The organism is Mycobacterium gordonae (assembly GCF_001417955.2).
Taxonomy (GTDB): domain Bacteria; phylum Actinomycetota; class Actinomycetes; order Mycobacteriales; family Mycobacteriaceae; genus Mycobacterium; species Mycobacterium gordonae_B.
In genome coordinates this window covers 1-41308 of the sequence record NZ_LKTM01000342.1, presented here as the reverse complement: position 1 = coordinate 41308, position 41308 = coordinate 1, and the positions used below count along the sequence as shown (strand labels likewise).

Below are 41308 nucleotides of genomic sequence, written 5' to 3'. Positions count from 1 at the left end.
CGGGGGAGGGTACCAGTCCCAGGAACGAGGAGGCGATCATCCGCACGTCCGGTACTCGCTGCGGATCGGAGAACACGGCGAGTTGTTCGAGGTGGGACAGCTCCTTCAGATCGACCTTCTCGGCGAGTTGGCGGCGGACCGAGGTGGTCATGTCTTCATCGGTGCGCAGCCGTCCGCCCGGCAGCGACCACGCGCCGCGCTGCGGATCCTGTGCACGCTGCCATAACAACACGTTCAGCTGCGGTTTTCCGCTGCGCGGGCCGTCTGTAACCATCCGAACCTGGAACACGACGGCGAGCACTTCGTGGGCGGTGCTACCATGAGGCATGTTTTCGATTGTAAGTCGAAAACCTCCTGAGTGCGAAAGGAGCCGACCATGACGGTCTTGAATCGCATGGATGAGCTGTCGGCCCGCATCATCAGCACGCCCACCGGCTTCACCGGAGTCGACGGCGACGCGCAGTGGGCAGCCGAGATACGTCGGCTGGCGCGCCTGCGCGGTGCCACCGTGCTGGCCCACAATTATCAGCTGCCGGCCATCCAGGACGTCGCCGACCACGTGGGGGACTCGCTGGCGCTGTCGCGGATCGCAGCCGAGGCGCCCGAGGACACCATCGTGTTCTGCGGTGTGCACTTCATGGCCGAGACCGCCAAGATCCTGAGTCCGGACAAGACGGTGCTGATCCCGGATCAGCGGGCCGGCTGCTCGCTGGCCGACTCGATCACGCCCGACGACCTGCGCGCGTGGAAGGCCGAGCACCCCGACGCAGTCGTCGTCTCCTACGTCAACACCACGGCGGAGGTCAAGGCGCTCACCGACATCTGCTGCACGTCGTCGAACGCCGTCGACGTCGTCGCCTCCATCGACCCCGACCGCGAGGTGCTGTTCTGCCCGGACCAGTTCCTCGGCGCACACGTGCGCCGGGTGACCGGGCGCAAGAACCTGCACATCTGGGCCGGCGAGTGCCATGTGCACGCGGGCATCAACGGCGACGAACTCGCCGAGCGGGCCCGCGCCAACCCCGACGCCGAGCTGTACGTGCACCCCGAATGCGGTTGCGCCACTTCGGCTCTGTACCTGGCCGGCGAGGGCGCCTTCCCGGCCGAGCGGGTCAAGATCCTGTCCACTGGCGGCATGCTCGACGCCGCGCACGAGACCCGTGCCCGCAAGGTACTGGTCGCCACCGAGGTCGGCATGCTGCACCAGTTACGCAGGGCAGCACCGCAAGTCGACTTCCAGGCGGTCAACGACCGCGCGTCGTGCAAGTACATGAAGATGATCACCCCGGCGGCCCTGCTGCGCTGCCTGGTGGAAGGCGCCGACGAAGTCCACGTCGATCCCGAGGTGGCGGCGGCGGGGCGGCGCAGCGTGCAGCGCATGATCGCGATCGGCCAGCCCGGCGGTGGCGAATGACCACCCGTCCGGTGTGGCGCGACAGCGTCGATGTCGTCGTGATCGGCATGGGCGTGGCCGGCCTGGCCGCCGCGCTGGCTGCCCACCGCGCCGGCGCCGGGGTTGTGGTCCTGAACAAGGCGGCCCGGACGCGCGGGGTCACGGCAACCCACTACGCCCAGGGTGGCATCGCGGTGGTGCTGCCCGACAGCGACGATTCCGTCGACGCCCACGTCAGCGACACGCTGACGGCCGGTGCGGGATTGTGCGACCCGGACGCGGTGTACTCGATCGTCGCCGACGGCTACCGCGCCGTCACCCAATTGGTCGGCGACGGAGCACGTTTCGATGAAGCCGTGCCCGGTGCCTGGGACGTCACCCGCGAAGGGGGCCACTCCCGGCGGCGGGTGGTGCACGCGGGCGGCGACGCGACCGGAGCCGAGGTGCAACGCACCCTCGATGGCGCCGCACGCACCCTGGACATCCGCAGCAGCCACGTCGCGCTGCAGGTCCTGCACGACGAGGACGGTGTCAACGGGGTGCTGGTGGCCCGCCCGGACGGCGTCGGCATCATCAGCGCGCCGTCGGTCATCCTGGCAACGGGCGGTCTCGGACACCTCTACAGCGCGACCACAAATCCGAACGGTTCCACCGGCGATGGGGTTGCGTTGGCGTTGTGGGCCGGCCTGGCGGTCAGCGATCTGGAGTTCATCCAGTTCCACCCGACGATGCTCTTCGTCCCGGGCGCACAGGGCCGGCGCCCGTTGATCACCGAGGCCATTCGCGGTGAGGGCGCGATACTGCTTGACAGTCAAGGCAATTCGATCACTGCCGGGGTGCACCCGATGGGCGATCTGGCCCCGCGGGACGTGGTCGCGGCCGCCATCGACGCCCGGCTGAAGGCGACCGGCGACCCGTGTGCCTACCTCGACGCGCGGGGGATCGCGGGATTCGCCGCGCGCTTCCCGACCGTCACCGCCGCATGCCGGGCGGCCGGCATCGACCCCGTCCGCCAGCCCATTCCGATCGTTCCAGGCGCGCACTACAGCTGCGGCGGCGTGGTCACCGACGTGTACGGCCAGACGGAGCTGCCCGGTTTGTATGCGGCGGGCGAGGTGGCCCGCACCGGAATGCACGGAGCCAACCGGCTGGCCTCCAACAGCCTGCTGGAGGGCTTGGTGGTCGGGGGTCGCGCCGGACAGGGAGCGGCCGCGCATGCGACGGCCGCGGGCTGCCGGCGCGCGAAGATGCCTGAGCCGATCACCCGCACCGCGCCCCGTCGCGGCGACCTGCAACACGCGATGAGCCGGGATGCGTCAGTGGTGCGTGACGCCGACGGGCTGCGCCGGTTGGCCGACATGCTCAGCGCGGCTCCCGGTCGCACCGTGGCATGCCGCCAGGATGCCGAGGATGTGGCGCTGACCCTGGCCGCCCGTACGGTGACGGCCGCCGCCCTGGCCCGTACCGAGAGCCGGGGCTGCCACCACCGCGCCGAGTATCCGTCGGCCGATGCCGGCCAGGGGCGTAGCGCGCTGGTGCGACTGGCGCCCGACGGCAGCTCGGTGCGGGTCGAGACTCTGGCGGCGGTGGGTTGATGAAGCTGGATGCCGCCGAGCGGGCTGATGCGATGGCGACCATTCGGCGCGGCCTGGACGAGGACCTGCGCTACGGGCCGGATGCCACCACACTGGCGACGGTGTCGGCGGACGCGATGGCCACGGCGTCGATGGTGCCGCGCGAGTTGGGCGTGATTGCCGGGGTGGACGTGGCGCTGCTGGCCCTCGACGAGGTGATCGGCAGCGACGGCTACCAGGTGCTGCACCGCGTCGAAGACGGCACGCGGGTGGGGCCGGGTGAGCCGCTGTTGACGGTGCGGGCCCAGACGCGCGGCCTGTTGACGGCCGAGCGGACCATGCTGAATCTGGTGTGCCACTTGTCCGGTATCGCGACGGCGACCGCTGCGTGGGTGGAGGCTGTCGAGGGCACCAGGACCAAGGTCCGCGACACGCGCAAGACCTTGCCGGGTCTGCGCTTGCTGCAGAAGTACGCGGTCCGCGTCGGCGGTGGCGTCAACCACCGGCTGGGGCTGGGCGACGCGGCGCTGATCAAGGACAACCACGTCGCGGCCGCGGGGTCGGTGGTCGGGGCACTGCGTGCGGTGCGCGCAGCCGCGCCGGAGCTGTCCTGCGAAGTCGAGGTGGATTCCCTCGAGCAGTTGGACGAGGTGCTGCCGGAGAAGCCGGAATTGATCCTGCTGGACAACTTCCCGGTATGGCAGACCCAGATCGCCGTGCAGCGCCGCGACGCGAGCGCGCCGCAGGTGCTGCTGGAGTCCTCCGGCGGGCTCAGTCTGGAAACCGCCAGGACCTATGCGGGTACCGGCGTCGACTACCTGGCCGTGGGCGCGCTGACCCACTCGGTGCGGGTGCTCGACGTCGGCCTGGACATGTGATCAGAGCTCGGGAGGCGGGGCGGGCCGCCGGTTGACCCGCACCGCGATGCGCGGCAGCAGCCGGCCTGGGGCCCGTTGGATGTCGTAATCCCAATCCAGCCCCGTCCAGAGCTGCCAGCCGCGCCAGCGGGCCAGCAGGACGAAGCCGGCCCCGACCAACGTGGCCAGCACCATGCCCGCCGACGCCCGCCCCACATAGTCGAAGGCCACCGCCACGACACTGGCGGCCACCGCGCAGGTGGCGTACAGGGTGTTGCCCCCGAAGATCTGCGGCGTCCGTCGCACGGCGAGGTCGCGCAGCGCGCCGCCGCCTACCGCGGTGATCGTGCCCAGCAGGATCGCCGGCAGCCAGCCCAGGCCGACGTGCAGGGTCTTCTGGGCGCCGGCCGCGGCCCAACAACCCAGTGCCAGCGCATCGACCACCGGGAAGATCAGCGCCCACGCGCGGTCGTGCACCGGTGTCAGGAAGGCGACCACCGCTCCCGCGATCACGGCCAGCGCATACAGATAGTCGGTCAGCGCTACCGGCGGGCCGTGCTGGAGCAGGGTGTCGCGGATCAGGCCGCCGCCCAGGCCCGACAACGTCGCCAGCGCGGCGAATCCGATCGGATCCAGATGCAGTTCGCGCGCCACGAGCCCACCGAGGATGGCGTTGCCGAAGACTCCGGTCAGGTCGATGACCCGCAGGAATTCGCCGACGGTGTCTGTCACGCCAATACGTTAAACCGTCAATAGCAGGCGTGCGGCGGCCTTGGCCGCGTTGAGTGCGGCCGTGTCTCCGCTGGTCCGCGACAGGATCAGCGCGCCCTCGATCAACGAGATCACGGCAAGCCCCGCCGCCTCGGCGCGTGCCGCGGGCCGGCCGTCGCGGCACAGCCGGTCGGTGATCGCCGCGCACCACCCCGCGAAGGCGCGCGCGGCTGCCTCGCGCACCGCGGGACTGCCGTGGACGGCCTCGGTGGCCAGCGGTTCGACCGGGCAGCCGTCGCGCGGGTCACCGGCCAGGCCCGCGGCCAGCACGTCGATCCAGCGATCCACGACGTCGCTCACCGGTTTGTCGGTCGCCAGGAGCTGACGCAGCAGTTGTTCGATGGCCGACCCGGTGGTGTCGACCGCCGCCGCGGCCAGCTGCTGTTTGCCCTGCGGGAAATGGTGATAGAGCGAACCGGGCTTGACGCCCGCCTCCTCGAGGATCTGGTTCAGGCCGGTCGCCGCATATCCCTGGCGGCGGAACAACGTGGCGGCGGTGTCGATGAGCGCGGCGCGGCTGCGGTCGGGTCTCGGCATGCCCTTGACTTTACTTGAGTGATCGCTCAAGAATGTTGCGATGAGGCAACTAATGCATGCGGACGCCGGCCGATACGAGTGGCGGGACGCCGCGGACCTGGAAATTTCGGCGCCCGGACAGGCTTTGGTCCGGCCGCTGGCGGTCGCGTGCTGCGACCTGGATGTCGCCGTCTGCGCCGGCCGGCTGCCGTTACCGCCGGGATACGCCGTCGGACACGAAGGGCTGGCGAAGGTGGTCGCGGTCGGCGACGACGTCACCGGTGTCGCGGCGGGGGACCGGGTGGTGGTGCCGTTCCAGATCAACTGCGGAACCTGCCGCGAATGTCGCCGCGGTGTCACCGGGTCCTGTGGTTCGCTGCCGTTGCTGGCGATGTACGGGATGGGCCCGATCGCCGGTCTCGACGGCGGCGGATTCATGTCGGACCTGGTGCTGGTGCCCTACGCCGACGCCATGCTGATCCCCGTTCCGGACGGAGTCGATCCCGTCGCGATCGCGTCGCTGTCGGACAACATTCCCGACGGCTGGCGCACGGTGGCGCCGTTCGCGGACGAGTTGGGGGCCGTTGATGCGGTGGATCGCCGGGTGCTGGTGGTCGGTCGGGCATCGATCGGGCTGTATGCGGCCGCGTTCGGGGCCGCCCTGGGAGCCCACGTCGACTACGTCGACACCGATCCGCACCGGTTGGCTGCGGCCGAGAAGTTGGGTGCGTCTGTGCACGACCGGCTAAAGCCCGCCAGGGAGTGGGAGCCCTACCCCGTCACGGTGAACACGTCGGCCGACCCCGCACTGCTGGCGGCCACACTGCGCGCGACCTGGCCCGACGGCGTGTGCACCGATACCGGGATCTACTACCAGCCGACCGTGGAGTTGGCGCTGCTGCCGCTCTACACCCGCGGCGTGCGGTTCGTCACCGGCCGGGTCAACGCCCGTGCCGCCATTCCGCAGGTCCTGGCGATGCTGGCCGACGGCTGCGACCTGTCACCGGCGGTCGACCGCGTGGTGCCGTGGGAGGAGGCGCCTACGGGGTGGCCCGAAATGACGGGCAAGACGGTGTTTGTCCGGAGCTGATCGCGTGTGCGGCTACCGCGGCGAACCGGCTGGGTTTGCCTCGGTGGCCGCACCCCGAAAGCGGTGAGCGCACACCCGGCGGTCAGGCGATATCGCCGACGAAGACCGCCATCCGCCGCAACTGGGCCTTTGCCATCTTGGGCAGGCCTTCGGCCTCCGGTCCGTCGGTACCCGCCGGCAGGATCCGCGCGTTCGTGATGTGCACGGTCTGGCGGGCGTAGTGCACGTCGGCGTCGCCTGCGGCCAGCACGTTCTTCACCCAGTCGGTCTTGCCGTGGCCCAGGGCGATCGCGAGCACGTTGCCCTTGCGGTAGGTCGTCACGATCGTCTTGTAGGCCTTACCGGACTTGCGGCCGCGGTGCTCGATGGTGGCGGTGCCGGGCAGGAACCGGGCGATCGGTTTGAGGAGCGGGTTGAGGTACTTGACCTGGATGTTCTCGAACCACACCGGGAAGATCATCGGGACGCCGGGGGCGTTGTTGGGGTGTTGATCCCTTGCAGACATGGCTGGCTCCTTTTTACCCGCGCACTGTACCGGTCGAATATCGACTTGAGCTGCTCTGGGACAATGGTCCACGTGACCACATCGCCTTCGCCACTGTCCCGGATCGACTTGCGGGGCGTGGAGTTGACGGCTGCACGCCTGCGGGCGGAACTACCGCGCGGCGGCGTCGATGTGGAGGCCGTGCTGCCCAAGGTGCGACCGATCGTCGCGGCCGTCGCCGAGCGTGGGGCGGTCGCCGCGCTGAACTACGGCGAGGAGTTCGACGGTGTCCGGCCCGCGGCCGTGCGGGTACCCGACAGCGCACTCGAGGCTGCCGTCGTCGGACTCGACAACGACGTACGCGACGCGCTGCAGGTGATGATCGACCGGACCCGCGCCGTGCACGCCGATCAGCACCGTGCCGACACCACCACCACGCTGGGCCCGGGAGCCACCGTCACCGAACGCTGGGTCCCCGTCGAACGGGTCGGTCTGTACGTGCCCGGCGGCAACGCGGTCTACCCGTCCAGCGTGGTGATGAACGTGGTGCCGGCCCAGGCAGCCGGCGTCGACTCGCTGGTGGTCGCGAGTCCGCCCCAGGCCGCCTTCGGGGGACTGCCGCATCCGACCATCCTGGCCGCGGCCAAGCTGCTCGGCGTCGAGGAAGTCTGGGCGGTAGGCGGTGCTCAGGCCGTCGCGTTGCTCGCCTACGGCGGCACCGACACCGGCGGAGGAGAGCTCGTCCCCGTCGACATGATCACCGGACCCGGCAACATCTACGTCACCGCGGCCAAACGGCTGTGCCGCTCCCAGGTGGGCATCGACGCCGAAGCCGGCCCTACCGAGATCGCCATCCTCGCCGACCACACCGCCGACCCGGCACACGTGGCGGCCGACCTGATCAGCCAGGCCGAACACGACGAGATGGCGGCCAGCGTCCTGGTTACCCCCAGCCCCGAGCTGGCCGACGCCACCGACACCGAACTCGCCGCCCAGCTGCAGACCACCGTCCACCGCGAGCGGGTGACCACCGCACTGTCGGGGCCCCAGTCCAAGATCATCCTGACCGACGACCTCGATGCCGCCATCAAGGTGGTCAACGCCTACGCCGCCGAACACCTGGAGATCCAGACCGCCGATGCCGCGGAGGTGGCTACCCGGATCCGTTCGGCCGGAGCCATTTTCGTCGGACCGTACGCACCGGTGAGTCTGGGCGACTACTGCGCCGGCTCCAACCACGTGCTGCCCACCGCCGGCAGCGCGCGCCACTCCAGCGGCCTGTCGGTACAGACCTTCCTGCGCGGCATCCACGTCGTCGACTACACCGAGGCCGCGCTCAAAGACGTGTCGGGCCACGTCGTCACGCTGGCCAAGGCCGAGGACCTGCCGTCGCACGGTGAGGCGGTCCGCCGGAGGTTCGAGCGGTGACCCGACCGACACTTGACGACCTGCCGCTGCGCGACGACCTGCGTGGCAAGTCTCCCTACGGCGCTCCGCAATTGGACGTGCCGGTGCGGCTGAACACCAACGAGAACCCGCACCCGCCCACCCAGGCGCTGATCGACGACGTGGTGCGCTCGGTGCGCGAAGCGGCCGCCGATCTGCACCGGTACCCCGACCGCGACGCGGTGGCCCTGCGCGCCGATCTGGCCGCCTATCTCAGCGTCCAGACCGGCACGCCGATAGGCGTCGAAAGTGTCTGGGCTGCAAATGGTTCCAACGAGATCTTGCAGCAGTTGCTGCAAGCTTTCGGCGGCCCGGGCCGCAGCGCCATCGGCTTCGTCCCGTCGTATTCGATGCACCCCATCATCTCCGACGGCACCCGCACCGAATGGCTCGAAGCGGCCCGTGCGGAGGACTTCAGCCTGGACATCGACGAAGCCGTCGCCGCCGTGGTGGACCGCCGGCCCGACGTGGTGTTCATCGCCAGCCCGAATAACCCTTCGGGGCAGAGCATTTCGCTGGACGACCTGCGCAGGCTGCTTGACGTGACCCCGGGCATCCTGATCGTCGACGAGGCTTATGGCGAGTTCTCGTCGCAGCCCAGTGCCATCACGCTGCTCGACGAATACCCGGCGAAACTCGTCGTCACCCGCACCATGAGCAAGGCATTCGCCTTCGCCGGCGGGCGATTGGGTTACCTGGTCGCGACTCCCGCCCTGGTTGACGCCATGCTGCTGGTTCGGCTGCCCTACCACCTGTCTTCGGTCACTCAGGCCGCGGCCCGGGCAGCCCTGCGGCACGCCGACGACACTCTGGGCAGCGTCGCCACCCTGATCGCCGAACGGGAACGGGTGTCAACCGCATTGACCAACATGGGTTTTCGGGTCATTCCCAGTGACGCCAACTTCGTCCTGTTCGGAGAATTCGCCGACGCGGCGGCCGCCTGGCAGCATTACCTGGAAGCGGGCGTCCTGATCCGCGACGTCGGTATTCCCGGCCATCTGCGCGCCACCATCGGAATGGCCGACGAGAACGACGCGTTCTTGAAAGTGAGCGCCGAGATCGCCACCACCGATCTAGCCAGCCCCAGCCCGGTAGGCGCGGGTCGTGACCGTTACTTAGGAGCACAGTGACAACCGAAGCCCGGCGTGCGCGCATCGAACGCCGCACCCGAGAATCCGACATCGTGATCGAACTCGACCTCGACGGCACCGGCGAGGTGGACGTCGATACCGGCGTGCCCTTCTACGACCACATGCTCACCGCACTGGGTTCGCACGCGAGCTTCGACCTGATGGTGCGCACCAAAGGCGACGTGGAGATCGAGGCGCATCACACGATCGAGGACACCGCGATCGCCCTGGGCACCGCGCTGGGGCAGGCCCTTGGCGACAAGAAGGGCATCCGGCGGTTCGGCGACGCGTTCATCCCGATGGACGAGACGCTGGCACATGCCGCCGTCGACGTGTCCGGGCGCCCCTACTGCGTGCACACCGGCGAACCGGATCACTTGCAGCACACCACGATCGCCGGCAATTCGGTGCCGTATCACACCGTCATCAATCGCCATGTCTTCGAGTCGCTGGCCGCAAACGCCCGCATCGCGCTGCATGTGCGGGTGCTGTACGGACGCGACCCGCACCACATCACCGAGGCGCAGTACAAAGCCGTGGCCCGCGCACTGCGCCAGGCCGTCGAGCCCGACCCGCGCGTGTCCGGGGTGCCGTCCACCAAAGGTGTTCTGTGACTTCGCTTATCCGGCCAAAGTCCGTGGTGGTATTGGACTACGGCTCCGGCAACCTGCGCTCCGCGCAACGTGCGCTGGAGCGGGTGGGTGCTGACGTCGACGTCACCGCGGACGCCGAAAAGGCACTGGCCGCAGACGGACTGGTGGTGCCCGGCGTCGGCGCCTTCGAGGCGTGCATGACCGGCCTGCGCAAGATCGGCGGCGAGCGGATCATCGCGGAACGGGTCGCCGCCGGGCACCCGGTGCTCGGCGTCTGCGTGGGCATGCAGATCCTGTTCGCCCGTGGCGTCGAATTCGGGGTGGAGACAACGGGGTGCGGCCAATGGCCCGGCGCGGTGACCCGGCTGGATGCGCCGGTGATCCCGCACATGGGGTGGAACGTGGTCAACGCCGCGCCGGACAGTGTGCTCTTCCGGGGCATGAGCGCCGACACCCGGTTCTATTTCGTACACTCCTACGCCGCGCAGCGGTGGGAAGGTTCACCCGAAGCGATGTTGACGTGGGCGACACATCAGGTGCCGTTTCTGGCGGCGGTGGAGGACGGTCCGCTGTCCGCCACCCAGTTCCACCCGGAGAAGAGCGGCGACGCCGGGGCCGCGATCCTGCACAACTGGGTCGAGGGGCTCTAGCCATGTCGCTGATTCTGTTGCCGGCCGTCGACGTCGTCGAGGGCCGCGCCGTGCGCCTGGTCCAGGGCAAGGCCGGCAGTGAAACCGAGTACGGCTCAGCGCTGGACGCCGCGCTGGGTTGGCAGCGCGACGGCACCGACTGGATCCACCTGGTCGACCTCGACGCCGCCTTCGGCCGCGGTTCCAACCGCGAACTGCTGGCCGAAGTGGTGGGCAAACTCGATGTGCAGGTGGAACTGTCCGGCGGCATCCGCGACGACGACTCCCTGGCCGCCGCGCTGGCCACCGGGTGCGCCCGGGTCAACGTGGGCACCGCCGCGCTGGAGAACCCGCAGTGGTGTGCCCGGGCGATCGCCGAGCACGGCGACAAGGTGGCCGTGGGTTTGGACGTCCAAATCGTCGATGGCGCACACCGATTGCGCGGCCGCGGGTGGGAGACCGACGGCGGCGACCTGTGGGAGGTGCTGGACCGGTTGAACGCCGAGGGGTGTTCGCGCTACGTCGTCACCGACGTCACCAAGGACGGCACCCTGGCCGGGCCCAACCTCGATCTGCTGGCCAGGGTCGCCGAACGCACCGACGCGCCGGTGATCGCCTCCGGCGGCGTGTCCAGCCTGGACGATCTTCGCGCCATCGCGACGCTGACCGACCGCGGGATCGAGGGAGCGATCGTGGGCAAGGCGCTCTATGCCGGCCGGTTCACGTTGCCACAGGCGCTGGATGCGGTGCGGGAGTAGGCGCCATGGATTTGGATGCATTGGTTCAACAGGCATCGGGGATCCTCGACGATGCAATCGAACCGTTCCTGGCCGGCCACCGCGCCGACTCGGCGGTCCGCAAGAAGGGCAATGACTTCGCCACCGAAGTCGACCTGGCCATCGAACGGCAGGTCGTCGATGCACTGGTCGCCGAAACCGGAATCGAGGTCCACGGCGAAGAATTCGGCGGCGCCGACGTCGGCTCGCCGTGGGTGTGGGTGCTGGACCCGGTCGACGGCACGTTCAACTACGCCGCCGGGTCGCCGATGGCGGGCATCCTGCTGGGACTGCTGCGCGACGGCGAACCGGTCGCCGGGCTGACCTGGCTGCCCTTCACCGGTCAGCGTTACACCGCGGTGGCGGGTGGTCCGTTGATGAAAAACGGTGAGCCGCAGCCGAAGTTGGCAACCGCCGAGCTGGCCGACGCGCTGGTCGGCGCCGGCTCGTTCAGCGCCGACTCCCGGGGCCGTTTCCCGGGCCGCTACCGGGTCGCGGTGCTGGAAAACCTCAGCCGGTTGTCGTCGCGATTGCGCATGCACGGTTCCACCGGCCTCGACCTTGCCTATGTTGCCGACGGAATCCTGGGCGGTGCAATCAGTTTCGGTAGCCATGTGTGGGACCACGCCGCCGGAGTGGTGTTGGTGCGTGCCGCCGGTGGCATCGTCACCGACCTGGCCGGCGAGCAATGGACCCCGGCCTCCCGGTCCGCGCTCGCCGCCGCGCCCGGCGTCCACGGCGAGATTCTCGAGATCCTCCGCAGCACCGGGCAACCGGAGGATTACTGAAATGCAGCAGCATCACTCCGGTGACGGACTGGCGGTACGGGTGATTCCGTGCCTGGACGTCGACGACGGCCGCGTCGTCAAGGGTGTCAACTTCGAAAACCTCAGGGATGCCGGTGATCCCGTCGAACTGGCGGCGGCATACGACGCCGAGGGCGCTGACGAGCTCACGTTTCTCGACGTGACGGCGTCCTCCTCCGGGCGGACCACCATGCTCGATGTGGTGCGTCGCACCGCCGAACAGGTGTTCATCCCGCTCACCGTGGGCGGCGGGGTGCGCACCGTGGCCGACGTCGACACGTTGTTGCGCGCCGGGGCGGACAAGGTGTCGGTCAACACCGCAGCCATCGCCCGCCCCGACCTCCTGGCAGAAATGGCAAGGCAATTCGGGTCGCAGTGCATCGTGTTGTCGGTCGACGCGCGGACCGTGCCCGAGGGCTCGGCGCCGACCCCGTCGGGCTGGGAAGTCACCACCCATGGCGGCCGGCAGGGCACCGGCATCGACGCCGTCGAGTGGGCCGCCCGCGGTGCGGAGTTGGGCGTGGGTGAGATTTTGTTGAACTCGATGGATGCCGACGGCACCAAGGCGGGGTTCGACCTGGCCATGCTGCGCGCCGTGCGTGCGGCGGTGACGGTGCCGGTGATCGCCAGTGGCGGTGCCGGAGCGGTGGAGCACTTCGCACCCGCGGTGGACGCCGGAGCCGATGCGGTGCTGGCGGCCAGCGTGTTTCACTTCCGGGAGCTGACGATCGGGCAGGTCAAGGCCGCCATGGCCGCCCGGGACATCACTGTGCGGATCGGCACGGCATGACCCTCGACCCCGCCATCGCCGCCCGGTTGAAGCGCAACGCCGACGGGTTGTTCACCGCGGTGGTGCAGGAGCGCGGCAGTGGTGATGTGCTGATGGTCGCGTGGATGGACGACGACGCGCTGGCCCGCACCCTGGAAACCCGTGAGGCCACCTACTTTTCCCGATCCCGGAACGAGCAATGGGTCAAAGGAGCGACCTCGGGGCACACGCAGTACGTGCACTCGGTGCGGCTGGACTGTGACGGCGACACCGTGCTGCTGACCGTCGATCAGGTAGGGGGAGCCTGCCACACGGGCGACCACAGCTGCTTCGATGCCGCGGAGCTGCTGGAGCCCGAGGACTAGCGGATCGGGACGTCGAGCCCGATCGCCGCCGCCAGAGCGGCCTTGGTCCATTCGCGACGCTCCACGTCCGGTTTGATGCGATCCCGCCGGATCAGCTCGATGTCGATGGGCCTACCCACGGTGACCGCCGCCGGTACGTGGAAGACGAAGGACGGTCGGTCGGTGGTGATCCCCAGCAGGACGTCGGCGTCGGTGAAACCATTGCTGCGGATCACGTTTTCGGTCCATTTGGCAGGTTTGACGCCGCCGAAATCGTTGACGTAGACCACCCACAGCCGAGTCCCTTGCCCGGCGTAGAGCTTGTTGACGGCCCGCTCGATCAGGACGCGTTCGCCGGGTCCCAGCACGTGGGCCTGATCGGTGATCTGAGTGGTCAGTTTGAGCGCTGGAAGGCCCGCGCTGCCGTTCGTCGGCGCAATGCCGGCCGGCGAGGACGAGGGACCCGCAGACTGTTGCCCACCCGAGTGGCCGCGCATCACCACCACCGCGAGGACCGCGGCCACCGCTATCAGCACAACGGCCGCCACCGTGGCGATCAGCGCCCCACGACGACGGCCGCTGGGGGCGGGTGTGGCTGCGGCGATCACCTCGGTCGCCCGTTCCACGGCGATCGTCGGGCCCGAAGCGTCGGCCGTGCCCACCGGAGCGGCCAGTGCGGCGGCAAAATCCGAGCAGGACGCGAATCGCGCCGACCGGTCCTTCGCCAGTGCCCGGGCGATGACGCCATCGAGGTAGGCGAGTTCCGGGCGCCGCTCGCTCAGCAGCGGCGGCGGTGCCGACAGATGTTGGCTGATCACCACCGCGGGGTTGGAATTCTGGAACGGGGCACCGCCGGTCAGCAGCTGGTACGCGGTGCAACCCAAGGCGTACTGATCGGCTCGACCGTCGAGATCGGACGCCTGCAGCTGCTCCGGTGGGCAGTAGGCGGTGGTGCCCATCGTCATGTTGGTCGCAGTCAGGCCGCTGACGTCGCCGAGTTCACGGGCGATGCCGAAATCGGCGAGCAGGATCCGCCGCCGCGGCGCAGCCTCGCCCAGCAGGATGTTGGCCGGTTTGACGTCGCGATGCAGCAAGCCGCGGGAGTGCGCGTAGTCCAGCGCTTCCGCCACGGCCGTGACGATGTCCACGACCTCAGGCAATGGCATCCCGGACGGATACCGGTCGCGCAGCAGCTGGGCGGCGTCGGTGCCTTCGACGTAGTCCATCGACAACCACAATTGGCCCTCGTACTCGCCACGGTCGTGGATGCCGACGATGTGTTCGTTGTACAGGCTGCCGGCCAATTCGGCCTCGCGGTTGAACCGCGCACGAAACTCCTGGTTCGTGGTGAACTCCGCGGGCAGGATCTTCAACGCGTCCCGGCGGGGCAGCCGTGGATGCTGCGCCAGGTACACCTCGCCCATCCCACCGGCACCGAGCCGTCGCACGATCGTGTAGCCGGCGAAGAGCTCGCCCTCCTGTAAGCCCCTCGTGGGGTCGCGGTCTGCGCTGGTCGGCATGGGAGCATGCTACTGAGGCGCAGTTAGCCGGAATTAACGCACTGGTACAATTAAGGCGCTGTCAGTTTCGCTGACCGGTGCCAACCGGTTCGGTTGCGATCCGCTGCAGCGGTGGCCGCAGTTGATTTCCCGGCATGGCTGATCAGTTGTGCGTGAACGTGTTTCGGCGAAACAGGGTCGGGTATGTCTGGATCGACGTTGCGGCCCAACCTGATTCAGAGCGTTCATCCCGTCAGCTGAGCGCAGCGACGTGGGGCGCAATCTGTATGTGCCGCAATCGTTTTGGCGGCGGCGATAAGGAAAGGAGCGATCGATGGTCAAACGTGTGTCGTGGAACGTGCTGGCGCCGCTGATCGCTCTGGTTGCTCTGGTGTTCAGCTGGGGGCAGGAGATCGGCCCGGTGGTGGGGGTGGTGGAGGCTGTGCTGCTCGGCGGTGCCGTGCTGGCCGCGGTCCATCACGCCGAGGTGGTGGCGCACCGGGTCGGCGAGCCGTTCGGGTCGCTGGTGCTGGCCGTCGCGGTGACCGTCATCGAGGTGGCGCTGATCGTCACGTTGATGACGTCCGGCGGCGACAAAGCGGCCACCCTTGCGCGCGACACGGTGTTCGCGGCGGTGATGATCACCACCAACGGCATCGTCGGCTTGTCGCTGCTGCTGGGCTCCCGACGCTACGGGGTGACGCAATTCAACGCGCACGGCAGCGGCTCGGCGCTGGCAACGGTCGCCACGCTGGCGACGTTGGGCCTGGTATTGCCGACGTTCACCACCAGCCATCCCGGTCCCCAGTTTTCCCCTGGCCAACTTGCGTTCGCCGCGGTCGTCTCGCTGGGTCTGTACCTGATGTTCGTCTTCACCCAGACCGTCCGGCACCGCGACTTCTTCCTGCCGGTGGTGCAGAAGGGTGCGGCCGACGACGACAACCACGCCGACCCGCCGAGCACCAAGTCGGCGCTGCTGAGCGTGGGAGTTCTGCTCGTCGCCCTGGTGGCGGTGGTGGGACTGGCCAAGGTGGAATCGCCGTTCATCGAGCGCATGGTGGCGGCCGCTGGTTTCCCGCACTCCTTCGTCGGCGTGGTGATCGCGCTGGTGGTGTTGCTGCCGGAGACGCTCGCGGCAGGACGCGCGGCTCGCCAGGGACGCATGCAGATCAGCCTCAACCTGGCGTACGGCTCCGCGATGGCCAGCATCGGGCTCACCATCCCAGCCATTGCGCTGGCGTCGATATGGCTCCGTGGACCGCTGCTGCTGGGGCTCGGACCCGTCCAGTTGGTGTTGTTGGCGCTGACCATGGTGGTCAGCGTGCTCACCGTGGTGCCGGGCCGGGCGACCCGGCTGGAGGGCGAGGTGCATCTCGCCGTGCTGGCCGCGTGGTTGTTCCTGGCGATCAGCCCGTAGCGCGTCTCGCTTCGACCCGCGAGCGTGAAGCCAGCTTCACGTTCGACGCCGAGCGTGCAACCAGGTTCACGCTCGGCACCAGGACGCGGACTTCACCGCCCGCGCAGCGTCTCCAGCGCCTTGTCCGCATGGGTGTCCATGCTGATCTCGCTGGAAATCACGTTGAGCACGGTGCGGTCGGTGTCGATGACGAATGTGGTGCGCTTGACCGGCATCAACTTGCCGAGCAAACCCCGCTTGACGCCGAACTGGGTTGCCACCTTGCCGTCGCTGTCCGACAGCAGCGGGTAGTCGAAGTTCTGGGTGTCGGCGAACTTCGCCTGCTTCTGAACGGGGTCGGTGCTGATGCCGACCCGGTTGGCGCCGAGCACGGCGAATTCGGAGGCCAGGTCCCGGAAGTGGCAGGCTTCCTTGGTGCAGCCCGGCGTCATGGCCGCCGGATAGAAAAACAGCACGACGGGCCCGTCGCTCAGCAGTTCACTCAGTTTGCGCGGGGTGCCCGTCTGATCGGGAAGCTCGAAGTCGGCCACGGTGTCACCAATTTTCATGGCCGCCACGCTACGCGGGCCGTCGACCGGCAATCTGATTGGATGGTCCGGTGAACGCCATCCTCGCAGCCACGACAACGCGGGAGGATTTCCGCGTGCTGGCCGCCGAGCACCGGGTCGTCCCGGTGACCCGCAAAGTACTGGCCGACAGCGAAACTCCGCTTTCGGCGTATCGCAAGCTCGCCGCCGGCCGCCCCGGGACTTTCCTGCTCGAGTCGGCCGAAAATGGCCGGTCCTGGTCGCGCTGGTCGTTCATCGGGGCCGGGGCGCCGACCGCGTTGAGCGTGCGGGACGGCCACGCGGTGTGGCTGGGCTCGGTGCCCAAGGACGCACCCGCCGGGGGCGACCCGCTCGACGCGTTGCGCGCCACGCTCGAGGTTCTCGCGACGGCCGGCCTGGCTGGTTTGCCGCCGCTGTCCGGTGGCATGGTCGGCTACTTCGCCTACGACATGGTGCGGCGACTGGAGCGCCTGCCCGAGCTCGCCGTCGACGACCTCCAGCTGCCGGACATGCTGTTGCTGCTGGCCACCGATGTGGCCGCGGTGGACCACCACGAGGGCACCATCACTTTGATCGCGAACGCGGTCAACTGGAACGGCACCGACGAGCGGGTGGACTGGGCCTACGACGACGCGGTCGCGCGGCTCGACGTGATGACCGCCGCGCTGGGGCAGCCGCTGCCCTCGACCGTCTCCACCTTCAGCAAACCCGAACCGGTGCACCGCTCCCAACGCACGGTCGAAGAGTACGGCGCCATCGTCGACTACCTGGTCGAGCAGATCGCCGCCGGGGAGGCATTCCAGGTCGTCCCCTCCCAGCGTTTCGAGATGGACACCGACGTCGACCCGATCGACGTCTACCGGATGCTGCGGGTAAGTAACCCAAGCCCGTACATGTACCTGCTGCAGATCCCCGATAGTGAAGGCGCAGTGGACTTTTCGATCGTCGGGTCCAGCCCAGAGGCGCTGGTGACCGTGCACGACGGACGGGCCACGACGCATCCGATCGCCGGAACGCGGTGGCGGGGGGAGACCGAGGAAGAAGACGTCCTGCTGGAGAAGGAATTGCTGTCCGACCAGAAGGAGCTCGCCGAGCACCTGATGCTGGTGGACCTGGGCCGCAACGATCTGGGCCGGGTGTGCACGCCGGGGACCGTCCGCGTCGAGGACTACAGCCACATCGAGCGCTACAGCCACGTGATGCACCTGGTTTCCACGGTGACGGGCCTGCTGGCGGAGGGCAAGACCGCCCTGGACGCGGTGACGGCGTGTTTCCCGGCCGGCACCCTGTCCGGTGCTCCGAAGGTCCGGGCGATGGAACTGATCGAGGAGGTCGAGAAAACCCGCCGGGGCCTCTACGGAGGTGTAGTCGGCTACCTCGACTTCGCCGGCAACGCCGACTTTGCGATCGCCATTCGCACCGCGCTGATGCGCGACGGAACGGCCTATGTTCAGGCGGGCGGTGGCGTGGTGGCCGACTCCAATGGGCCGTACGAGTACAACGAGTCGCGGAACAAGGCGCGGGCGGTGCTCAACGCGATCGCCGCGGCCGAGACGCTGACGGTGCCGGGCACGAACGGTGGCTGACAGCCCACGCCGCGGGCGGCTCCTCATCGGAGGCGCCCAGTTGTTGCTGGTCGTCGCGGCCGGTGCCCTGTGGGGTGCCTCGCGGTTCACCTGGGTTGTCATCCGATCGTTCGACGGGTTGGGGCAGCCCAAGGAGATCGCGCTGTCGGGTGCCACCTGGTCGAGCGCGCTGCTGCCGCTGGCGATCGTGAACCTGGCCGCTGCGGTCGCCGCGCTGGCGGTGCGCGGTTGGCAGTTGCGGGCGCTGGCGGCGCTGCTGGCGGCTGCGAGTTTCGCGATCGGCTACCTCGGCGTCAGCCTGTGGGCCGTGCCTGATGTGGCGGCGCGCGGAGCCGATCTCGCGCACGTTCCGGTCGCGACGCTGGTGGGCAGCGCCCGCCAGCACAGCGGGGCGGTGCTGACGGTGGCGGCGGCGCTGTGCACCCTGGTGGCCGCGACCTTGTTGATGCGCTCGGCTTCGGTCGCCGGGTCTGCCAGGCCGGACAGCACGAAGTACCTGGCTCCGGGGGCGCGCCGCTCGGCGGCGCGGGAAATCGACGGGGCACCAACCGAGGATCGGTCGCAGGCCGGGGACGGGCAGTCGCAGCTTTCGGAACGCATGATCTGGGATGCTCTGGACGAGGGCCGTGACCCTACCGATCGACCCGCTGACCCGGACATCGAGGGGCGGTGACGGGCCTCCTCGTGAGGGTCGCTACCCTTCTTGCACGCCGTCGAAATCGGTTGGCGAGCGTGGGGTGATCCAGAGTCACAGTGGGTTACAGGAGGAAGGAACCGCAGGTATGAGTCCGGCCAACGTGCTTGACTCCATTCTTGAGGGAGTCCGGGCCGATGTTGCCGCGCGCGAAGCCCGCGTGAGTCTTTCCGAAATCAAGGCCGCCGCCGCAGCCGCCCCGCCGCCCCGCGACGTGATGGCCGCGCTGCGCGAGCCCGGCATCGGGGTGATCGCCGAGGTCAAGCGTGCCAGTCCGTCGAAGGGTCCGCTGGCGACCATCGCCGACCCGGCAAAGCTGGCTCGCGCCTACGAGGACGGCGGCGCCCGGATCATCAGCGTGCTGACCGAGGAACGACGTTTCAACGGTTCGCTCGACGACCTCGACGCGGTCCGCGCGGCGGTATCGATCCCGGTGTTGCGCAAAGACTTTGTGGTGCAGCCCTACCAGATCCACGAGGCCCGCGCGCACGGTGCCGACATGTTGTTGCTCATCGTCGCCGCACTCGACCAGTCCGCACTGGTGTCGATGCTCGACCGCACCGAGTCGCTGGGCATGACAGCGCTGGTCGAGGTGCACACCGAAGAAGAGGCCGACCGCGCGTTGAAGGCCGGAGCCAACGTGATCGGAGTCAACGCCCGCGATCTGACTACGCTGGAGGTCGACCGGGACTGCTTCGCGCGGATCGCCCCCGGATTGCCCAGCAAGGTGATCAGAATCGCCGAGTCCGGCGTGCGCCACACCGGTGACCTGCTGGCGTATGCCGGCGCGGGCGCCGACGCCGTGCTCGTCGGTGAGGGCCTGGTGAAAAGCGGTGACCCCCGTGCGGCGGTCGCCGACCTGGTCACCGCCGGAACCCACCCATCCTGTCCGAAACCGGCTCGCTAGCCGTTGATGTCCTGCGCACGCCCTGAGTCTTTGTAATGGCTGACCTCTCGAACCCGGATATTCCGCGTACCAGCGCCGCCATCGTCGAACGCACCCACTACGACCCGGACGCGGGCGGTCATTTCGGCGTTTACGGCGGACGCTACGTGCCCGAAGCGCTGATGGCCGTTATCGAGGAAGTCACCGTCGCCTACGAGAAGGAACGCGTGGACCAGGATTTCCTGGACACCCTGGACAAGTTGCAGACGCACTACGCCGGCCGGCCGTCTCCGTTGTACGAGACGACCCGGTTGGGCGAGCACGCCGGCTCGGCTCGGATCTTCCTCAAGCGAGAAGACCTGAACCACACCGGGTCTCACAAGATCAACAACGTGCTCGGCCAGGCGCTGCTGGCCCGACGGATGGGCAAAACGCGGGTCATCGCCGAGACAGGGGCCGGCCAGCACGGGGTGGCCACCGCCACCGCCTGCGCGCTGATGGGCCTGGAGTGCATCATCTACATGGGCGCGGTCGACACTGCCCGTCAAGCGCTCAACGTGGCCCGGATGCGGTTGCTGGGCGCGCAGGTCGTTTCGGTGGAGACCGGGTCCCGGACCCTCAAAGACGCCATCAACGAGGCGTTTCGGGACTGGGTCACCAACGCCGACAACACCTACTACTGCTTCGGCACCGCCGCCGGACCGCATCCGTTCCCGACCATGGTGCGCGACTTTCAGCGGATCATCGGCATGGAGGCGCGCGTGCAGATCCAGCAGCAGGCGGGCAGGTTGCCCGACGCGGTGGTCGCGTGCGTCGGTGGCGGGTCCAACGCAATCGGGATCTTCCACGCTTTCCTCGACGATCCCGGTGTGAGGCTGGTGGGCTATGAAGCCGCCGGCGACGGCGTCGAAACCGGCCGGCACGCGGCGACTTTCACCGGCGGTTCGCCCGGTGCGTTCCAGGGCTCGTTCTCGTACCTGCTGCAGGACGCGGACGGACAGACCATCGAATCGCATTCCATCTCAGCAGGTTTGGATTACCCCGGAGTAGGCCCCGAGCACGCCTGGCTCAAAGACGCGGGACGCGTTCAGTACGAACCGATCACCGACACCGAGGCCATGGACGCGTTCGGCCTGCTGTCCCGGACGGAGGGCATCATCCCGGCCATCGAATCCGCGCACGCGGTGGCCGGAGCACTGAAGCTGGGTGCCGAATTGGGAAGGGGCGCGGTCATTGTGGTGAACCTGTCGGGCCGCGGAGATAAGGACGTGGAGACCGCCGCGAAGTGGTTCGGCCTGATGGACAAGTCGTGACGGTGCAACAGAGTGCGGCCGGCAGACTGGGCCCGTTGTTCGATTCGTGCCGGGCTGACGGCCGGGCGGCATTGATCGGTTATCTGCCCACCGGTTACCCGGACGTGCCGGGATCGCTGCAGGCCATGACCGCACTGGTCGAATCCGGTTGCGACATCATCGAAGTCGGTGTGCCGTACTCCGACCCGGGGATGGACGGCCCGACGATTCAGCGGGCCACCGAGCAGGCGCTCAGCGGGGGAGTCCGGGTGCGCGACACGCTGACCGCGGTCGAGGCGATCAGTGCCGCGGGTGGCCGGGCGGTAGTGATGACTTACTGGAATCCGGTGTTGCACTACGGAGTTGACGCGTTTGCCCGCGACCTGGCTGCGGCCGGCGGTCAGGGGTTGATCACTCCCGACCTCATTCCCGATGAGGCGGCGCAGTGGATTGCGGCGTCGGAGGAGCACGGTCTGGATCGCATCTTTCTGGTGGCGCCGTCATCGACGCCCGAACGTCTGGTGGCCACCGTCGAGGCATCACGCGGATTCGTCTACGCCGCGTCGACGATGGGTGTGACGGGCGCACGCGATGCGGTCTCGACGGCCGCTCCTGAACTGGTGAGAAGGGTGAAGGCGGTGGCTGACATACCAGTTGGTGTCGGACTGGGTGTGCGGTCGGGCGCGCAGGCCGCGCAGATCGGCAGCTACGCCGACGGGGTGATCGTCGGTTCGGCACTGGTGTCGGCGTTGGGCGAGGGCCTGCCCGCTCTGCGGGCGCTGACCGAGGAACTGGCCGCCGGCGTGCGCCAGAGGAAGTCGGCATGACGTTCCCCATGTCCCAGACGTACCTCGCCTACATTCCCAGCCCCCCGCGCGGAGTGTGGCATCTGGGGCCGCTGCCGATTCGGGCCTACGCGTTCTTCATCATCACCGGCATCCTGGTTGCTTTACTGATCGCGGATCGGCGCTGGGTGGCCCGTGGCGGTCAGCGCGGGGTGGTCTACGACATCGCTTTGTGGATGGTGCCGTTTGGTTTGATCGGTGGCCGGCTCTACCACCTGGCCACGGACTGGCAGACATATTGGGGTCCCGGTGGCGCCGGTACGGCTGCGGCACTGCGGATCTGGGACGGTGGCCTGGGCATCTGGGGCGCGGTGGCGCTCGGCGCGGTGGGTGCCTGGATCGGCTGCCGGCGGCGCGAGATCCCGTTGCCCGCGTTCCTCGACGCGGTGGCTCCCGGAGTGGTGTTGGCGCAGGCCATCGGTCGGCTCGGAAACTATTTCAATCAGGAGCTCTACGGCCGCGAAACCACGGTGCCGTGGGGCCTGGAGATCTTCTACCGGCGCGACCCTGCCGGCTACGTCGACGTCCACTCGCTGGACGGCGTCTCGACGGGGCAGGTGGCGCTCGTCGTGCAGCCCACGTTCTTGTACGAATTGATCTGGAACCTGGTGGTATTCGGCCTGTTGCTGTTGCTGGACCGGCGTTTGACCCTCGGCCACGCGCGGCTGTTCGCGTCCTATGTCGCGCTGTATTGCGTCGGGCGATTCGCCGTGGAGTTGCTGCGCGATGACACCGCGACACACATCGCGGGCATTCGGATCAACACCTTCACGTCGACGTTCGTCTTCATCGCCGCGGTCGTCTACATCATCCTGGCGCCGAAGGGCCGGGAAGACCCGGCGTTGTTGCGCGGGCGCGTGGCCGACGAAGCGGACGAAGCTTTGGAGCCCGAGCCGGCAGAGTCCGAAGCGGAGCTGGCGAGCGTCGCGGCCACCTCGGCTGCGGCGACAGCCGCGGGAACGGCTGCCGTGGGCGATGGCGAAGCCGCGGGCGACGAGGAATCCACGGCTGGTGCAGATGAACCGGCGGCAGCCGATGACGGCGAGCCGGAGGAGTCGGAGCCGGAAGTCACCGAAGCGCAGGCCGCGGTCGCCGAGGAGACGGTCGAAGGTGACGCCGGTGAGTCCGATCAGGCTGAGATCCTCGAAGAGGCCGAAGCCGAGGAGGCCGACGAGTCTGCTGACGAGGCCGAAGAAGCCGTCGCAGAGGCCGAAGAAGCTCGCGAGGCCGAGGTCGACGAGCTACCGGACATCGACGCGATGGAACCGGTGGTCGAGGATGCCGAGTCGGCTGGTCACCCGTTGCTTGGTGGCGCCCCCACAGTGCCTCAGGACACCGACGAAGCGGTGGTCGAGGCGGAGCCGGAATTGGCTGACGCCGATGCCGAGGAAGTCGACGCGGTCGACGAGGTCGAAGCTGAAGCAGCCGAGTCTGCCGCCGAGGAAGCCGACGAGGTCGAAGCTGACGAGACCGACGAGGCCGAAGCTGAACCAGCCGAGCCTGCCGCCGAGGAAGCCGACGAAACTGACGAGGCCGACGAGGCCGACGAGGCCGAGCCCGCCGCCGGAGAAGCCGACGAGCCCACCGACGAGGACGAGGCCGCCCAGCCCGTGCCGGACGAGCCCGAGACCGCCGAGGCTGTAGCCGACGAATCCGCCGAGGCCGACGAGGCCGAGCCCGCCGCCGGAGAAGCCGACGAGCCCACCGCCGAGGACGAGGCCGCCCAGCCCGTGCCGGACGAGCCCGAGACCGCCGAGGCTGTAGCCGACGAATCCGCTGCGGTTGAGCCTGAGTCCACGGGTGACGACGAGCCCGCGCCCCCGGCGCCGGACACCGCCACGGAAGAGAGCGCCGGCACCGCGCGTCAGCGCTGGCGACTCCGCCTCCGGAGGCAGCGTTAGCGAAGCACGCTCGCGAGGTCCGTTGCACCGCAACGGTTCTGATATCGCCGGTGATATCAACTTTCAGCGGATCATATGCGTTCTGTCGCGGTGCCAGAGTGGCTGATGTTGCTGATGTGGCGGTGGGCGGGCACCCGCCGTATCTGGCATGCTGAAACCGTGACTGAGCAGCCGTGGCCGGGTGCCGGCGATCCTGGCTCCCCGCCGCAGGATTCCGGGTACCCGCCGCCGCCATTTCCGCCGCCCTACCAGCCGTACCCGCAGTACGCGGCCGGCTACGACCCGTCGGCGCCGTACGGCCGACACCCCGTCACCGGGCAACCGTATTCGGACAAGTCGAAGACCGTCGCGGGCCTGCTGCAACTGCTCGGCCTGTTCGGTTTCGTCGGCGTCGGGCGAATCTATGCGGGGCATGTTGGGCTGGGCGTAGCGCAGTTGCTGGTCGGCTGGGTGACGTGCGGGCTGGGCGCCTGGGTGTGGGGCATCATCGACGCGGTGCTGATCCTCACCGACAAAGTCACCGATCCCCAGGGTCGTCCGTTGCGTGATTGAACCTGACCCGCGGGCCCCGGCTGCGCCGAAGAAGATCATCGCCGCAGGATCGGCTGTCCTGTTGGCCGGCTCGCTGGCGTATATCGGTTTCGCCGATCCGCACCAGCCGGATTCGGTTTATCCGCAGTGTCCGTTCAAATTTCTCACCGGCTGGAACTGTCCGGCCTGCGGTGGGCTCCGAATGACCCACGATCTGCTGCACGGTCATCTCTCAGCCGCCGTATACGACAATGCCTTCGCGCTCGTCGTGATCCCGCTGGTGGCCGGTTGGATCCTGGTGCGGCGGTTCAGGGGCCGATCGTGGTTGCCGGTAGCCACGACGATCACGCTGGTGATCGCGGCGACGGCATGGACGGTGGTGCGCAATCTGCCCGGCTTCCCATTGGTGCCGACGGTCCTGAGCGGCTGATCGACGCGCGCCGCACCTTCCGCGCCGAACGTGAAGCTGGCCGCACGCTCGGCGTCGAACGTGAAGCTGGCCGCACGCTCGCGACTCAACCCGCGACGCGCGCCGCACCTTCCAGTCACGCTGATGCCAGCCGGCGCGACTATGCTTTGTCGTCGTGACTAGACGCGGAAAGATCGTCTGCACCCTCGGGCCGGCCACCCCCACCGACGATTTAGTCCGTGACCTGGTTGAAGCCGGAATGGACGTCGCCCGAATGAACTTCAGTCACGGCGACTATGCGGATCACGAAGCCGCCTACCAGCGCGTCCGCAATGCCTCCAACGCCACCGGCCGCGCCGTAGGCATCATGTGCGACCTCCAGGGCCCCAAACTCCGACTCGGACGTTTTGCCGACGGGCCCACCTACTGGGCCGACGGCGAGACCGTCCGCATCACCGTCGCCGACTGCAAAGGCAGCCACGACCGCGTTTCCACCACCTATAAGCGGCTGGCAGAGGATGCGAGGCCCGGTGACCGGGTGCTCGTCGACGACGGCAAGGTCGGGCTCATCGTCGACCGCGTCGAAGGCGACGACGTGGTGTGCAAGGTCGTCGAGGGCGGTCCGGTCAGCAACAACAAGGGGATCTCGCTGCCCGGGATGAACGTCTCCGCCCCGGCGCTGTCCGAGAAGGACATCGAGGACCTGACGTTCGCACTCAAGCTGGGTGTCGACATGGTGGCCCTCTCGTTCGTGCGTTCGCCGTCCGACGTCGAACTGGTCCACGAAGTGATGGACCGGGTCGGGCGGCGGGTACCGGTGATCGCCAAGCTGGAAAAGCCCGAAGCCATCGACAATCTCGAGGCCATCGTGCTGGCGTTCGACGCTGTGATGGTGGCCCGCGGTGACCTCGGCGTCGAGCTGCCGCTGGAAGAAGTGCCGCTGGTGCAGAAGCGGGCCATCCAGATGGCCCGGGAGAACGCCAAGCCGGTCATCGTCGCGACCCAGATGCTCGACTCGATGATCGAGAACTCGCGGCCCACCCGGGCTGAGGCCTCCGACGTCGCCAACGCCGTGCTGGACGGCGCGGACGCGCTGATGCTCTCCGGCGAAACCTCCGTCGGCAAGTACCCGCTGCAGGCGGTCAAGACGATGTCGCGCATCGTGTGCGCGGTCGAGGAGAATTCGACCGCCGCGCCGCCCCTGACGCACGTGCCGCGCACCAAACGGGGCGTGATCTCCTACGCCGCGCGCGACATCGGCGAGCGGCTGGACGCCAAGGCCCTGGTGGCGTTCACCCAGTCCGGCGACACCGTCCGGCGACTGGCCCGCCTGCACACCCCCCTGCCGCTGCTGGCATTCACCGACCTGCCGGAGGTGCGCAGCCAGCTGGCCATGACGTGGGGCACCGAGACATTCATCGTTCCGCACATGAAGACCACCGACGGCATGATCCGAGAGGTGGACAAGTCCCTGCTCGAACTCGGGCGCTACAAGCGCGGCGATCTGGTGGTCATCGTCGCGGGCGCGCCTCCGGGCACGGTCGGCTCGACGAACCTGATCCACGTGCACCGTATCGGCGAGGACGACGTCTAACAGCGTGTCCGACTTCGACGAATTGCTGGCGATACTCGACCTCAATCGTGTCGCCGAGGACCGATTCGTCGGATCTCACCCCAGCAAGAACCCGATGCGAACGTTCGGTGGTCAGCTGGTGGCGCAGTCGTTCGTAGCCGGCACCCGCACGCTGCTCCGGGCAGGCCTGCCGCCGAGCGCGCTGTCGGTGCACTTCATCAACGGCGGCGACACCCACAAAGACATCGAATTCCATGTGGTGCCATTGCGTGACGAGCGGCGCTTCGCCAACCGCCGCGTCGATGCGGTACAGGACGGAAGGCTGCTGTGTACGGCGATGATCTCGTACATGGCCGGCGGGCGGGGTCTCGAGCACGGCGTCGAGCCGCCGGAGGTCGCCGAACCGGAATCGGTGCCGTCCCTGAGCGACCTTCTGCGCGGATATGAGAAGACGCTCCCGCACTTCGTCAACGCGCTGCAGCCGGTCGACTGGCGCTACACCAACGACCCGTCCTGGGTGATGCGGGACAAGGGCGAAAGCCTTGCCTACAACCGGGTTTGGCTGACGGCATCGGGTGCGATGCCCGACGATCCGGTGCTGCACACCGCGACGATGTTGTACTCCTCGGACACCACGGTGCTGGACTCGGTGATCACCACCCACGGACTGTCCTGGGGATACGACCGCATCTTCGCGGCGTCGGCCAATCACTCGGTGTGGTTTCACCGCCAGGTCGACTTCGACGACTGGGTGCTGTATTCGACGTCATCGCCCGTCGCCGCCGACTCGCGCGGACTGGGCCGCGGGCACTTCTTCGATCGCTCCGGGCAGGTCATCGCCACGGTCGTGCAGGAGGGCGTGCTGAAGTACTTCCCCGCACCGAGCCGATAACCGTGCCCCCGGCTCCGGCGCCGCGCACCCGCGACTACGACGCCTTCTTGTCGTATACGCGTCACGACCGCCAGGCCGCCGCCGGCATCCAGCAAGGGCTGCACCGCATCGGGCGCCGGCTCGGCCAGCTTCGGGCGCTGCGGGTGTTCCGGGACGACACCGACCTGACCGTCAGCCCCGATCTGTGGGGCAAGATCACCGACGCGCTGGACCGGTCCCGCTTCCTGGTGGCGGTGCTCTCGCCCAAAGCGGCCGAATCCTATTGGGTCAACCGGGAAGTCAGCTACTGGCTCGAGCGCGGCGGACGCGACCGGCTGCTGCTCGTGCTCGCCGGTGGCCAATTGAGTTGGGGTGCCGAGCATCAGCGGTTTGATCCCGAGGTGTCGAACGCCGCGCTGCCGGTGCTGACCGAACCCGGTGTGCTCCCGGCCGAGCCGTTCTTCATCGACGTCAGTGACAACGCTCCGTGGAATCCGCACGCGGCGCTGCTGCGGGAGAAGATCACCGCTCTGGCGGCACCGATCCACGGCGTGCCCAAAGACCAGCTGGCCAGTGACGATCTGCGCGAGCGGCAGCGGTTCCGCCGCCTGCGGGCAGCCGCGATCGCGGGGATGGCGGTGCTGACGGTGCTGGCCGTGCTCGCGGCGGTGTTCGCCGTCGTCCAACAACGCGAAGCGGTGCACCAGCGTCAACAGGCCTTGCGTCAGCGCGACCAGGCGGTGTCGCTGAAGCTGACCTCGCAGGCTCAGACGATGCTGGCCGGCATCGCGCCCGGCGGTGACGTGCGGGCGATCCAGCAGATACTCGCCGCCCCGGTGATCGCGCCCGCCACCGAACTCGGCGCTCTGCTGGACACGCTGGTCGCGCGGCGCAGCACCCTGAAGATCTTTCCGCTGGCCCCGTCCTCCGGCGTGATGGCGCTGAGCCCGGACGGCCGGCGCATCGTCTCGGCCAGCGACAACATGCTGCGGTTGTGGGACGCCGGAAGCGGGGCGTCCCTCGGGGCACCCCTGGTCGGCCACACCGAAGCCGTGTCGAGTGTCGCCTTCACCCCCGACGGAAGCCGGATCGTCTCGGGCGCTCGCGACGACACGGTGCGGATCTGGGACGCCGCCACCGGCGCGCCGGTCGGGACCCCGCTGGCCGGGCACACCGACGCGGTGTCCGGAGTCGCCGTCAGCCCGGATGGTCGCCATATCGTGTCGGGCAGCTGGGACAAGACCGTGCGACTGTGGGACGCGGCGACCGGCGCCCCGATCGGCTCGCCTCTGCTCGGGCACACCGACCAGGTCACCTCAGTCGCCTTCAGCCCGGACGGGCGACGAGTCGCTTCGGGCAGCACGGACAACACAGCGCGGCTGTGGAACGTCGCAACCGGCACCGCTGCCACACCGCCATTGACCGGCCACACCGACGACGTCGTCGACGTCGCGTTCGGCGCCGATGGGCGCCGCCTTGCCTCGGCAAGCTGGGACGGCACCGTGCGGCTATGGGACGTCGGCACCGGAGCCCCGGTGGGCGCGCCGTTGGTCGGGCACACAGACCAGGTGCTCAGCGTGATGTTCAGCCCAGACGGGCAACGTATCGCCTCCGGTAGCGCCGACGACACGGTGCGATTGTGGGACGCCGGGACCGGCGCGGCGATCGGCGCGCCGCTCAGCGGGCATCGCAACCCGGTGTTCGACGTCGAATTCAGCCCGGACGGGCGGCGCATCGTCTCGGGCAGCAACGATGACACCGTCCGGTGGTGGGACGCGAACATCGACGCGCCGCTCGGCCTGGCTCTGACCGGTCACACCAGCGGCGTCGAGAGTGTGGCGTTCAGTCCGGACGGGCGGCGGATCGCTTCCGGTAGCACCGACGGCACCGTGCGATTGTGGGACGCCGGCAGCGGCGCCCCGATCGGTGCACCCCTGACCGGGCACACCAACAAGGTCACCAGTGTGGTGTTCAGTCCCGACGGAACACGCATCGCCTCCGGCGGTGACGACAACACGTTGCGACTGTGGGACGCCGCCACCGGCGCGCCGGTCGGTGCGCCCCTGACTGGGCACACCAGCGCCGTGACCAGCGTGGCGTTCAGCCCGGACGGGCGGCACATCGCCTCGGGGAGCACCGACAAGACGCTGCGGTTGTGGGATGCCGCCACCGGCGCCGCGGTCGGCAATCCCTTGACCGGGCACACCGGCTTCGTCGAGGCGGTCGCGTTCAGCCCGGACGGGCGGCGCATCGTCTCCGCGGGCTGGGACAAGACACTGCGGCTGTGGGACGCGCAGACCGGTGCACCCGTCGGTGGGCCGTGGACCGGACACAGCGCACCCGTGCGCGGTGTGGCGTTCAGCCCCGACGGGACGCGTGTGGTGAGCGCCAGTTGGGACAAGACACTACGACTGTGGAACGCGCTCACCGGCGCGCCGATCGGTGCGCCCCTGACCGGCCATACCGAGGTGGTGCGGGCGGTGGCCTACAGCCGGGACGGGCGGCACATCGTTTCCGCCAGCGCCGATCACACCGTCCGCTTGTGGGATGCGGGCACCGGATCGGCGGTCGGCTCCCCGTTGACCGGTCACACCGGGGTGGTCACCAGTGTCGCGTTCAGTCCCGACGGCCGCCGCATCGCCTCGGGCAGTCAGGACCAGACGCTACGGGTCTGGCCGGGACCCACGGCGTGGCCAGAGTTGTTGTGCGACAAGATCACTGCAAACATGAGCAACCGTCAGTGGCGGGACTGGGTGTCCCCGGATATCGGCTACCGCACGGTGTGCCCGGGTCTTCCTATAGCACCCGATTAGCTTCTGGCGGCGCCGGTTTCCTGCAGCAACGTCACCGCGGAGGCGCGGGAGATCTTCCAGCCGCCCTGGTTGACGAACGTGAGGTTCTGGGTCACCGGAGTCAGTTTGGGGCCCCAGATCATGACATCGGCCGACACCGTGTTCGCGCCGGTGGACACGATGTTGGTCACCGTGGCCTTCAGTGGCAACTCGCCATGTGCCACAGCCTGTTTGAGACGGCTATCGGCCAGGTGAGCTTCCATGGGGCTGATGCCGCCCTCAACGAGATGGCTCTTGTCCGAGAACGGCACGTTGGGATCCTGCAGGGCATTCAGTAGGTCGAATAGTTGGCTGGCAGTTGGTAAGTCGGCTGCCGGGTCGAGTGGCAGCGGCGTCCCGAACGCGACGGGCGCAATCCGGGGGGTAATCGCGCCGGCAGGCCAACCGCAGGTCAAACCAGCGGCTGCTGAAACCACCACGACGGCTGCGGCGAAACGTTTTGCTGGCACGCTCCGATCCTAAACCCGACCTGATCAGGCGTAACGCTTTCGGTAGACGCAGCTCGAGTGTGGGGAGATGCGAATGAGACAACCGTCAACCTTTCGTGCTGCTGTCGCCAGAGTTCATGCCGCGCCGGCGACAGCTGTGACCGTGCAATCGATGTCCGCGGGAAGATGATGGGTGGCCACCACGACCGTCCTGGTGGCGGGCATCAGTTCGCTGTCGCCTGACAACAACTCCGACAGGATGCGGTCGGAGTCGGCCGCATCGAGGTGTTCGGTGGGCTCGTCGAGCAGCACGATCGACGCGGGGGAGACCACCGCCCGGGCCAGCAACAACCGTCGACGCTGGCCGGCCGAAACCGCCTGAGCCCCCGCGGTCAGCACGGTGGACAGGCCGTCGGGCAGTCCGGACAGCCACTCACCCAGACCCACCAATGTCAGGGCCGCGGTGAGCTTGTCGTCGTCGCAGTCGCCGCGGGCCACCAGCAGGTTGTCCCGGACCGTGGTGGCGAAGATATGGGCGTCTTCGGCGAAGAAGCTCACAACGCGGCGCAATTCGTCTTCCCGGATCCGTTGCACGTCGACTCCGTCCAGGGTCACCTGTCCCTGGACGGGCGGCAGCAACCCGGCCATCGTCATCAGCAGCGTCGTCTTGCCCGAGCCGCTGGGGCCGGTCACGGCCATCCTCGCGCCGGGCGGCAGGTCGATTGTGGCGTCATGGGTGCGGGTTGCCCCGTGGCCGGCTGTGACGCGCGCGAACAGCCGCCCCGACGGCCTTGGCAGCGGAACCATCTCCGTGCCGGTCTCGGCCACGGGCGGAGCCAACTCCAGCAGACGGCGTGCCGCAATCCGCGACCTGGTCAACTGCACCGCAGCGGCGGGGAGCGCGCCGGTGGCCTCAAATGCCGACAGCGGCAACAACATCAGTACGGCCAGTGTCGTCGGGGCAGCGGTGGGCGCCATCCCCAACGCGGCCACCACGGCACCGATCACGCTGACTCCGACAGCCGCGGTCGGTACGGCCTCGGCGACGGCGGCCGGCCTGGCGGCGGCGTCCAGCGCGGTGCCCCAATAGCGTTGCTGTCGTTGCGATTCGGCGATGAGATTCGGCAAAGCGCCGGCGACGCGCAATTCGGGCGCATGTTCGAGTGCCAGCATGGCCGCGGTGTCCCGCTCCGAATGATGCTGGCGGGCAACCGCTTCCTGCGTTGCGGCAGCCCGTCCCGCCAGCCAGGGCGCCACCACACCGGCCGCGAGCAGACATACCGCCAGCACCGCCGCCGCGGGCAGCGAGATGAATCCGACGACCACGACGGCCGCCACCGACAGCACGGCCGCGACACCGATCGGTACCAGTGCCCGCACCAGGACGTCGGCCAGCGCATCGACGTCGGCGCCGACTCGGGCAACCAATTCCCCGCTGTGCAGCCGGACTGCACTCGCGACGGGTCCGGTGGCCAGCCGGTGATAGATCTGCGCACGTGCCGCGCCGGCAGCCCGCAACGCCGCATCGTGGGTGACCAGTCGCTCGCAGTAGCGCAGGACGCCACGGGAAATCGCGAAGGTGCGCACGGCGACGACCGCGACGGACAGGTCGAGCACGGGCGGCATCTGCGAGGCGCGGGTAATCAGCCACGCCGATATTCCGGCCAGCGCGAGCGCGCTGCCCAGCGCCAGCACTCCCAGCGCGATGGCGCCCAGCAGGCGGGGGAGTCGGGGCCGCAACAGGTCTGCGGCGTTCAGGAGTTGATCAGACCGGCGCACAGAGCGCCTCATTCCCGGCGACCACGTGGACAACCCGGTCGCCGATGGCAACCACGGGCTCGCGGTGTCCGACGACCACCACCGTCGCGCCGGCGCGGGCGCGCGCGGCGATGGCCGCCAGCACCCGTTGCTCGGTGTCGGTGTCCAGGTGCGCGGTGGGCTCGTCGAGCAACAGCACCGGCGCCGGCGAGCCCAGAGCTCGTGCCAGACCCAGCCGTTGGCGCTGCCCGAGCGACAGCCCCACACCTCCGCGCCCCAGTCCGGTGTCCAGCCCGGCCGGTAACTCGGCCAGCACCGTATCGAATCCAGCCGCCCGGCAAGCACTCTCGAGGTCATCGAGCGCGCCGAACAGCTCCAGGTTGTCCTGGACAGTGCCCGGTATCAGCACCGGTCGCTGGGCCAGCCATGAGACCTGGCGCCACCATTGAGCCGGCTCCAGCTCGCCGATGTCGACTCCGGCCACGGTGACACGCCCCGAGGACGGCGTGGTGAGACCGGCGATCACCTGCAGCGTCGTGCTTTTGCCTGCGCCGTTGCGTCCGGTCAGTACGGTCACCGTGCCGGGCTCGATGACCGCGTCGAGGTGCTGCGGCGAGTAACCGTCCCGCCCGGCCACGCTGAGGTTCTCGATGCGGATCTGCGCCCCGCGTGCGCTGACCGTCCGGGCTTGGGGAGCCGCAGGCGCCGGCTCGCCGATGAGGGAGAAAGCTTTGTCGGCTGCGGCCCTGCCATCCTGTGCCGCGTGGTATTCCACCCCGATGCGCCGCAGTGGCCAGTACACGTCCGGCGCCAGAAGCAGCACGGTCAGCCCGACGGTGAGGCTCATCTCGCCGAACACCAGTCGCAGGCCGATGCCGACCGCAACCAGCGCAACGCCCAGGGTGGCCAGCAATTCGAGCACCAGGGCCGACAGAAACGCGATCCGCAGGGTTGCCATCGTCGAACGGCGATGGGCGGCACTGAGTTCGGCGATACGCTGCTCGGGCCCCGACGCGCGGCCCAGGGCACGCAACGTGGGAATGCCGGCGACCAGGTCCAGCAGGCGGGATTGCAGCGTGGTCATGGCAGCCAGCGAGGCCGCTGATCGCTGCGCCGTCGCCAGGCCGATGAGCACCATGAAGACCGGTATGAGCGGCAGCGTGATCAGCAGGATCAGCGTCGATTTCAGGTCGTAGCACGCGATCACGGCTACGGTGGCGGGCGTCAGAATGGCGGCCAGCAGCAGGGTGGGCAGGTACCCGGTGAAGTAAGGACGCAGGCCGTCCAGCCCGCGGGTGACCACGACCGCAGCGGCGTCACGCTGGTTTGCCAGTTCGCTGGGCTGACGGGCGGTCACCGCGGTCAGCACCTGGCCGCTGAGGTCGGCGATCACCGCGCTGGCGCCCCGCTGTCCCAGCCGCGCCTGCAGCCAGTGGGTGACGGTTCGAAAAGCCCACAGCGCCAACAGGATCGACAGTGGACCCAGCCAGCTGCGCAGGTTACGTGTGGAAGGATCCGTGGCCACCCGCGCGACGGTGCTTCCCAGGACGATCGCCGACGCGATTGCGCAGCCGCTGATCACGACCCCGCAGGCCACCTCGGCGGCCAGAAACCGACGCAGCGCGCCCGATGCCCGCCACAGTCGTGGGTCCAGCGGTGCCCGAGAGCCTTTCTCGCTCAGGACGGGCGCCTGGTCAGACCGATCGACGGCGGTATTCCGTCAGCCGAGATGCGTTGCCGGAAGACCCAATACGTCCAGCCCTGGTACACCACCGTCAGGGGCGTCATGATCGCCGCGACCCACGTCATGATCTTGAGCGTGTAGGGCGTCGACGAGGCGTTGTAGATCGTGACGTTCCACTGGCTGTTCAGCGTTGACGGCACCAGGTTCGGGAAGAGCGCGCCGAACAACAGCACCACCACGCTCGCCACCACCAGCAGCGCAGACACGAAGGCCCATCCGTCGGATGCCTGCCGCCACGCCAGCAGCACCGCCACCAGCTGGGCGACCACTGCCACGCCCAGCACCGCCCAGGTCCAATCCTTGCCGTAGGCCAGTTGCGTCCAAACCCCGAACCCCGCAACGAGTGCGGTGGCCGGCAGTGAGAACCAGCGGGCGAACCGGTGGGCGTCGTCGCGGATGCCGCCGGCGGTTTTGAGAGCGACGAACAGTGCGCCGTAGAACAGGAACAGCGCGGCGGTGGCGACGCCGCCGAGCAGGGTGTAGGGGTTGAGCACATCGCCGATCGACAGGTTGACCTGACCGTCGGCGTCCACCGGCAGGCCTCGCACCAGAATCGCAAAAGCCGTTCCCCACAGGATCGCGGGCAGCCACGACCCGACCGCGATGCCGAAGTCGGCCCAGCCCCGCCACTTGTTGTCGTCGACCTTGCCGCGCCACTCGATCGACACGATGCGCAGGATCATGCCGAACAGGATCGCCAACAGCGGCAGGTACAGCGTCGAGAACACGGTGGCATACCAGCCCGGGAAGGCCGCGAACATCGCCGCGCCGGCGGTGATCAGCCAGACTTCGTTGCCGTCCCACACGGGGCCGATGGTGTTCAGCGCGGCGCGCCGGTGCGCTTCCCGGTCGCCCTTGCTCACCCGCGCAAACGGCTCCATCAGCATGCCCACCCCGAAGTCGAACCCTTCGAGGACGAAGAAGCCGAGGAACAGCGCCGCGATCAGGCCGAACCACAACTGTTGAAGGTTCACGTGTCAGCTCCTTTCGGGCTCTGTCAGTAGGCGAAGGACAGGGTCTTGACCTGCTCTTGATCGGAGTCCTGGTCCTCGGGCGGTGGTGCGGCCGGTTCGGCGTCGTGCTCCTGCGGCCCTTCGGCGATGTAGCGCTTGAGCAGCCAGAACCAGATGACCGCCAGCACCGCATAGACCAGGGTGAAGGTGGCCAGCGAGGTGACGACCATGGCGAACGTGTTGTGTGAGACGCCGGCAGCGACCGTCAGGTGAACGTTCTGGTCTCCGGTGGGGTTGGGCGCCACAATCCATGGCTGCCGGCCCATTTCGGTGAACACCCAGCCGGCGATGTTGGCCAGGAACGGAGTCGGGATGGTGAGCAGCGCGAACCGGGCGAACCACCGCTGGTCGGGAATCCGCCCACCGCGGGTGAGCCACAGCGCCAGCAAGGCGAACAACACCGGGATGGCCAGGAACCCGATCATCGCGCGGAAGGACCAGTAGGTGACAAACAGGTTGGGGCGGTAGTCATTCGGCCCGAAGCGCTGCTCGTAGTTCTTCTGGATGTCGCGCACGCCCTGCAACGTCACGCCTTCGGTCTTGCCTTCGGCGAGGAAAGGCAACACGTAGGGCACCTCGATGACCCGGGTCAGCGCGTCGCAGTTGTTCTGCCGGCCGACGGTCAGGATGGAGAAATCCGGATCAGTCTGGGTGTCGCACAACGATTCCGCCGACGCCATCTTCATCGGCTGCTGTTGGAACATCAGCTTGCCCTGGTGGTCGCCGGTGAAGAACAGGCCGACGGTGGCCAGCAGCACCACCCAGCAGCCCAGCGCGGTGGCGGGCCGGTACATGGCCCGGGTCCCCGGGTCGACCGTGGTGGTCTGCGACCGGACCAACCACCACGCGCTGACGGCGGCAACGAACGTGCCCGCCGTCAGCAACGCGCCCGTGACGGTGTGGCTGAACGCCGTCAGACCGGTGTTGTTGGTCAGCAGCGCCACGATGCTGTTCAGTTCGGCCCGTTTGGTTTCGGGGTTGTAGTGCACGCCCACCGGGTGCTGCATGAACGAATTGGCCGAGATGATGAAGAACGCGGACACGTTCACCGAGATCGCGACGATCCAGATGCAGGCCAGGTGCACCAGGCGCGGCAACCTGCTCCAGCCGAAGATCCACAGACCCAGGAAGGTGGATTCGAAGAAGAACGCGAGTAGGCCTTCCATGGCCAGCGGAGCACCGAAGACGTCACCCACGAACTTCGAGTACTCGCTCCAGTTCATGCCGAACTGGAATTCCTGCACGATCCCGGTCGCCACCCCGATCGCGAAGTTGATCAGGAACAACTTGCCGAAGAACTTCGTCAGCCGGTACCACGCGACGTTGCCGGTGGCCACCCACGCCGTCTGCATGATCGCCAGCAGTGGGGCCAGGCCGATGGTCAACGGCACGAAAAGGAAGTGGTAGACGGTCGTGATACCGAACTGCCACCGCGATATGTCGACGACGTTCATCTGTTTACTCCCGAGGGTGCATCTACGACAGAGTGTAGTAGTTGTGGCTGGCCACCGCTAACTTCAGTGAATCGGCGGACTAATTACCTGAGGTTCTGGGATGCCTTGCGGATACCGAAGGCCGACACGATCTCGAACACGCCGATGACGATGCACCAGACGCCGACCACCAGAGCCAGGGTGATGATCGACTCGAACGGGGAGGCCATCACCACGATTCCGGCAAGCAGGCTGATCACGCCGATGAAAATCTGCCAGCCGCGGCCGGGCAGAGCCGGATCGCTGATGGCCGAGACCGTCGTCGCGACACCTCGGAAGATGAAGCCGACCCCGATCCAAATGGCAAGCAGCAGAACGGCATTGCCGAAATGCCGAAACGCCAGCACGGCGAGGATCAGTGACGCCGCGCCGCTGATGAACAGCAGAATGCGGCTGCCCGCGGAGACGTGCAACGCGAAGGCGAAGGCCACCTGCGCGGCGCCGGTGATCAGCAGGTAGACGCCGAACGCGACGGCGGCGACCAGCACCGACATACCTGGCCACGCCACGATCACGACGCCGACGACCAGTGACAAAACGCCCGAAATCAGCGTGGTCTTCCAGAGATGGGGCAACAAACTCGGGGCAGGCAACGTTGCGGAACTGTTTTCCATGAGCACCAGTGTGGCGCATGTGGTGGTTCGGCCGATAGGGGCTTTTGACCTCAGACGTGCGCGGCTTCGGCGTCCTCAGTCCGCAGGTCCGCGGCCTCCTCCGGCGTCTTGCGACCGACCAGATACCAGGTGCGCATCACGCCTTTGCCTTTGACGTCGATGTGGCCGCGCTCGCGCAATACGAAATCGTCCTTGAGGCGTTCATAGACTTCGTCGGGAACCTGAATCTGGCCGACCGAGTCGGTGGATTCCATCCGGGACGCCACGTTGACCGCGTCACCCCAGACGTCATAGAAGAAGCGCCGCGAGCCCACGACGCCGGCCACCACCGGGCCGGTCGCCAGGCCGACCCGCAGCGGAACCGCACGGCCGTGCGGGTCCTTGAGCGCGGCCGCGACGTCGGCCATGTCCAGAGCGAAGTTCGCCAGAGCATGGACGTGGTCGGGCCGGGGCCGGGGAACGCCGCTGACAACCATGTAGGAGTCGCCGCTGACTTTGATCTTCTCCAGCCCGTGCTTGTCCACCAGTTCGTCGAAGGCGCTGTACAGGCGATCCAGGAATTTGACCAGCTCGGCCGGCGGTGTGCTGCTGGCGCGCTCGGTGAAACCGACGATGTCGGCGAAGAGCACCGAGGCTTCGTCGTACTTGTCCGCGATGACGCGTCGCTCTGGTTCTTTGAGGCGTTCGGCGATGCTCGCGGGCAGCATGTTGGCCAATAGCGCTTCCGAGCGTTCGTACTGGTCTTCCATCGCCGCCTCGGCCCGTGCGGTGTCACGCAGGGCGAACCAGACAGTCACCACCACCACGACACATGCCGAGAGGGTGGTGATGACGAAGCCTGTCGTCTGCGCCCAGGGTGGCTGCAGGCCGGTGTCCCGGGGGATCAGCAGCTCGGCGGTGATGACCAGAGCGGCGGACAGCGCGGCCAGGAAGCCGGCCAGCACGATGTGCTCGATACCCAGCACGAGCACCACCAGACAGGCACCGACCAGGAAGAACAGTTTGGCGCCCGAGCCGGTGCCGACTTCCCAGCAACTGGCGAAGACCGTGGTGTACGCCGTGAAGATGAACGTCAGCGGCGCCACCAGCTCCCCGAAGCGGTGCAGCAACGGAACGATCGCAAAGATCAGCATGGCGGCGATGTTGATCCAGAGGACTTCCCAGATCCACGAGCCCATGAAGAACTGCACGCCGATAAAGCTGGCGCTGACCACGACCGACATCCAGGCCGCGATATTGAGAATGCGCGCCCGGCGAGCGGCACTGGCGGCGTAGTGCTGCCGCAGGTCGCGAGCCGGCGAGCGGACGGCGGCGACACAATCCGGCCGGCGTTGCACGCCGTCCGCGCCGGCCGATCGGGCTCCGCATCTCTTCGCGCCCACGGGTAAAGCCTAACTGTTGACCTCGACAAACGAGCGGTCTTGCCGTCCCGGGTGTTACACCGGCGTCAACAACGAGGATCGTCGTGGGCATTCCCGTGCCGACGGTGAGACTCGCGGAGCAGTCGCGAGGCCGAACCGTGCGACCTGCGGGTGGTGATGTGCCCTCGGTGAGATTCGAACTCAAATCGCGCGTTGCTGTGACCTCGGCCAACGCCGTCAACAGGCTGATCAACAGCGGTTTCGACGTGAGCGCTGAACAATCCAGATGAACGCTGATTAGCTAGGAATGTAGCCAAATGTAGCCACGTCGATCAGCTGTTCGGTGGCGCTTGCGCGAGATGGGCTGAACGCGTTGCGGCTAACGAATCATCCCGTGTGCCCACGCGGACACGGCGCTAAGCCGTACGCGTAGATGCTCGTGTTCTATCGGCGTGGCTGAGCCCGAAAGCCATGCTTTTACATGGGTCAGAGAGATGAAGGTCGTGAGATCGTAGCCCTGCTGCAGGTTGCTGTTTAGCCGTTCTTGCTCGGGAATGGGCCTTGCCCATGGGTCGAATGCGCGTTTGGCCACTGCATCAGCGAGTTCAGATGCGTTCTCATCAGCCGAGTCTTGAGCTCCGGATCTGTTAGATGCCGCTGCAGCGGCGAAAAACTCGTGGGGAGGATGAGCATGGCCGGAAACAACGCCCCAGGGCAGGTATAACGTCAGTGGGGCGCCGACGCCTAGGTTGGCGATGCTTACAAGGTCCTGCAGGGTCGGATCCGGCCGCTCGTACCAGTCGATTGACAGGCTGATGGGTGAAAGGCCATCGGGGGTTGGCTGGTTTTCGTCGGTATGCGAAGTGTCGTTGTTGCTTTCGTCCGTCGTGCTCACCTACGCCGCACCAACCAGTGGGCCGCGCCGAGGCGACGTGGCGGCGATCATGCTCGTATCCAGCGAAGCGGTACGGGAGTTCACGGCCACGACCGACCATATGAGCCGACTTCGGAGTTCCGAATCAATGACCGCATGATCCGCAAGGCAAGGGTAGCTGACTTCCTCGGCGCCTTCTTCAAGCTGAACCTTCTGAGCATTCAGCCACTCGGCCACGTCATGCCACAGCCACAGGCCCTTACCCGCGAGATGAACCGGTCGCGGAAAATCCTTCCGGCGTTGCCCACGGATCCAATGGTCAATAGTCTGCCGCTCCATCCCGGTCCGTTCGGTGACATCGGCGCGGGTGACCAGGTCGGGATAGCTGCGCTCTACATACCAGCCGCATTCATGTAGCACAGTGATAGCCGCCCTGGCGGCGTCCAACGCTGTAATCCCTGGCGTTAGGACGGTTACAAGATTTAACCCGTTGTGGGACTCAACCACTGCATCCAACCGTAGATTGAGCAGATCGATCCTGGGGTCGGCAGGTCCGTCGAGTTCTGGGACGACGAACATCCACTCAAAAACCTGTTCGTCTGGCATACCCCAAGGATGCGTTTACCTCCCAGGTGTTGTCAATCCGCAACAGCGGAGAGAAGCGTCACTGAAGGCCCATCAGTTCGTGCTGGTCAGGGCATCGATTCACCGACCTGCGGATCGTCTTGGCCTTCCAAGTCGGATTCCGGGGTGTGCCGTCGACGCGGATGAACGGATTTCGCCCGCCACATGGGCAGTAAAGAGCAAACGCGTGTCCTTGCTTCCGCAATCGGAACTGCTTTTCGTCGATGGCCCATTGGACGACTGCAAATATGTCTTTGTGCAGCACGCGGCGAGCGTCAGCTAGGTCCGCATCTTCCCACGCCACCTGAAGGATGATGCCAGTAGAGAGCGACGACCCTGGGGACATGTCGGTGTAACGGGGCATGATCGATCCCGTGCCCGGTTTCGACATCACGTCAATATTGGATTTCGACCCACCGCGATATATCTGCCCGGCGTGTCGTGGTCTGATGCGATGTACCCAAACGACGTTCCATAAGAACCGCCCAAACGAGGAAGCGTGCCGCGTCTGTGCCGTCAAGTACGACGTGGCTATCGAGCTGGAAGGCGATCCGCACTGGAGGCCGGAATGGAATGTCAGTACTCACGATTATTTCAAGCAAAACGGACTGCTGCTCGATCACGCGGACTTGCTGAGTCACGCGACCACGCTCGCTAAAGTCGTCCGCGAGTCACGTGGCAGTAAGGTTCGGCCACGTAGAGACCCTTGGCCAACGATGCGTACGTTCTTCGAAGTCGTTTCTCGTGCCAAGTATTTCGTCCATTTCTGCAGCTACGGCATGAGTCACCAGCTGATCGGCGCACTGAAGATGGCCAGCATGCGAGTGCCGGTCTACGGATTCGCCTCGAATGTGGAGCCCAGCACTCGCGTCGAGTTGACCGAATATCCAACCGAAGCGCCGGGGCTGATTGCCAAAGTCATCCCGACTGAGCAGAACATCTACGACGCTCCGCACCAGAAGCTGCTCATTGTCGATGGGCTAGTGGCGTTCAAGGGGTCAGCCAACTTGACCATGGCGGGGTTGCGACGTGCCGACCGTGGGCTCGATCTCTCGGAGACCGTCACCGACTACGCCGAGATCACCGAACTCAATAACACGCTCTTTGCTCCGATCTGGAGAAAGATCACTGCACCCGAGGACGTCTTTAGTCGCCCTCGCATTTCCGATTGGTGATTAGGGACCGGGACATGTATTCCGCCACCTGGCCGTAGCCTTGCTCACCTTCGAGGTCGCCGGGTCGGAACTTGTCAAGGCGGATGAGTCCATCGGGTGTTAAGCGGCGGTCGTGTCGGCCTCCTGGGCTGGTGGGTTGATC

39 protein-coding genes and 1 pseudogene are annotated in these 41308 nt (G+C 67.6%); 25 read left to right on the top strand and 15 right to left on the bottom strand.

Features of this window, described 5'->3' with window-relative positions; all coding sequences use genetic code 11:
* A partial coding sequence (locus AO501_RS24915) for an NUDIX domain-containing protein (protein WP_156452769.1) occupies positions 1 to 328 on the bottom strand: 328 nt, incomplete at its 3' end.
* Positions 329 to 376: 48 nt separating this feature from the next.
* Here AO501_RS24915 and nadA point away from each other — a divergent pair.
* Genes nadA through nadC form a run of 3 tightly spaced genes read left to right on the top strand, consistent with a single transcriptional unit; the run spans position 377 to position 3845 of the window.
* Positions 377 to 1414 (top strand): quinolinate synthase NadA, encoded by a 1038-nt coding sequence (nadA, locus tag AO501_RS24910; RefSeq protein WP_055580259.1) that lies wholly within the window; start codon positions 377 to 379, stop codon positions 1412 to 1414.
* Complete coding sequence (locus tag AO501_RS24905) at positions 1411 to 2988, top strand: L-aspartate oxidase (RefSeq protein ID WP_055580254.1); 1578 nt, start codon at positions 1411 to 1413, stop codon at positions 2986 to 2988. The genes nadA and AO501_RS24905 overlap by 4 nt, the downstream gene beginning before the upstream one ends.
* A complete protein-coding gene (gene nadC, locus AO501_RS24900) occupies positions 2988 to 3845 on the top strand; it encodes a carboxylating nicotinate-nucleotide diphosphorylase (protein WP_055580253.1) in 858 nt (285 codons plus the stop codon). Before AO501_RS24905 ends, nadC begins: the two co-directional genes overlap by 1 nt.
* On the opposite strand, the gene AO501_RS24895 is transcribed toward nadC, so the two are convergent.
* Both AO501_RS24895 and AO501_RS24890 read right to left on the bottom strand, forming a co-directional pair.
* The gene (locus AO501_RS24895; RefSeq protein ID WP_063892916.1) at positions 3846 to 4556 is read right to left on the bottom strand and encodes a trimeric intracellular cation channel family protein; all 711 of its coding nucleotides are present in this window, start codon (positions 4554 to 4556) and stop codon (positions 3846 to 3848) included.
* Positions 4557 to 4565: 9 nt separating this feature from the next.
* Entirely contained in the window at positions 4566 to 5132 is a 567-nt protein-coding gene (locus AO501_RS24890; protein WP_055580252.1) for a TetR/AcrR family transcriptional regulator, read from the bottom strand.
* Positions 5133 to 5172: 40 nt separating this feature from the next.
* Between AO501_RS24890 and AO501_RS24885 the strand changes: the two genes are divergently transcribed.
* Complete coding sequence (locus tag AO501_RS24885; protein WP_055580251.1) at positions 5173 to 6201, top strand: alcohol dehydrogenase catalytic domain-containing protein; 1029 nt, start codon at positions 5173 to 5175, stop codon at positions 6199 to 6201.
* Positions 6202 to 6283: 82 nt separating this feature from the next.
* Here the strand turns inward: AO501_RS24885 and AO501_RS24880 are convergent, their stop codons facing one another.
* Positions 6284 to 6706 (bottom strand): nitroreductase family deazaflavin-dependent oxidoreductase, encoded by a 423-nt coding sequence (locus AO501_RS24880; protein WP_055580250.1) that lies wholly within the window; start codon positions 6704 to 6706, stop codon positions 6284 to 6286.
* A 63-nt stretch (positions 6707 to 6769) separates the two neighbouring features.
* Here AO501_RS24880 and hisD point away from each other — a divergent pair, with 63 nt between their 5' ends.
* Genes hisD through hisI form a run of 8 tightly spaced genes read left to right on the top strand, consistent with a single transcriptional unit; the run spans position 6770 to position 13199 of the window.
* Positions 6770 to 8113: a histidinol dehydrogenase gene (hisD, locus tag AO501_RS24875; protein ID WP_055580249.1), complete on the top strand. Its 1344-nt coding sequence runs from the start codon at positions 6770 to 6772 to the stop codon at positions 8111 to 8113.
* The gene (locus AO501_RS24870; protein ID WP_055580248.1) at positions 8110 to 9261 is read left to right on the top strand and encodes a histidinol-phosphate transaminase; all 1152 of its coding nucleotides are present in this window, start codon (positions 8110 to 8112) and stop codon (positions 9259 to 9261) included. Before hisD ends, AO501_RS24870 begins: the two co-directional genes overlap by 4 nt.
* Positions 9258 to 9875 (top strand): imidazoleglycerol-phosphate dehydratase HisB, encoded by a 618-nt coding sequence (gene hisB / locus AO501_RS24865; protein WP_055580247.1) that lies wholly within the window; start codon positions 9258 to 9260, stop codon positions 9873 to 9875. The genes AO501_RS24870 and hisB overlap by 4 nt, the downstream gene beginning before the upstream one ends.
* Positions 9876 to 9883: 8 nt before the next feature.
* On the top strand, positions 9884 to 10504 hold the full coding sequence (gene hisH / locus AO501_RS24860; protein ID WP_156452770.1) for an imidazole glycerol phosphate synthase subunit HisH: 621 nt from the start codon (positions 9884 to 9886) through the stop codon (positions 10502 to 10504).
* Positions 10505 to 10506: 2 nt separating this feature from the next.
* Positions 10507 to 11241, top strand: coding sequence for a bifunctional 1-(5-phosphoribosyl)-5-((5-phosphoribosylamino)methylideneamino)imidazole-4-carboxamide isomerase/phosphoribosylanthranilate isomerase PriA (gene priA, locus AO501_RS24855; protein ID WP_055580245.1), 735 nt, complete (start codon positions 10507 to 10509; stop codon positions 11239 to 11241).
* Between the two features lie 5 nt (positions 11242 to 11246).
* Positions 11247 to 12047: an inositol monophosphatase family protein gene (locus AO501_RS24850; protein ID WP_055580244.1), complete on the top strand. Its 801-nt coding sequence runs from the start codon at positions 11247 to 11249 to the stop codon at positions 12045 to 12047.
* A gap of 1 nt (position 12048) precedes the next feature.
* Positions 12049 to 12855, top strand: a complete 807-nt coding sequence (gene hisF, locus AO501_RS24845; protein ID WP_055580243.1) for an imidazole glycerol phosphate synthase subunit HisF — start codon at positions 12049 to 12051, stop codon at positions 12853 to 12855.
* Entirely contained in the window at positions 12852 to 13199 is a 348-nt protein-coding gene (gene hisI, locus AO501_RS24840; RefSeq protein WP_055580242.1) for a phosphoribosyl-AMP cyclohydrolase, read from the top strand. The genes hisF and hisI overlap by 4 nt, the downstream gene beginning before the upstream one ends.
* On the opposite strand, the gene AO501_RS24835 is transcribed toward hisI, so the two are convergent.
* Positions 13196 to 14698: a serine/threonine-protein kinase gene (locus tag AO501_RS24835; protein WP_055580241.1), complete on the bottom strand. Its 1503-nt coding sequence runs from the start codon at positions 14696 to 14698 to the stop codon at positions 13196 to 13198. The two genes, hisI and AO501_RS24835, sit on opposite strands and share 4 nt — an antisense overlap.
* 313 nt (positions 14699 to 15011) lie before the next feature.
* On the opposite strand from AO501_RS24835, the gene AO501_RS24830 reads away from it, so the two are divergent.
* Positions 15012 to 16094: a calcium:proton antiporter gene (locus AO501_RS24830; RefSeq protein WP_055580240.1), complete on the top strand. Its 1083-nt coding sequence runs from the start codon at positions 15012 to 15014 to the stop codon at positions 16092 to 16094.
* Positions 16095 to 16186: 92 nt separating this feature from the next.
* Here the strand turns inward: AO501_RS24830 and AO501_RS24825 are convergent, their stop codons facing one another.
* Positions 16187 to 16642: a peroxiredoxin gene (locus tag AO501_RS24825; RefSeq protein WP_055580239.1), complete on the bottom strand. Its 456-nt coding sequence runs from the start codon at positions 16640 to 16642 to the stop codon at positions 16187 to 16189.
* A gap of 50 nt (positions 16643 to 16692) precedes the next feature.
* Between AO501_RS24825 and AO501_RS24820 the strand changes: the two genes are divergently transcribed.
* The 11 genes from AO501_RS24820 (at position 16693) to AO501_RS24770 (ending at position 30043) form a co-directional block, all read left to right on the top strand.
* On the top strand, positions 16693 to 18228 hold the full coding sequence (locus AO501_RS24820) for an anthranilate synthase component I (RefSeq protein ID WP_055580238.1): 1536 nt from the start codon (positions 16693 to 16695) through the stop codon (positions 18226 to 18228).
* Positions 18221 to 18901 (top strand): TIGR02234 family membrane protein, encoded by a 681-nt coding sequence (locus AO501_RS24815; RefSeq protein ID WP_055580237.1) that lies wholly within the window; start codon positions 18221 to 18223, stop codon positions 18899 to 18901. The genes AO501_RS24820 and AO501_RS24815 overlap by 8 nt, the downstream gene beginning before the upstream one ends.
* 109 nt (positions 18902 to 19010) lie before the next feature.
* A complete protein-coding gene (gene trpC / locus AO501_RS24810; RefSeq protein ID WP_055580236.1) occupies positions 19011 to 19829 on the top strand; it encodes an indole-3-glycerol phosphate synthase TrpC in 819 nt (272 codons plus the stop codon).
* A 35-nt stretch (positions 19830 to 19864) separates the two neighbouring features.
* On the top strand, positions 19865 to 21121 hold the full coding sequence (gene trpB / locus AO501_RS24805) for a tryptophan synthase subunit beta (RefSeq protein ID WP_055580235.1): 1257 nt from the start codon (positions 19865 to 19867) through the stop codon (positions 21119 to 21121).
* Positions 21118 to 21927, top strand: a complete 810-nt coding sequence (gene trpA / locus AO501_RS24800; RefSeq protein WP_055580234.1) for a tryptophan synthase subunit alpha — start codon at positions 21118 to 21120, stop codon at positions 21925 to 21927. The genes trpB and trpA overlap by 4 nt, the downstream gene beginning before the upstream one ends.
* 8 nt (positions 21928 to 21935) lie before the next feature.
* Positions 21936 to 23846 (top strand): prolipoprotein diacylglyceryl transferase, encoded by a 1911-nt coding sequence (locus tag AO501_RS24795; RefSeq protein ID WP_063892917.1) that lies wholly within the window; start codon positions 21936 to 21938, stop codon positions 23844 to 23846.
* A 114-nt stretch (positions 23847 to 23960) separates the two neighbouring features.
* A complete protein-coding gene (locus tag AO501_RS24790; RefSeq protein ID WP_055580258.1) occupies positions 23961 to 24398 on the top strand; it encodes an NINE protein in 438 nt (145 codons plus the stop codon).
* The gene (locus AO501_RS24785; protein ID WP_055580257.1) at positions 24394 to 24807 is read left to right on the top strand and encodes a DUF2752 domain-containing protein; all 414 of its coding nucleotides are present in this window, start codon (positions 24394 to 24396) and stop codon (positions 24805 to 24807) included. Before AO501_RS24790 ends, AO501_RS24785 begins: the two co-directional genes overlap by 5 nt.
* Before the next feature lie 154 nt (positions 24808 to 24961).
* Positions 24962 to 26380 carry a pyruvate kinase gene (gene pyk / locus AO501_RS24780; protein WP_055580233.1) on the top strand — a complete coding sequence of 473 codons (1419 nt, stop codon included), beginning with the start codon at positions 24962 to 24964 and terminating at the stop codon, positions 26378 to 26380.
* A gap of 4 nt (positions 26381 to 26384) precedes the next feature.
* Positions 26385 to 27251: an acyl-CoA thioesterase II gene (locus tag AO501_RS24775; RefSeq protein ID WP_055580232.1), complete on the top strand. Its 867-nt coding sequence runs from the start codon at positions 26385 to 26387 to the stop codon at positions 27249 to 27251.
* 2 nt (positions 27252 to 27253) lie between these two features.
* The gene (locus tag AO501_RS24770) at positions 27254 to 30043 is read left to right on the top strand and encodes a TIR domain-containing protein (protein WP_055580231.1); all 2790 of its coding nucleotides are present in this window, start codon (positions 27254 to 27256) and stop codon (positions 30041 to 30043) included.
* Here AO501_RS24770 and AO501_RS24765 read toward each other — a convergent pair.
* From AO501_RS24765 to AO501_RS24730, 9 genes and pseudogenes are all read right to left on the bottom strand, one after another.
* Positions 30040 to 30531, bottom strand: a complete 492-nt coding sequence (locus tag AO501_RS24765) for a hypothetical protein (protein ID WP_055580230.1) — start codon at positions 30529 to 30531, stop codon at positions 30040 to 30042. The two genes, AO501_RS24770 and AO501_RS24765, sit on opposite strands and share 4 nt — an antisense overlap.
* Before the next feature lie 114 nt (positions 30532 to 30645).
* Entirely contained in the window at positions 30646 to 32289 is a 1644-nt protein-coding gene (gene cydC, locus AO501_RS24760; protein ID WP_231752603.1) for a thiol reductant ABC exporter subunit CydC, read from the bottom strand.
* Positions 32290 to 32292: 3 nt separating this feature from the next.
* A pseudogene (cydD, locus tag AO501_RS24755) lies at positions 32293 to 33865 on the bottom strand (thiol reductant ABC exporter subunit CydD); the annotation flags it as partial.
* 80 nt (positions 33866 to 33945) lie between these two features.
* Positions 33946 to 34986 (bottom strand): cytochrome d ubiquinol oxidase subunit II, encoded by a 1041-nt coding sequence (gene cydB / locus AO501_RS24750; protein ID WP_055580227.1) that lies wholly within the window; start codon positions 34984 to 34986, stop codon positions 33946 to 33948.
* A 23-nt stretch (positions 34987 to 35009) separates the two neighbouring features.
* On the bottom strand, positions 35010 to 36479 hold the full coding sequence (locus AO501_RS24745) for a cytochrome ubiquinol oxidase subunit I (RefSeq protein ID WP_055580226.1): 1470 nt from the start codon (positions 36477 to 36479) through the stop codon (positions 35010 to 35012).
* 83 nt (positions 36480 to 36562) lie between these two features.
* A complete protein-coding gene (locus AO501_RS24740; RefSeq protein WP_156452767.1) occupies positions 36563 to 37132 on the bottom strand; it encodes an HdeD family acid-resistance protein in 570 nt (189 codons plus the stop codon).
* A 50-nt stretch (positions 37133 to 37182) separates the two neighbouring features.
* Positions 37183 to 38514, bottom strand: coding sequence for an adenylate/guanylate cyclase domain-containing protein (locus tag AO501_RS24735; RefSeq protein ID WP_055580225.1), 1332 nt, complete (start codon positions 38512 to 38514; stop codon positions 37183 to 37185).
* 358 nt (positions 38515 to 38872) lie between these two features.
* Complete coding sequence (locus AO501_RS37410; RefSeq protein ID WP_156452766.1) at positions 38873 to 39388, bottom strand: hypothetical protein; 516 nt, start codon at positions 39386 to 39388, stop codon at positions 38873 to 38875.
* Entirely contained in the window at positions 39389 to 39973 is a 585-nt protein-coding gene (locus AO501_RS24730) for a helix-turn-helix transcriptional regulator (protein ID WP_055580224.1), read from the bottom strand.
* A 380-nt stretch (positions 39974 to 40353) separates the two neighbouring features.
* Here AO501_RS24730 and AO501_RS37405 point away from each other — a divergent pair, with 380 nt between their 5' ends.
* Positions 40354 to 41166 (top strand): hypothetical protein, encoded by an 813-nt coding sequence (locus tag AO501_RS37405; RefSeq protein WP_156452765.1) that lies wholly within the window; start codon positions 40354 to 40356, stop codon positions 41164 to 41166.
* The last annotated feature ends 142 nt before the right edge of the window (positions 41167 to 41308 follow it).

Coding starts and splice junctions, on each gene's coding strand:
- nadA (WP_055580259.1), top strand. CDS start 377: ATGACGGTCTTGAATCGCATGGATGAGCTGTCGGCCCGCATCATCAGC.
- AO501_RS24905 (WP_055580254.1), top strand. CDS start 1,411: ATGACCACCCGTCCGGTGTGGCGCGACAGCGTCGATGTCGTCGTGATC.
- nadC (WP_055580253.1), top strand. CDS start 2,988: ATGAAGCTGGATGCCGCCGAGCGGGCTGATGCGATGGCGACCATTCGG.
- AO501_RS24890 (WP_055580252.1), bottom strand. CDS start 5,132: ATGCCGAGACCCGACCGCAGCCGCGCCGCGCTCATCGACACCGCCGCC.
- AO501_RS24885 (WP_055580251.1), top strand. CDS start 5,173: ATGAGGCAACTAATGCATGCGGACGCCGGCCGATACGAGTGGCGGGAC.
- AO501_RS24880 (WP_055580250.1), bottom strand. CDS start 6,706: ATGTCTGCAAGGGATCAACACCCCAACAACGCCCCCGGCGTCCCGATG.
- hisD (WP_055580249.1), top strand. CDS start 6,770: ATGGTCCACGTGACCACATCGCCTTCGCCACTGTCCCGGATCGACTTG.
- priA (WP_055580245.1), top strand. CDS start 10,507: ATGTCGCTGATTCTGTTGCCGGCCGTCGACGTCGTCGAGGGCCGCGCC.
- AO501_RS24850 (WP_055580244.1), top strand. CDS start 11,247: ATGGATTTGGATGCATTGGTTCAACAGGCATCGGGGATCCTCGACGAT.
- hisF (WP_055580243.1), top strand. CDS start 12,049: ATGCAGCAGCATCACTCCGGTGACGGACTGGCGGTACGGGTGATTCCG.
- hisI (WP_055580242.1), top strand. CDS start 12,852: ATGACCCTCGACCCCGCCATCGCCGCCCGGTTGAAGCGCAACGCCGAC.
- AO501_RS24835 (WP_055580241.1), bottom strand. CDS start 14,698: ATGCCGACCAGCGCAGACCGCGACCCCACGAGGGGCTTACAGGAGGGC.
- AO501_RS24830 (WP_055580240.1), top strand. CDS start 15,012: ATGGTCAAACGTGTGTCGTGGAACGTGCTGGCGCCGCTGATCGCTCTG.
- AO501_RS24825 (WP_055580239.1), bottom strand. CDS start 16,642: ATGAAAATTGGTGACACCGTGGCCGACTTCGAGCTTCCCGATCAGACG.
- trpC (WP_055580236.1), top strand. CDS start 19,011: ATGAGTCCGGCCAACGTGCTTGACTCCATTCTTGAGGGAGTCCGGGCC.
- trpB (WP_055580235.1), top strand. CDS start 19,865: ATGGCTGACCTCTCGAACCCGGATATTCCGCGTACCAGCGCCGCCATC.
- AO501_RS24795 (WP_063892917.1), top strand. CDS start 21,936: ATGTCCCAGACGTACCTCGCCTACATTCCCAGCCCCCCGCGCGGAGTG.
- AO501_RS24790 (WP_055580258.1), top strand. CDS start 23,961: ATGTGGCGGTGGGCGGGCACCCGCCGTATCTGGCATGCTGAAACCGTG.
- AO501_RS24745 (WP_055580226.1), bottom strand. CDS start 36,479: ATGAACGTCGTCGACATATCGCGGTGGCAGTTCGGTATCACGACCGTC.
- AO501_RS24740 (WP_156452767.1), bottom strand. CDS start 37,132: ATGGAAAACAGTTCCGCAACGTTGCCTGCCCCGAGTTTGTTGCCCCAT.
- AO501_RS24730 (WP_055580224.1), bottom strand. CDS start 39,973: ATGCCAGACGAACAGGTTTTTGAGTGGATGTTCGTCGTCCCAGAACTC.
- AO501_RS37405 (WP_156452765.1), top strand. CDS start 40,354: ATGATCGATCCCGTGCCCGGTTTCGACATCACGTCAATATTGGATTTC.